Here is a 55,687-nt window from a genome sequence, read left to right as displayed (position 1 = left end):
ATATCCGAGATTGCGCCCTACATAACTCAGCCGTTGGCGCAACTTCACTGGAGAGATTCACCAACATATTAATCTCTCCAGTGAAGTATCTTAATGAACATAATACACGTTATGCCGAAATCCGTGAGCTTTGGACGTTTGTATTTTTATTGTGGAAGTTAATTTATAAACGTCCAAACTAATTTCAGTAGCAACAACCTATCGGATCACAAAGAACTTTAGCCAAAAATGAACTGATACCAACCTGACCAAACAAACACTTTAAAAGCCAAGATCAAAGCAACAATTAAAATTTGAATCAGCATAAACAAATAAATTAAATCATCTTTTGTAATCATCTAAATCAGCCCTATTTTGATTCATTTTTAGTCAATCGTAACCCGCATGTTATAAATGGGGATAGAAAAATCAGTCCGGAGACTAGACTCAGGACTATGGAATTGCTTATTTAGGGTACTTTCCCCCGTGTTTTTACGGGTTTTGATGTTTTTTTTGATCAGATTTATTAGACATGAAGATCACCCCAAGCAACTAGTTAAATGGAATGAAATAAGACCTTTGAACATGATTGAATGACAACGAGGACATTCAGCAAGGTCGATCTGGTGAATTGCATTAATTTTCATTTAGCCATCCCCCAACCTGAAACATAGAAAATGACAGTGAAAAAAGCGTAAGAAACAAGACAAATGCAAATAGAAATAAAGATTAACTCAATGATCCTATACATCAGCAATCACCCATTTCTTCTTTTAATTCAGCGTTTGTTTTCTTATAGAGATCTGCATATCGCTGTTCAGTGGGTAGCTAAGATCAAGATTAGAATTTTAAAATAAAGGAGCTGGTTTAATGATTTGATGAATCACTTTGAATACGGCCATCGACCAGATTGATGGTGCGATCACAGGTCGCAGACAGACGTGGATCGTGCGTTACCAGCAGTACAGCACAATCACGTTCGCGATGCACTTTACGGAACAGTTCAAACATTTCTGCAGCCGTCTGGGTATCCAGATTCCCTGTAGGTTCATCAGCTAATAATAGCGCTGGTTCTGTAATCAGTGCCCGGGCAATCGCCACCCGCTGTTGCTGCCCTCCCGAAAGTTCATTCGGTTTACGATCCGCAAACTGTTCAAGACCGACTGCTGCAAGCAGTTCACGCGCTCGCTCCAGTGCCTGTTTGTCCGGCTTGCCATGTGTCAGCATTAACGGCATAAGTACATTGTTTAAGGCAGTAAAAGCCTGAATAAGATGATGAAACTGAAACACGAAACCGATACTGTTGCCGCGTAGCGCAGTACGTCCGGCATCATCCATGCGACTGGTTGGCTGACCCAGCAAATACAGCTCACCGCTGCTAGGTTTATCCAGCAAACCTAAAATATTCAATAAGGTACTTTTACCGGAACCGGATGGACCAATCAGCGCAGCAAAATCATTGCGGGCGATACGCAAATCGATTCCATGTAATACTTCAACTTCATTGGGCTGCCCGATATTATAAGATTTATGCAGCGCTTCTAGGCGCAGTACTTCCTGAGACTGGTCAGACATGACGAATCGCCTCCACAGGGTCCAATGCTGCTGCCCGGCGCGATGGTATCGCAGCAGCCAGTACGCCAGTCAGCGTAGCCAGTAACAAGGCCAGTATTACCAGATTGATCGAAAGAGGAATGTAAAACAGACCCGGGCCAAAGGTGTTGAATATCCACACCAGACCATAACTGACCGCACTGCCTAAAACTGAACCCAGCAGGCCAAATATTGCGCCCTGAAACAGGAAAATTCGTAAAATTTGCAATTGGGTCGCGCCAGTCGCGCGTAAAATACCGATTTCCCGGGTACGCTGCACCACGCTGACCGACATAACGCTGGCAATTCCAAATGCCACGGAAATTGCCACAAAGATAATAATCATATTGGTTGACAGGCTCTGAGCGGTAATTGCATTCATCAGCTGAGCATTGGTTTTAATCCAGCTTTCGGCTTTTAATGAGGTCAAGCGTCCTATCTGTGCAGCAATATTGTCTGCCTCAAAAATATCTGAAATAGTCAGGTCAATCACTGTAACTCCACCAGGTAAACTGAGTAAGGACTGTGCCTGTTTCAAGTCCAGATACACATAGCGCGCATCCAGTTCGCGTACCCCAAGTTCAAAGATCCCGGCCACATTGACCAATGCACTGTTCTCCCGCCCCGTATCCAGCCGTAACTTGCTTCCCACCTGCACACCCAGATCTTTGGCGAGCTGACTGCCAATCATTACATCGTCTGCACCGATGCGCAACTGACCGCTTAACAGATATTCTCTCAGTGGGATAATCTGTTGATAACGTTCAAGATTAATACCCACCAAGGCGACAGATTGAATGGCATCACCCCTTTGCACAAAGGCCGGCCCGGATACCACCGGAGATACGGCGGTCAGTACCGGCAACTGATCTAAAGTCTCAGTAATCTGCTGCCAGTTGTTAATTGAGCGCAGGCGCTGTGCCCGCTTGTCTTCCTGCAATAATTGCACCGTTCCTGCAGCAGGCTGCACAATCTGATTCACCTCATCCGGTGACAGCAAACGGATATGCGCCTGAGTACCCAAAGTACGTTCGACAATATTCGACTGCAATCCTTGAATTAAAGCACTGATAAAAATGATGACAGCCACACCCACTGCAACACCCACAGTAATCATGATGGACTGTGCACGGCCTTCACGCAAAAAACTGATTGCGATTGTCCATTCTGTCCAGAGCCGCCCGAAAAAGTTTTTCAATCGAATTTCACCGGTAATTCATTTTTACTATTTGTATCATCAGCCTGATGATTCCAGGGTGTTTTTTGCTGTTTTAAGCGTACCCTCTCACCCTCTGTTAAGGGTGCTTCGGCATTGGCCAGCACCTGATCACCATCACTCAAACCTGAAACCACTTCTGACATGGCCAGGCCACGTAAACCTAAGCTGACTTGCTGATATTTTATTTTTCCATCACGTACCAATAGCACACTGGCCTTATCGCCTTTGATACTGCTTAAAGCATCGTTTGGAATAGCCAATGCCCGCTCTCGTCTGTTGGTCTCGACATTCACCGACACCGTCATATCCTGACGCAGAAAATCAGGCACCGGATCGACGGCTAAGCGAACCTCTACCGTACCACGCTGCGGATCAATGCTTGGCGCTATAAAATTGATCCGGGCCGGAAAAGCTTGATCCGGATAGGCATCAGAAATGACCATTGCCTTTTGCTGTAAAGCAAGTTGCGGTAAATTTCGCTCATCTAAAGGCACACGAATTTCTGTATTGCCCTTCAATGCGATGCTAAATAAAGTCTGACCCGGTTGGATCAGATCACCCGGTTCCACATCCAGAGTGAGTACCGTACCGGTGACTGTAGAGCGAATTTTAGTTTTGGCCAGTTGAGCCTGGGCTGCAGCAAGTTGCTCACGAAGCTTGGCTTCCTCGACTTGACCAGGTGCCAATGCTGCTGTTTTTAGACGTACTGTTTCAAAATTATTGCGGGCGACTCTTTCCGCTTCCACGGCCTGTTCTATTTCTTCTGCTGAGAGTATGCCAGCTTCTAGATTACGTCTACGTGCTGCTTCCCGACTGGCCTGTTCCAGCTGGGCTTTGGCAGTGGCCAGTTCTGCTACTGCCTGTGGACGCCGGCTGGTTGCGAGTTCGGTCAGAGCCACTTCAGCTTGTCGTACCTGTGCACGCAGTTCATCCGATTTTAAGACGAGCAGTAAATCACCCGGCACCACCTGATCACCTTCCTGCACAAACCGCTCAAGAACGACACCGGTAATTTCGCTGCCCACCTGAGCACGTGATACGGTTGCTACACGGCCAGTCGCTACTACATTTTGCACCAGAGGCCTGTATGTCAGGGTATATCCTGGTAACACAGGTCCCTGCCACCATCGAAATAGAGCATAGCTTGCTGCAAGTATAAGCAGCAGGATGATAATCACAAATTTATAGCGAACAACGCGCAATGAATCTCTCCAGTTCAGCTTAAGAGCTTGGTACATCTAACAGCAAGTACTGTTGCTCTGTAGAATTGTATGCTTCAACTTGTTATTGACAATAAGATTTTTTGAAAAGCCTCATGAAATTAAACCATTACACTATGGTAGCGATCGGCCTGTTGTGAATTGGCTAGGATTCAAATGAGTCATATAAAGATAAACGAAAAATAACCCCGCTTACACCTATTTCCGTATTTTTACTACTTTAAAATTCATAAGCCAGTTTAACTTAAACGGAAGGGTCGCCCAAATTCAAGATATCTCTATTGATCTTTTGATAGACCTTATTGTGGCTATGCACTAATTTTCACTATGCGAAATTCAATAATAGAAAATGAGGATCTGTTGATAATTCGTCTATATTTGCGAGTGCAAGTATTTTTTAGAGGATGTGAGGCAAGAAATACTAAATTTAGTCATTCTAAACGAGTGGTTCACAATGAGGTAATAGCAAAAAAGATCTAGTCCATGGCTGTGCTTTGTTCTGGCTCAGGTTTTGATTCTCAAATGATCACAATATACATATAAAAATAGACCCCTTACTATGTAGTGCATAATAAGAGGTCTTTATTTAGGGGACTATTAGAAGTTATAGATTGCAACTGCATTTAAGCGGTTGTCTTCACCTGTCTTGCTAGCAAAAGTTTCACGTTCACCATAGACATATTCAAGACCAAAACTCAAAGGCTTGGTTGGGCTATAAAAAACATTTGCCCAGGCTTGCCAGAGGTCTTTATTGGCTGTAGCTGCACTTCCTGGAGCATCCAGATAATTTTGATCTTTATCAAAAGTCATATAGCCGTAGCCCAAAGTGCCATGTAATTTGTCACTAAATTTTTGGGTAACACCTAGCATAATAGAATCAAATTCGTTTTGTACAAGACTACCATCTGCTTCTACAACAACACCTTTATTGGCAAATGATACGAAGCTGCTATCGCCTTTAACATGGTAATAATCTGCTTTTAAGGTGGTACCAGGTACGACATCATACTTTGCACCTACACCTACTCCCCATGCCATTTCTTCTTCAGAATTGATACGCTTTTCATGACCCATGGCACGTACGCTGACATTTAAGTTATCTGCAAATTGATGATTTAAACGTGCGGTTAACGCCGGTAAACGCTGAGTGATCACCTTATCAGTGACCAATTTATCTTTAGGATCTTCAGCAGCTAATACCAAATTGGTTTGTGGATTAAATTTGGTGGTATAACGCACTTGTGGTGTACGTTTCACAGCACCACCAACGTATGCATTTGCATCAATAGTTTCTGGCATATAATCCGGTACTGCAAAGTTTGACCAGGTTTGCCCCAACAGCCAGTTACCATAATTTACATAGGCATGACGGATACGCAGATTATCGAAGTTAGCTCCACCCAAAAAGTCGACTTCAATTTTACCTTTGACCTCTTGCTCAGAAGCCTGAGTTTTAAAATCAAGGCCTAAACGCGTTGCAGATAAAGTCGAGCTTAAACGGTCGCTATTTCCGGCAGTACCTTCCAGTGCCACGTTATTGATCTGGTTATATGGCCAATCGATAGGACCGCCATCAACCTTATAAGAGGCATCTAAACGCACATTACCATATAAATTAAACTCGGCGCCTTTGGCAGTTTTTAATACAGGGTTCGCTGGCACAGTTGCTGCAGTACGTTGTATGTTAGCAATTGCTGTTGCAGTTTGTGCATTCTGTACTTTTTGCTGCTCCACCAAACTACGTAAAGCTTGAACTTCCTGTCTAAGCTGTTCAATTTCATTTTGCTGCTGGGTTTGTGCTTGCGCTGCAACACTCATTCCTCCCATGCTTAATGCAATCATGCTTATCATGAGCGTACGCTGCATATTTGGTCGAACCGTTGTTGCTTGTAAATCAGTTGTTTGGGTTAATGTTTTCGCGTTCATCCTAAACTCGCTTGTTATTGTGCCGTCAAATTCTAGCAACAGATCACCATCGCTTACGATGGCGATCTATATCATTGATGATAGTAGATTAATGGAAAGGTAAAGAAATTATTGGGTGACTTTTTGTGCAACAGGACTGCTTTTGACAGCAGATTCTGCAAGGGCTTGGCCTTCTACAGAAGATTTTAGATTAACCATGAAAACAGCCAGCGCAGCGATCACACCCGGAATAGCGATGGCAAAGAAGTTCATTTGGTGTGGCAATTCAAAAGTTAATAAAGTTCCGGTCAGTACTGGTCCTACGATCGCTCCGATACGGCCAATCCCTGAAGCCCAACCCATGCCGGTAGAACGTACAGTCGATGGGTAATATTGTGCGACGAAGGTATATAGCAGAATTTGTGAACCGATAGTCGAGGCACCTGCCAAGGCAATCAGGGCATACAATACAAACTGTGGACTGTTAAAACCAAGCAGAACCAGAGCCGATGCACCGCATATAAACATGATGGTCAATACTTTTTTGATGTGGAACTTGTCTGCCAGGTAGCCACCGCCAATCGCGCCAATCATGCCGCCAATGTTCAGGGCAAACAGGAAGATCATACTTGCGCCCAGTGAATAACCTGCCTGAATCATTAGTTTTGGTAACCAGCTGCCTAAAGCATATACCATCAACAGGCACATGAAGAAAGCCAGCCAGAACATGAAGGTACTAAAGCTACGGCCTTGCTGGAACAATGCTTTGAGTGGCGCTTCATCACCTTTTTTCACCTCATTCAGGACAAATTCAGTTTGAGCTGTAATCTGCTGTTCTGGTGACAATTTTTGGATAATGACGTGGGCCTTTTCTGTTTCTTTTTTAACAGTCAGGTACATCAGCGATTCTGGCAGGAATTTCCAGATAACCGGCAAAAGTAATAATGGAGTACCGGCAAGAAGGAACATGATTTTCCAGCCAAACTGTGGAACCAACCATGCGCCCAATAATGCAGATGACATTCCACCAATCGCATAACCACTAAACATCAGGGCAACCAGCGTGCTGCGGATACGTTTTGGTGCATATTCGGTCATGAGGGCAACCACGTTTGGCATTACGCCACCAATTCCCAAACCGGCTAAGAAGCGAAGAATACCGAACTCAGTAGGGTTACTGGCAAAAGAACCTAAAAAGGTAAAACCACTGAAAAGTGCAACACAGATCATGATGGTTTTTTTACGGCCAATCTTGTCAGAGAGAGTACCAAAGCTCATGGCACCGAACATCATGCCAAATAATGCAGTACTGGCCAGCAAACCTGCCTGTACGGTACTGAGTGCCCATTCCTGCATCAGGAGTGGTAAAGCTACCCCATAAATTACCAGGTCATAACCGTCAAAGATAATGATCAACAGACACCAAAGCAACACACCCCAGTGAAATGGCGTAAATTTTGCCTCATCGATCAGCGTATTAATATTCACTTTATTTGTAGACATCTCCACCTCCTAATTGTGAAGTTCAGTTTCTGGTGCTCACAATGCAGAAGATGCGAAAAAATGTCCAAAACTGAATAGGCATGTTTCTATACCTATAAAGTCTGCTTTAGGTCAAAATCCTGTATTTACTATGCTTTAGATATATTAAAGACCATGAGACCCATCACCTTTTTATATAAAAATATTTTATTGAGTCTCATTATTTGGAGAAATTTTCTATATTTAAGGTTTTTAGGGTTGTTTTTTACTGTGCCTGATCAGAACACGGCACGATCATATTGCACCGCTTCCAGGTCATAAACCTGATATACCGCATCAAACAGGAACTGGATGTATTCACTTTCATCCATATTACGAATGGCCATGAAGACTGGACTCACCGCAAAACTGTCTAATATAGGAATAAAGTTTAAATGCGCCAATTTAATGTTTTTGGCACTTTCCGGCACCAGGCAAATGCCCTCTCCTGCTGCAACAAAACCGAGTGCAAGCTGCAGTTCACGTACTTCACGAACATTTTTGGGTTCCAGTCCATACTCGGAAAATATACCACGGACCTGACTGGCAAAATTGGCCTTACCGGTATTGGGATACAAGAATAACTGGTGATCTACCAGTTCCGACAGGTTCACACCAGAACGCTGTCCTAAAGGATGGCTGGCATGCACTGCCGCCACAAGAGGCTCTTCACGAAGTAGTACACGTTTAATCGCAGGATCAGAAATTCTTAAACGGCCAAAGCCGACATCAATTTTTCCTTCTTTAAGCGCCTGAATCTGCTCATAGGTATTCATTTCCATCATTTCAATCTTGAGATAAGGATGCTGCTGTTTAAAAAGAAACATGATGCGCGATAGCAAACCGAACAATAAAGAACCGACAAAACCAATGGTAATGGTCCGATCGGCAATCCCGATACGTTTCGTCATCGATTTTATTTCTTCAGCATTAGACAAAAGTTTAACCGCATGCTGATAAAAAAATTGTCCTGCTTCCGTAGTCTTAAGTGGACGACTACCCCGCTCAAACAGCTGAATATCTAGCTCTTGCTCTAAATTTTGGATCTGTCGGCTTAAAGGAGGTTGAGCAATAAAGAGTTTTTCAGCCGCTTTGGTAAAACTTTGCTCTTCAACCACTGCAACGAAGTAGCGTAAATGTCTAAGTTCCATAGTTAAAAATACCTTTAAAGTATAAAAAAATGCAAAATTGATCTTCGACCAATTAAAACTATTCCTTTAAGGTATATCACAAGACAGGCATAAAGCAAGATCGAGAATTTTAAAGATGTATAAGTCTATAGAAACGTTGCTGGTGGAAATTCCAACCATCCGTCCCCACAAGATGGCTGTCGCAACCATGCAAACCCAGACACTGGTGTTGGTTAAAATTACCACAGAAGATGGTTATGTAGGCTGGGGCGAAGCAACCACTATTGGTGGATTAGGCTATGGTGAAGAAAGCCCGGAAAGTGTCAAAGTTAATATTGATACTTATTTCGCACCGCTTTTAAAAACATTATCCGGTTTAAATGTTGCACAAACATTACAGGTAATCAAAAAAAATATTAATGGCAACCGCTTTGCCAAATGTGCCATTCAGACTGCCCTGCTGGATATTAAGGCACAACGTCTCAACCTGCCACTCAGTGAAGTATTAGGTGGACGTTTACGAAACAGTATTCCGGTACTTTGGGTATTGGCTTCAGGTAATACCGAGAAAGATATTGCTGAAGCGCAGAAAATGATTGAGGCAAAACGCCACAATGTGTTCAAACTGAAAATTGGTTCACGCCCGGTTGAAGAAGATGTTGAACATGTACTGGCGATCAAGAAAGCCTTGGGCAAAGACATCTCGATTCGTGTCGATGTAAACCGTGCCTGGTCTGAGCTTGAAGCGATCAAGGGTATTCAGTTGTTACAAGATGGTGGTGTTGATCTGATTGAACAGCCATGTGCAATTGACAATCTGGATGCAATGCGACGCCTGACTCGCCGTTTTGATGTGGCCATCATGGCGGATGAATCCTTGATGGGTCCTCACTCAGCTTATCAAATTGCACGTAACAATGGTGCATCAGTTTTTGCAGTAAAAGTGGCCCAATCAGGCGGTTTGGTTGAAGGCTGTGAGGTTGGAAAAGTCGCTAAACTGGCAGGTATCGACCTGTACGGCGGCACCATGCTGGAAGGCCCGGTGGGTACGATTGCCTCTGCTCATGTCTTCTCTACCTTTGAAAATCTGGCGTATGGAACCGAACTGTTTGGTCCATTGCTGCTTACCGAAAATATTTTGAAAACCCCGCTCAACTATCAGAACTTTGAACTTGAGATTCCGAACGGTCCAGGTCTGGGTATTGAGCTGGATGAAAACAAGATTGACAACTTGCGTCGTCAGTAATCAGGAGAAACCCATGCTTTTCCATGTACGTATGGATGTAAATATTCCACGTAATATGCCCGTTGAACAGGCCAATGAAATTAAAGCCGTTGAAAAGGTTTATTCACAGGAATTGCAGCGTCAAGGCAAATGGCGTCATATCTGGCGCATTACTGGCCAATACTCAAACATCAGTATTTTTGATGTCGAGAGCAATGAAGAACTGCATGACATTTTACAGGGTCTTCCACTCTACCCTTACATGAACATTGAAGTGATGGCATTAAACCGTCACCCCTCATCTGTTCGTGAAGATGACACCTGATTTAACCCTGAAAACTGGAATAAACCTTTGTTCCAGTTTCACAAAAAAACATATTTAACATACCAAGTAGCAAACAAGGAAAGTGGCAGCCATCTATCTCTTTAAGCAGAGATATTCGCCACCAAAGCACCCCTCCAAGGAGTAATAAAATGGATCGTCAAACCATTGAAAATGTAGTTAAAGCTTGTAACGTAGACACTTCTGAAGGTCCAGTAGATGCCCGTTTACAACAAGTTGTTGTTCGTCTGGTTACAGACTTTTACCAAGCCATTGAAGATCTTGATCTGAGCCAGTCTGAAGTTTGGAAAGGTGTAGAAGCGCTGATCGACATGGCAAAAGCTGATGAGTTTGCACTGTTAGGTTCAGCAATCGGCCTGGAACACTTCCTGGACTTGCGTGCTGATGAAGCTGATGCAAAAGCAGGTTTAACGGGTGGTACACCACGTACAATCGAAGGCCCTCTATATGTTGCTGGTGCACCTGAATCAACAGGTTTCGCTCGCATGGACGATGGTACTGAAGAAGGTAAAATCCCGACACTTATCATCGAAGGTAAAGTAACTGACACTGATGGTGAAGTTCTTTCTGGTGCTAAAGTAGAAATGTGGCATGCCAACAGCAACGGTAACTACTCTTACTTCGACAAATCTCAGTCGCACTTCAACCTTCGTCGTACCATCCTGAGTGATGAAAACGGTAACTACACTGCGCAAACCACTATGCCTGTAGGTTACGGTTTGAACCCTGAAGGTCCGTTACAACACATGTTGAACAAGCTTTCTCGTCACGGTCAGCGTCCTGCACACGTGCATTACTTTATCTCTGCACCAGGTCACCGCAAGTTGACAACTCAGTTCAACATCGAAGGCGACAAATACCTTTGGGATGACTTCGCATTCGGTACTCGCGAAGGTCTGGTAGCAACTGCGGTTGACGTTACTGACGAAGCTGAAATTGCGCGTCGCGGCTTGAAAGGTCCTTTCAAACATATCCAGTTCGACGTTGTACTTCAAAAAGACAAAGAAGGTGCACCTTCTACTGAAGTTGAACGTCGTCGCGCAAGCGCTTAATTAGCAAACAAGGAACTGCAACGCTTCATTCCCCAAAGAAGGGCAATGAAGCGCTGTGGTGACTTCCCTAAAATTTGGAAAGTCGGAGAACGGACATGCCACGTATTCCTGTAATCAATACCAGCCATCTAGATCGTATCGATGAATTACTTGTTGAAAATTATGAAACAGGTGAATTCAAACTCCATCGTTCAGTATTTACTGATGAAGCCTTATTTGACTTAGAGATGAAATATATCTTTGAAGGCAATTGGGTTTACTTGGCACATGAAAGCCAAATTCCGAATATCAACGATTACTACACCACGAACATTGGCCGTCAGCCAATCATCATTGCGCGTAACCGTAATGGCGAACTGAATGCCATGATCAATGCCTGTTCACACCGTGGTGCAGAGCTTTGCCGTTACAAACGCGGTAACAAAGCAACTTATACCTGCCCTTTCCACGGCTGGACATTCAACAACTCTGGTAAGTTGTTAAAAGTTAAAGATCCTTCTGATGCCGGTTATTCTGACTGCTTCAACAAAGAAGGTTCACACGACCTGAAAAAAGTTGCACGTTTTGAAAACTACAAAGGCTTCCTGTTCGGTAGCTTGAATCCAGACGTTCCTTCTCTTGAAGAATATCTTGGTGAAGCAACTAAAATCATCGACATGATCGTTGGTCAGTCTGAAGAAGGTCTTGAAGTTCTGCGTGGTGCGTCTACCTATACCTACGAAGGTAACTGGAAACTGACTGCTGAAAACGGTGCTGATGGTTATCACGTTTCTGCAGTTCACTGGAACTATGCTGCGACAACTCAGCAACGCAAAGAAAAACAAGGCGGCGACAACATCCGTGCGATGAGTGCTGGTTCTTGGGGTAAACAAGGCGGTGGTTCTTACGGTTTCGAAAATGGCCACATGCTCCTTTGGACGCAATGGGCAAACCCGGAAGACCGTCCAAACTTCCCGAAAAAAGACGAATACACCGAGAAATACGGTGCAGCCATGGCGAAATGGATGATCGAGCGTTCTCGTAACCTGTGTATCTATCCAAACGTTTACTTCATGGATCAGTTCGGTTCACAAATCCGTGTACTGCGCCCGATCTCTGTCGATAAGACTGAAGTAACCATCTACTGTATCGCGCCTAAAGGTGAAGCACCTGAAGCACGTGCACGTCGTATCCGTCAATACGAAGACTTCTTCAACGCGTCTGGTATGGCAACTCCGGATGACCTGGAAGAATTCCGCGCATGTCAAGCAGGCTACCAGGGTATCGCGCTTGAATGGAATGATATGAGCCGCGGTTCTAAACACTGGATCCAAGGTCCAGATGAGGCTGCCAATGAAATCGGTTTAAAACCAAAACTTTCTGGCGTTAAAACTGAAGACGAAGGTCTATACCTGGCTCAACACGAGTTCTGGTTGAAACTGATGAAAAAAGCAATTGCTGCTGAAAAAGAGATTGCTGCTGCAGGAGAACAAGCATGAGCGCGATTACTTTAGAAAATATTGCTCAATTCCTTTACCGCGAAGCGCGCTTCCTGGACGACGAGCAATGGGATAACTGGTTAGCGTGCTACGCTCCGAATGCACAGTTCTGGATGCCAGCCTGGGATGACAATGACACCTTGACCGAAGATCCTCAGTCTGAAATCTCCCTGATTTTCTATCCGGACCGTCAAGGTTTGGAAGACCGTGTATTCCGTATCAAGACTGAACGTTCTTCAGCAACCATGCCGGATACCCGTACCAGCCACAACATCAGCAACATTGAAATTGTGGAACAAAACGGTGACCAGGTGACTGTACGTTTTAACTGGAATACTTTGAGTTTCCGTTACAAGAAAAACTACAGCTACTTCGGTATGTCGCGTTATGTGATCGATTTCTCTGGCGAACAGCCAAAAATCCTGAACAAGTACGTGGTACTGAAAAACGACTATATCAACCAAGTTATTGATGTTTACCACATCTAAGCTGATTAGATTTAAAAACCGGCCTTGGCCCAATGGAATGTTGGCCCGGGCCACCTGATGTTTTAACTCATTTGTAGGATACTTGCCATGTCAAACCATAATGTTGCACTTCAATTTGAAGATGGCGTAACGCGTTTTATTACTGTTGTTGACGGTGAAACTCTTTCTGACGCAGCATATCGCCAAAAGATCAATATTCCGCTAGATTGCCGTGATGGTGCATGTGGTACGTGTCGTGCATTTTGTGAATCAGGCACTTATGATATGCCGGAAGAAACTTATATCGAAGATGCTTTAACACCTGAAGAAGCGGCTGAAGGCTATGTACTGGCTTGCCAGTGCCACCCGACGTCTGATGCTGTATTCCAGATTCAGGCAACTTCTGATGTTTGTAAAACTCAAATTCATACTTATCAAGGTACTCTAACTTCTGTTGAGAACCTCTCTGAATCAACGATTACTTTTGAAATCGAACTTGACGCTGCTGAGCTAGAAATTAATTTCCTGGCAGGCCAATATGTCAATGTCGGTATTCCTGGTACATCTGAAACCCGCTCTTACTCTTTCAGCTCTAAACCGGGTGACCGTAAAACCGGTTTCGTTGTTCGTAACGTTCCGAACGGCAAAATGAGCAGCTTCCTGAGCCAAACGGCTAAAGTGGGCGACAAAATGACTTTTACAGGTCCTTTCGGTAGCTTCTATTTACGTAATGTTGCACGCCCTGTCGTGATGCTGGCAGGTGGTACAGGTATTGCACCATTCTTGTCCATGTTATCCGTTCTGGAAGAAAAAGGTTCAGAACAGCCTGTACGTCTGGTATTTGGTGTAACTAACGACTTTGACCTGGTTGCATTAGAGCGCCTTAACGAACTTCAGGCGAAATTACCATGGTTCGAATACCGTACCGTTGTGGCAAACCCGGAATCTGCACATGAGCGTAAAGGTTATGTCACAGGCCATATTGATAATGAATGGTTAAACGGTGGTGACGTAGACATCTACTTATGTGGTCCAGTCCTTATGGTCGAAGCGGTTCGTGGCTGGTTAGAAGCTGAAGGTGTTAAACCAGCAAACTTCCTGTTCGAAAAATTCTCTGCAAACTAAGTTGGAGAATCAAATGAATCGCGCAAAAAGATTTGAAAACAAAGTTGTGATCGTGACAGGTGCCGCTCAAGGCATCGGTCGCGGTGTAGCGCTACAAGTGGCTAGCGAAGGTGCTCAAGTTGTTCTAGCAGATATATCTGATTACGTCGATGAGACATTAGCGGAAATTGAAGCACAAGAAGGTGATGCAATTATCGTCAAGGCTAACCTGGAAACCTTTGCAGGTGCAGAATCTGTGGTTGCCCAAGCAATTGAGACCTATGGCCGTGTTGATGTGCTCATCAACAACGTCGGTGGTGCCATCTGGATGAAACCCTTTGAAGAATTTTCTGAAGAAGAAATTATCAAGGAAGTGAATCGTTCACTGTTTCCAACCATGTGGTGCTGCCGCGCAGTGTTGCCTGAAATGATCAAGAATCAGCAAGGTACCATTGTCAACGTCTCTTCAATTGCAACACGTGGTATTAACCGTGTGCCTTATTCGGCTTCAAAAGGTGGTGTGAATGGTTTAACCGCTTCCCTCGCCTTTGAACATGCCAAAGATGGTATTCGTGTCAATGCGGTGGCAACTGGTGGAACAGAAGCCCCTCCACGTAAAGTACCGCGCAATGCCAACCCACTGACTGAATCTGAAAAAGAATGGATGCAGCAAGTGGTTGATCAAACCATTGACCGTACCTTCCTGGGACGCTATGGCACGATTCAGGAACAAGTCAATGCCATCACTTTCCTGGCATCTGACGAATCCTCTTATATGACAGGAACGGTAGTTCCTGTTGGTGGTGGTGATCAGGGCTAATCCTGATTATAGGCGTGGTACAGGATCATTGATTTATCAGCATGGAGGCAGTAGCAATGACGACCCTGTTTAAAAGCTTAAAAGATGACTGGTCTGTGTCAGCAACGGTTGCAGGATTTCTAGCCGTGCTGATTTCCTATTCCGGGCCGTTGATCATCTTTTTCCAGGCGGCACAAAAAGCCAACGTTGACCCCAGCATGATGATTTCATGGATCTGGGGCATCTCCATTGGTGCAGCAGTTGCAGGGATTTTTTTATCAATCAAGTACAAAGTCCCGGTCATCACTGCCTGGTCAGCGCCCGGCACGGCATTGTTGGTCACGCTCTTCCCCAATATTTCATTAAATGAAGCGGTCGCTGCCTATATCACGGCTGCTTTGGTGATTCTTTTTATTGGTTTGACAGGCTATTTCGACAAGCTGTTGAAATGGATTCCCCAATCCATTGCAGCGGGCATGATGGCCGGAATTTTATTTCAATTTGGCTTGGGACTGTTCACTGCTACAAACAGCATGCCTTTGATCGTGTTTGGCATGCTACTGGTTTTTTTAGTATCCAAGCGCGTAAGTCCACGCTACAGCATGGTTTGGGTACTGTTTGCAGGAGTTTTACTCAGTTTAATCCTCGGCAAAATGAATCCAGTCACTGTCGATTTCAGTCTTGCCATTCCGCAGTGGATTAACCCTGAATGGTCAATCAATGGCATGCTGAATCTGGCGATTCCACTAATCTTGGTCAGCCTTAGCGGGCAGTTTTTGCCTGGCATGGCAATTATGAAACTCAGTGGTTATGACACACCTGCAAAACCGATTATCACTACCACCAGTATTGCATCGCTTGCTGTGGCTTGCGTGGGTGGCATCACCATTGTTTTGGCATCTATTACCGCTGCTTTGTGTATGGGTAAGGATGCACATGAACTTAAAGATAAACGGTATATCGCAGGAATCGCCAATGGTGTGTTTTACATTTTAGGCGGTTTATTTGCCGGCAGTATTGTCATGCTGTTCAGCCTGCTGCCGAAAGAACTGGTGGCAGCGCTTGCAGGCCTTGCCCTATTGGGTGCCATTGCCACCAATGTTTCAGTGGCCATGAAAGATGAAAGCGAACGTGATGCAGCCTTAATCACTTTTTTAGCTACGGCATCCGGTATGCATTTCCTCGGATTGAGTTCGGTGTTTTGGGGCATTTGTATCGGTCTCGTCGCCCATCTTTTATTAAGCAAACCCAAAACAGGTCCCGCAGTGTCCAACACTGTTTCCCTCTCCCAAACTGAAACTAAATAATTTTAGCGTTAGGAACGATTATGATCGATAAAAGCGTGGCTTCATTAACGGAAGTCCTCTCTCAAATTAAAGATGGTTCGACCATCATGATTGGCGGTTTTGGTACAGCGGGTCAGCCGGCAGAGCTAATCGATGGCCTGATTGAGCTTGGCATCAAAGATCTGGCTATTGTAAATAACAACGCTGGTAATGGCGATTACGGCCTGGCCAAACTTTTAAAGACCGGTGCTGTGCGCAAGATCATCTGTTCTTTCCCGCGTCAGTCTGACTCTTGGGTGTTTGACGAACTTTACCGTGCCGGCAAAATCGAACTGGAACTGGTTCCTCAAGGTAACCTGGCTTGCCGTATTCAAGCTGCTGGTATGGGCTTGGGTCCAATCTATACACCTACAGGTTTCGGAACATTGCTGGCTGAAGGCAAACCGACCCTGAACTATGAAGGCAAAGACTTCGTTTTAGAAAACCCGATCAAGGCGGATTTTGCCTTAATCAAGGCGCATAAAGGCGACCGTTGGGGCAACCTGGTGTACCGTAAATCTGCGCGTAACTTCGGTCCGATCATGGCCATGGCTGCTGATGTGACTATTGCTCAGGTTGCTGAAGTGGTTGAACTGGGTGCACTGGATCCTGAACACATCATCACCCCGGGAATTTTTGTTCAACACGTTGTTCAAGTTAAACCTGCACAATAATCGGTATCGGAGAGAAACCATGAGCTATAGCAAACTGACCCGTGACCAGATCGCTGAACGTGTGGCACAAGATATTCCTGATGGCGCCTATGTCAACCTCGGCATTGGCTTACCCACCAAAATTTCCAGCTACCTGCCTTCAGACAAAGACGTATTCTTGCACTCTGAAAATGGCCTGTTGGCTTTCGGTCCTCCTCCTGCTGAAGAAGACCGTGATCCTGAACTGATCAATGCTGGTAAAGAATTTGTGACTTTACTTGAAGGTGGTGCCTTCTTTCATCACGGTGATTCATTCGCCATGATGCGTGGTGGTCACCTGGACATCGCCGTACTCGGTGCTTTCCAGGTCGCAGAAAATGGTGACTTGGCTAACTGGCATACTGGTGCACCGGATGCGATTCCTGCGGTAGGCGGTGCAATGGACTTAGCCGTTGGTGCGAAAAAAGTATTCATTACCACCGATCATGTGACTAAAAAAGGCGAGCCAAAAATCGTCGCTGAGTTGGCTTACCCTGCGACTGGCCTGAAATGTGTCGACCGGATCTATACCGATTTGTGTGTGATTGATGTAACAAGCGACGGCATGAAAGTGATTGAGAAAGTCGAAGGTCTGTCATTTGAAGAATTGCAGTCGATGACCAGTGCCAAACTGATTGATGCGACTCAATCAAATTAAGGGGAAGTCCCTCCTTTCTTGCACTTAGTTTTTAAAGCAGTGCTTTAAAACATGTTCAGGAGGGATTTAGGGAGGATTTGAGGAATAAAACTACTTCATTAAATCCCTCCCTTGCGAAGCAATGCTTCTCACCCTTTAAAAAAGGGAGAAGTTTTCTTCTTTTAAATATGTGAGAAATACACAATGAAAAATGCCTATATCGTAGATGCCATCCGTACCCCATTCGGCCGTTATGCCGGTGGACTGGCTCCTGTTCGTACCGATGACTTGGGTGCACTTCCAATCAAAGCTTTAATGGAACGCAATCCATCGGTGAACTGGGAACAGGTTGATGACGTGATTTATGGCTGTGCCAACCAGGCCGGTGAAGATAACCGTAACGTGGGGCGTATGTCCTCCCTGCTTGCAGGCCTGCCTTACCAGGTTCCAGCAACGACGATTAACCGTCTTTGCGGTTCATCCCTGGATGCCATTGCTATGGCTGCGCGCACCATCAAAGCGGGCGAAGCTGAACTGATTATTGCCGGCGGTGTCGAGTCAATGAGTCGTGCGCCATTTGTGATGGGTAAATCTGAATCTGCCTATGGTCGTAGTCAAAAAATTGAAGACACCACCATGGGCTGGCGTTTCATTAACCCGAAACTGAAAGAAATGTACGGCGTAGAAACCATGCCGCAAACTGCTGAAAACCTGGCGGAACAGTTCAATATTAACCGTGCAGATCAGGACCAGTTTGCTTTAACCAGCCAGCAACGTACTGCTGCTGCACAAGCACGTGGTTTCTTTGCCAAAGAAATTATTCCTGTGGTGATTCCTCAACGTAAAGGCGATGCTGTTGTAGTGGATAAAGACGAACATCCACGTGCAACAACACCAGAAGCTTTGGCAAAACTCAAGCCAGTCGTGAAAGCCGATGGTACCGTAACTGCAGGTAATGCTTCCGGGATCAATGATGGTGCGGCTGCCCTATTAATTGCATCTGACGAAGCAGTTGCTCAACACGGCTTAAAACCACGTGCCAAAATTATTGGCTCAACCGTCGTGGGTGTTGAACCACGCATTATGGGCTTTGGTCCTGCACCTGCCATCAAGAAATTATTGGCACAAACAGGTTTGACTATTGAACAGATGGACGTGATTGAACTGAATGAGGCTTTTGCAGCACAAGCTTTGGCATGTACCCGTGACTTGGGCATTGAAGATGGTTCAGAGAAAGTCAATCCAAACGGTGGTGCGATTGCTTTGGGTCATCCACTCGGTGCATCTGGCGCACGTCTTGTGACGACTGCACTCAACCAGCTTGAACAGACTGGCGGTAAATACGCTCTTTGCTCAATGTGTATTGGTGTCGGTCAAGGCATCGCTTTGATTATTGAACGTGTCTAACAGACTATTAAAAATATAAACCTCCTCCCTGAATGTAGATTCAAAGTACTGCTTTGAATCAAATGCAAGAAAGGGAGGTCGGGAGGGATTTTAATGCCAACTTTTACATCTAACGATGCCCAGATCAATTACCAGACTTTTGGTGATGCAGCCAACCCAGCCTTGATTTTTTCTAATTCACTCGGCACCAATTATGGGATGTGGCAAAAACAATTTAATCACTTCAAACAGGATTATTTTGTGATTTGCTATGACACCCGTGGTCATGGGGCTTCATCTGCGCCACAAGGTCCTTATAGCCTTGATCAACTGGGTCAAGATGTTATCAACCTGCTTGATCATTTAAAAATTGAAAAAGCTGCATTCTGCGGTATTTCAATGGGTGGTTTAACCGGTCAATGGCTCGCTATTCATTATCCACAACGCTTTAGCCACGTGATTGTCTGCAACACCGCAGCCAAAATTGGTCAGGAACAGGCCTGGAATGAGCGTGCCGCATTGGTACGTGAACAAGGCCTACAACCAATCGCTTCTACCGCAGCATCACGCTGGTTTACCGAACCCTTTATCCAAAGCAACCCAACAGTAGTTGAAAATCTTCAAAACGACTTGGAAGCTGGCAGCAGCGAAGGTTATGCAAGCTGTTGTGAAGCTTTGGCTAAAGCGGATTTACGTGAACAGCTGAAAGATATTCCTGTGCCGGTACTGGTAATAGCAGGTCAGCAAGATCCGGTAACTACAGTGGCTGATGGTCAGTTCATGCAAGAACGTATTGCCCATAGTCAGCTGTTTGAAATCAATGCCTCGCATATTTCCAATGTAGAGCAACCTGAAGCCTTTAATCAGGCGGTGCAAAAATTTATTGCAGCTTAAAAAAGCACAGAGCAAGAGTAAAAAAGCCACTTTTCGAAGTGGCTTTTTATCTTTTCCATCTTTTTCTCGCATCAGGCCCAGATCACTAAAATTGCAGCAATCACCACCAAGACCAATCCCCAATGTTCCGAGCGGGCCAATTTATCTTTAAAAAAATACGCCGAGATCAGCATACTAAACAGAATCTCGATTTGGCCTAAGGTTTTCACCACCGGTACACTCATCATGCTCATGGCAGTAAACCAGCCGAGCGATGCCATAAAACTGCACACACTTACCTTAAAAGTTAGGCCCAGACGTTGCCACATGGCAATTAAAGTACGGCGACTAAACAGCCCCAGATAAAGCAGCATACTGATACACTGGAAACTGATCACCAGCAGTAATACCCATCCTGCACGGTGTAAATTTGGTAAATTTGTGAGCTCTAAACTGGCTTCTCGTACCAGTAGTGAAGTAATGGCAAAACTTAAACCGCTTCCGATGCCAATAGCCAGTGTTTTGGCTGAGAACCCTGCTATCTGCTGGCCTTTACTCAGCAAAAATACCGCATAACCACCCAGTGCCACCCCAATCCAGGCCAGAAAGGACAAATGGTCAGCCAGAAAAGTTACGCCAATAATCGCGGCCAGTATCGCTTCACTTTTAGCCAGCCCTACCCCAATCGCGTAATTTTTTTGCTTAAACAGCTGTACCATCAATGCAGTGGCTAAAATCTGGCTAGAAGCTGCAATCACAATGTAGACCCAGAACTTTGGCGTGAAGTGGACGATATTTTCAACCGGCTTGAAATAATACAGACTGCCGAGGTAAAGAGCAGCAAATGGCAATCCAAAAATAAACCGAGCCAGCGTGACTCCCCAGACATCGACTGTAGTACTCAGCTGTTTTTGAAAGGCATTACGCCAGGCCTGCATAAATGCTGCCATTAAAGTGAAGAAAATCCAGCTTACTGCCATATGCCTAACGCCAGTACAACAAAAGTGAACTCATTCTATGCTCTAGTCGAAGGCATGACTAATTAAAAATGGGATGGGCTTTGATAGCGCAAAGTTTGGCTTGATACCCTGAACCATAAAAAAATATTAAGCACTGGCTATTTTTAGTTTCAAAAAAATAATCTTAAACAGCTTATCAGGCTTATAGTTAATACTAATAATTTCATATATTTACTTACTTTTTACAGCCTTTATAGGCTGCTAAAATTTTATTTGCAGCGGCTTAACACTTTCAATTCGAGGACTTCATTTAGACTTGAAACATGACTTGAAAATATAAGGATGAATCTGTATTTAGTAGATAAAAGTTGCTTATGATGATCTGAAATCAACCCAAAGGATAAATATTTTGTTAGAGACCAGGAATACTACCAATGGTTCATCTACACCTCTCTATCCCATAAAAGTTAATTTAAAAAAACATCAGGAAATAATTGAAGCGGTTTTCAAAATAAAAAACGGCTTATTCATTATGAACAAACCGTTTTCTTGCTTATATTCGCATTAGAGGAAAACCTGAGTCCTCCTCAATAAGAGTTTACTTTGACAAAGTTTTGCCCCGTGCTGCATGCAGTTTTTTGTAGCTATCGATCAGACGTAAATGACGGTCCAAACCTTCAAGCTTCATGCTGGTTTCAGTTAAACCATAGAAGCGGATACTGCCGTCCATCGAGCCGATCACCGCATCCATACGCTCATCACCAAACATACGGCGGAAATTGGCTTCGTAATCATTCAGATCCATGTCATCGTTAAGTTCTACTTCGAGCACTACATTCATACACTGATAGAACAAGCCACGCTCAACGGTATTGGTATTGTATTGCAGGAAAGTTTCCACCAGCTCTTTGGCTTCTTCAAACTCTTGCAAAGCTATATAAATCAGCAGTTTTAATTCCAGAATGGTGAGCTGGCCCCATACCGTATTGTCGTCAAACTCGATACCAATCAAGGTACTAATTTCAGTGTAATCATCTACTTCAACATCTTCTAGACGTTCAACCAGAGCGACCAGCTGGTCTTCATCCAAACGGTGCAAGTTAAGGATATCTTCACGGAACAATAAGGCTTTGTTGGTGTTATCCCAGATTAAATCTTCAACCAGATAAATTTCCGAATAACCCGGTACTAAAATACGGCAAGCGGTTGCACCTAAATGCTCGTACACGGCCATGTACACTTCCTTGCCCATATCTTCCAGAATGCCGAACAACATTGCCGCTTCTTCAGCATTGGAGTTTTGACCTTGGTTGGTAAAGTCCCACTCTACAAACGCGTAGTCAGACTGGGTACTAAAGAAACGCCATGACACGACACCGCTGGAATCAATAAAGTGCTCGACAAAGTTATTCGGCTCGGTTACCGCGTTACTGCTGAATGTCGGTTTAGGCAGATCATTCAGGCCTTCAAAACTGCGACCTTGGAGCAGTTCAGTCAAACTCCGTTCCAAAGCGACTTCAAAGTTCGGATGTGCACCAAAAGAGGCAAATACACCACCGGTACGTGGGTTCATCAAAGTCACACACATTACCGGATACTGGCCGCCTAAAGACGCATCTTTAACCAGTACCGGAAAGCCTTGCTCTTCCAGACCTTTGATCCCTTCAACAATTTTTGGATATTTTGCCAGTACATGTTCAGGCACATCCGGAAGTGCAAGCTCACCTTCTAAAATTTCGCGTTTAACGGCACGTTCAAAAATTTCAGATAAACACTGGACCTGGGCTTCGGCCAAGGTATTCCCCGCACTCATACCATTGGAAAGATACAGGTTTTCGATCAGGTTGGATGGGAAATAAACTGTTTCACCATCAGAATGACGCACAAATGGCAATGAACAGATACCACGCGCAGTATTGCCCGAGTTGGTATCATACAAATGTGTGCCGAGCAGTTCATCTTCAGGGTTATAAATTTCTAAAGTGTATTCATCCAGAATTTCTTTTGGCAATTCCCCATTTGGACCTGGCTGGAACCATTTTTCATCCGGGTAATGCACAAATTCAGCATTGGCAATTTCTTGCCCCCAGAACTGGTCGTTATAGAAGAAATTACAGTTCAATCGTTCAATGAATTCGCCCAAAGCGGAAGCCAAAGCACTTTCTTTGGTCGAACCTTTACCGTTGGTAAAGCACATCGGCGATTGTGCATCACGAATATGTAAAGACCACACATTCGGTACAATGTTGCGCCATGATGCGATTTCAATCTTCATGCCCAGATTCGCCATAATGCCGGACATATTGGCGATGGTTTCTTCTAATGGCAGGTCTTTACCCGGAATATAAGTACTGCTTTCCGAAGTCAAGCTCGGCATCAGCAAAGCTTGAGCATCGGCATCAATACTTTCCACTTCTTCGATTACGAATTCCGGACCAGTTTGAATCACTTTCTTTACCGTACAGCGATCAATGGAGCGCAAAATACCTTGGCGGTCTTTTTCGGAAATATCAGCCGGTAATTCAACCTGAATTTTAAAAATCTGCTTGTAACGGTTTTCCGGGTCGACAATATTGTTTTGCGACAAACGGATATTATCGGTTGGAATGTCACGCGCTGCACAGTACACCTTTACAAAGTAAGCGGCACATAATGCAGATGATGCGAGAAAATAGTCGAAGGGACCCGGCGCTGAACCGTCACCTTTATAGCGGATGGGTTGATCGGCGATTACCGTGAAATCATCGAACTTGGCTTCTTGTCGAAGGTTGTCAAGATAATTGACCTTAATTTCCATGCGAGCACCTAAATATTCTTATGTGTCAGTGCAACACATAAAAACCAGAAAATAAAATATAAGCCGAATTACAGATAAGAAACTGACTTAAAAAATAGTGTGACTAGCGTCATTCGTATAACAAAGCAAACGACTGACCCTAGAAATGATGGACGGTATTATAGAGGGATTTTGCCTGATTGATAACTTTTGTCTGCTGTTGTCGCCTATTCATTAGAAATGCTTAAAATAGGACAACTTAGATCTGGCAGTATCAAGACAATATTTCCAGACACTTTACTAAATATGTAGGTCTTACTCAGGTATAAGTCACGACTAGACATCATGTGGAGCTTCATCATGAATTGTGAAATAAAGTAAATTTCAATCAAATTATGTAGAAAAAGAAAATAAAAATTACACTGAATTAAAGGGTTCCACACATAAGCTCATAAAAATTTCCACAATAGATACCAAATCTTTTAATAAGATTTTAGCTACAAACTGCAAACCTGCATTTTGTGCCTGTTAGAAGTCTGAACTCGAACTACGACTTCAAGCATTTCTACAAAAAAGGTTTACTCAAATCAGTTGAGGTCAAATGATGATAAAAACAACGCTAAGCATAATCGGACTGTCGCTCGTTTCCACACTGGCTCTGGCTGCCGACCCCTTACATGGAAGCAAATGGAAAACGATTGATGATGTGACCAAGAAACCCTTATCTGTGGTTCAATTTACTGAAACATCGAAGGGTGTGCTTTCAGCAAAGATTGTAGATGTATTGGAAGGCACTGAAGGAGAAAAATGTACCAAGTGTAAGGGTAAATTTTATAATAAACCGCTTCAAGGCGTACAGATCGTATCTGGACTGAAAAAAGCGGGGAACAATAGCTATGATGGCGGAAAAATTACCGATCCTAAAAATGGTAAAACTTATAGCTTTAATGCCAAACTCTCTGAAGATGGCAAAACTTTAAATGGTCGAGGCTACATTGGTATATCTGCCCTTGGTCGAAGCCAGACTTGGGTACGTATCCATTAACAACATCAGATTGAATCAATTAAAAGCGACTTTAATCAGTCGCTTTTAATTGCTATAAGAATTTTTAACTTCAAAAAAACCGCCATGGATTTCATAAAAAAATTCTTTTAACTTCTCGAACTGGGTGTTCTTATGAAAATAAGGACGCATAAGTAAAAAATTATAAATTTGTTCCAGAGTACATAATTCATTTTGCATATTCATGCTTATCCACCTATATAAATATTTTTAGATTGATTTAACCAAATTACAAATTAAATTCTATAACAATATTTTTTATAAAGTAATTATGGTTAAATTTTCTACAAACTAAAGAAATTAATAAATCATTTTTTGCTTACAAGGATAATCGATAACAATAAGGCTTATACTTCCTCCTTAAAAAAGGATAATAATTTTCAATTCAAATTTATAATCAAGAAGATGACGTTATTAATCTTTTTAAATATCATTTCAAGATCATGTCTAATAAACACTCCAAGTGAATATCCACTTGAATTATAAATGCAATATTTTTTCATAGAAAAAATATTGCATTGTGACAAATATACGTCAATGTACATTCGTGTAATCAAAGTTATATAAAATGTAACCATGTTATACAAAAATATTTAATTAGCAAGTTTAATACCTTATTTTTTAACTATATATTCATTAAATATCAATAATTACAATTTATTTTTTGGCTGATTTTGCAAGTATTTTTAATCGGATTTTAAATGTAAAAAAATACTTGGAATGAGACTTTATCTACATTCTAACACCTTAAAATCTATATTTTTTTAATCTCACTCAGGTACATATTTCAAATTAGACAAAAATAAAATAAGCATAAACTATGTAAAATTTATTTATTCTATGTAGCTTTAATAATATTTTTATCCCTCAATTATTTTTTTAATGATATTTATGAATGAATCAAATAACTAATAGGCAGTAAATATGTGTGACTCAAGTTCTTATTATCACTCCGATCAACATTATGCTCATAACTTGCTACAATTTATAATTCCTTATTTATCCCGAGATAAAAAGTATTGTTTATTTCTGGATATTGATGGAACAATCTCAGAATTTCATCCTGATCCCTCTCAAAGTTTTATTTCATTCACCACCTTAAATACTTTACAGCAGTTAAGTCATTTGAATGTTTTGATCATCTTTCTTACCGGTCGTTCAGTCAAGGTTGCCTCAAAACTCCTGTTTCCTTTAAAAATGCCCATAGCAGGTACGCATGGCCTGGAAATAAAAATCGATGACGACACTCAATTCAGTATTGCTACAAATGCAATTCATTTTTCTTCATTACAAGACGATATTCTAAAACGCTGTCAGCCCTATCCTCAATTGTTGATTGAAAACAAAACCTATTCTGTTGCCATACATTATCGTCAACATCCTGAACTTGCTGATATTGCAAAACAAATTACTGAAGAAACTCTAGAAACCTACCCAGAACTGAAAATAAATGAAGGGAAATATGTATTTGAATTGCTCCCTCAACAGGCAGATAAGGGACAAGCGATTCAAACGATGTTGGAGTATTTAAATCTTAATGATGTATTCGCTATTTTCATTGGGGATGACAAAACCGACGAATCTGGCTTCAAAGTTATCAATCAGTTAGAAGGTATCAGTATAAAAGTTGGACCAGAACCTACCCAGGCGCATTACCGACTAAAAAATATTGAAGATGTTACTGATTTTCTTGATTTATTTTCACAATTCTTAGAAGAACATTGTTTGAGACTGTCTCAAGTATCAGAGGGAGAAAAAGCATGTCTAGATTAATCGTATTATCGAACCGTGTCAGTTTACCCAATCCCGATAAATCTACCGCTGGGGGATTAGCCGTGGCCTTGCAAGATGCACTTGCTGATATTGGTGGAATCTGGCTAGGTTGGAATGGTGAAAAAATCGCCAACCATCAAGAGCCGCTCTTTAATCAAACTGAATATAAAGATGTGGAATACGTTACATGTCCTTTAACTGAAGAGCAGTACCAAAACTATTACTGTGATTTTGCCAATAATACTTTATGGCCAGCAATGCATGATCGCGCCGATTTAATTGAATACCAAGCTCAGCAATACACGACCTATCAACAGGTTAATCAGCTATTCGCCAGACAGCTCAAACAAATGGCCGAGCCCGACGATTTGATCTGGGTACATGATTACCATTTTTTAAGTGTGGCGCGTTATTGTCGGGAAATGGGCATGAAAAATAGAATTGGATTTTTCCTGCATATTCCCTTTGCTGGCCTAAAGATCTGGAATTTAATTCCTACCGCACAATCATTGATTCAAGACCTTTGCCAGTATGATGTTGTGGGTTTACAAACTGAACATGACCAGCAGCAATGTATGCAAGTGTGCAGTCATTATCTGGCTACTCAGCCTATCAATACTCACATGTTGAGCTTTAATCATCATCAGGTCACTGTGCAATGTTATCCGATTGGGGTTAACCCCGAACTGATACAAAAAGTCGCCGAGCAAAAAGATGAAAATACTTCCACTATATTTGAATTTGAGAGTCTAAGTGATCAGCAAACCATTATTAGTGTCGATCGCATTGATTATTCCAAAGGGTTAATCGAACGGTTTAATGCCCTGGAAGCATTTTTACAGAGCAATCCTGAATACCATAAGCATCTTACCGACATACAAATTGCCTGTCCCTGCCGTATGGAAATTGCCGCGTATAAAGATTTATTTGAGCATTTACAGTCCAAGGTGGATTTGATTAATCAGGAATTTTCTCAAGATGACTGGTTACCGATTAACTGCACCCATGCCACCATTTCACATGATGTATTAATGAAAATTTATCGGCAAGCCAATATTTGCTGGGTAAATTCTTTGCGTGACGGGATGAATCTGGTAGCCAAAGAGTTTATCGCGGCCCAGGACCCGGAAAATCCGGGAGTACTAATTCTTTCAAAATATACCGGTGCAGCAGCACAGATGTCTGAAGCATTAATGGTCGATCCTGAAAATTGCAGCAGCATGATTCATGCATTAAAAAAAGCCTTAACCATGGCAAAATCGGAACGTTTGGAACGTTATCAGCAATTAATGAATGGCTTAAAAAGTTTTGATATCAATGACTGGCGTAATGCATTTTTAGCCGATCTGAAAGGCGCTGAAAAAGTGAATATCCTCCCCTCATTGACTAAAAAAATCTTGTCAGAAAATTGCGAATTATTAAGTATTTAAAACAAGAATTTTATATTTTTTAGTGATAAAAAACGAGCATATCAACTCTTGAATATGCTCGTTCTATTTTAATAAATTAAATCAAGATATTAAGAAGCTTTGACCTGAGTAAAACGGTTTAAAAAAGCAATGGTTAAAAGCAAAGTCGCAATAAACCCAAAGACGACAGACAAGCCCATCATTTCACTGCTAATCCCAACCAAAGCAGGTCCCAATAAAGAGCCTGTATACGCCATGGTAGAGACACATGACAATGCGGCTGCTTTAGACATGACACTTTGACGGCCCACACGTGAAAACATCACCGGAACAATATTCGAACAACCCCAGCCCAGTAAAGCATAGCCTAATAAAACCACAATCCAGTGTGGAGCAACCACCACCGTAAACAGTCCAAGCGCTGCACAAACTGCACTGTAGATGATGATATTTTTTTCACCCAGAGCCTTAATTAAATAATGACCTGCAAAACGCCCCGAAGTCATGGCAATTGCAAAGCAGGTATACGCCAGACCAGCTAAAGCAGGTTTTACGCCGTATTCATTGATCAGATAAATTCCGCTCCAATCCATTGCCGAACCTTCTGAAAGAAAAGCAATAAAACACACCAGACCCATTAAAATGATTAACGGACTGGGGAATTTTTTGGTCTTGCTTTCAACTTCAGTAGTATCGTTTTTTGCTTCCTTTTCAATGACCGCTAAACTGTTAGGCACAGCCATGACGCTCAAAACCATCAATAAAAGACAAATTGCCAAAGCACTCATCAAGGGGCTCACACCCGCTGCAAGTAAGGCAGTAACAGTCATGACTCCGGCCAGACCACCTAAACTACACATGCCATGAAACTGCGACATCATGCTTTTGGCACTGTTTTTTTCCACAATCACAGCTTGTAAATTAATTGCCACACCCAGGCTACCCGCAGCTGTACCAAACAGGAACAAAGCAATGGCCATGATCAAAATACTACTGCTTAAGGCAAAGGTGGGTAAAACCATGAGCAACAATAAAACGGCTACGGAAATAATGGCACGACACCCCACTTTCTGGATCAGTAAACCTGTTGCAGGCATTGCCAGCATGGAACCTGCACCGATACATAGCAATAAGGTACCAAAATCGGCATGATTCAAATGAAGTCGCTGCTGTGCATAAGGAATCAGCGGAGCCCATGCTGCTGTACTGAGACCTAAACTAAAGAAGCTCAGTAATGTAGATAAGCGCTGTGCAGAGTGCTGAGTTGCATGATCCAGATGTGCTGTTTTAGTTAAAAACATATGTGTGCCACCACAAGAAATAGGTTTTTTGGCCGTCCCTTTCAGGATAATTTCCAGAGAAAAACCCCGGAAGAATTATAGATATTTTCTATAAATCAACCAGGGTTTTAATTTGGCGAAATTATACACAAAAAAAGAGCAAATCAAGCCGATTTTTTAGGAGTTTTAAAAAATATTTTGTAACTGCTGCAAATATCTAATCTCTTTAGGTAAAAGAACAACAAATAATTTAAAACTTCAATTATTTTAAAATAAATTAATATAAAACAATATTTTATGTTTTTTAAAATTTCCACTAAATAATCATATCATTGAAATAATTATAAAAATTTTCTCAAGATTATCTGATCTTTTCCATCGAAGATTTTTATGGCAATTATTTAGAGGAAAAGCCAAATTTAAAATGGTTATTCATTAATATTTTTATAAGATATATGACTAACTACAGAAATCTGCCAAAGATTCAATATTTTTTTTTCATAGCAGACCTCTACCTCAGTGCATGAGGCTAGCTTTAGTTCGTTTTTCAGCAATCCTGTCGAGTCATTTTTATGAGGAAGTGGCTCTATTTCAACTTTCCTTTGAAAAGTAAAATGATCATTCAACTATCTCGATGACCCGATAAAAAAGCCCTATAGTTTTACGCTACAGAGCCGGTTTTTAAACTTCAAGATTTTATTTATTTTTAGAATAATGATCTTCAATGAGACAATCTTAACCTTCTACAGATTCATTTTTTTATGCTCTGCATGGGGCTCATCCGTTTTACCGGTAAGACTTCCTTTCATCACCTTAAACAGTTGGGTCATTTTATTGTCTGTGACATTCCAATACTCGGCACTGACGGCTTCCGCAACCAGAACCCGTACACTCGGATCATCTCTTCCTTCGAACCAGTTTTCAGCCGATGAGTTCCACAGTTCATCAATCAGGGCTGAGTTTGTACTGATATGTGCATGTGCACTAATTGACACATAAATGCTATCTGAAGGTTTAGCGAAGGACAATCCAATCTGATTACGTCCAGATTCAATCGCATTCACCAGATCATTGGTATTTTTCAAAATAAAGTAAAGGTTCTGGCTTTCATTCATGCGTTCAGAATTAAGCATAGTCATGGGTTGTGCATGGATTTCCTGGGATTCAGTACTATGACTGATCATTGAAAATCGTATCTCTTTAATCAGTTCCCATAATTTTTCACGATCTTGATTATCTGTCATCATTATTCTCCTGCAATAGACCTAATAAATAAACTCTCTAATTTTGTGCTTAACTTCTGTTCAAGATTAATTATATTTTCCAGTTTTAATATCCTATCTAACTGATTTTATACATTTGCATAATAAAAGCTGTTAGCAATGATCAAAAGAATTAACGAAGACCAATTCTGTTACATTCAGCTGGAAAGGTTTTCAGATTCTTGAGATAAATAAGAATAAAAATGAGATATAGGCAAAAAGAAGCCCCTTGTAACTCACTCGGGGCCGTTTGAAACTTGCTTTAAACTAAGTTTGGTTTAGTTATTGATGTCTTTTATTTTATAGTGTATGTACAGTTTTTTATACATACTGAATTAACCGATACTTGTTGTTGAGTGATCAAATGAATGGCTCTCCTCTATAAATATGGTGATTTAAATACAGCAGGAACTATGCCAAAAAATAAAATGAATGATTTCTGAAAAATAAAAAATCCCAGATAAAAAGATGAGACATTTTAGTAGAATCAACCCGTTTTTGAACTCAATGTTCATATCTTGGTATTAGGCTGTTGCACCAAATTGTTCCCTTAGTTTTTGGTCTTACAAATTTTTGACCTGATCCGGTTCATTAAAGGTCACACGGTAATTTTGACGATGGTTTGGCCAAAAATCTGTAATTGTAAAATGTTGGATTAAACGGTTACCCTCAAGACAATGCCATTTTTCTCCCAGTGATGGCTATAAGTATATTACAGCACCTGCCCTGTTTTTCACCGTTTCCCCTTTCTCAATAACATAGGCATCATTGTTATTGCCATCGTTGATCAGTATTCAGCGCATGAAATAGATGAAATTCGAGCGAACGTAGAATATTTCATTAAAGATTTTGAAGCCTTATTAATTTTTTTCAGCTAAAAAATGTCATGAATCATTCATATTCATGACATCTTCTGTAGACGTAGGTGTATATGATTATTTTGCTTTCTTATAGACCGAGCCTGAACCCACCAGATTGCCGGTTTTCTCATCAATCGCAAAATCAACCATAGCCGCACCAGCATTGACCTCAAGAAAACCATTCTTGCCCACTGAGGCAGGTACAGGATTTTTCTTTTCAGTTTTACCCGTCGCTTTATCTTTAATAGTATTGGTAATGAAATAATTGTCACCATTCTTGGAAATGACTAGGATATTTTCCAGTTTTGGATTTTCCAGGGTGTTTTTCCAGTTCCCCTGATAATCCGGTGCTTCAGTAGTACAAGCAGTTAACAACAGTGCTAATGAGATTCCTGAAAAATATTGAAGATATCTCAAAACTTAAGACCTTGAATGTTACGACGCGGTCATTATAAAAAGAACCCTCTGAGGGTTAAGCGAGATCTTGTAGGCAAAGCGTTTCAGCCGTAATGAGTCTGTCTTGTCTTCGTCATTTTTTTGAAAACTCTCTCCACATTTCATTCATAAAAACTTAATTTAGAATTAGATTAGAAATTAAAAAACCCATCATAAGATGGGTTTTGTTTTATACATTTAGCTATCTTTATGCAGTTTTATGCATGTTTCCAGTCTCTTCAAATGTTGCATGCCAAGACAAGGCTTCTTCAAGAAGATGTGGGGTTTGTCCACCATGCTGGCAAGCACGTTCAAAATAATCATTCAGTTCATCGCGATAATCAGGATGCGCACATAAATCGATAATCTTGCGGGCACGCTCACGCGGAGCCAGACCGCGTAAATCTGCCAGACCGTTTTCTGTCACCAAAATATCAACATCATGATCGGTATGGTCAGTATGGCTAACCATTGGAACTACAGATGAAATAGCCCCACCTTTGGCGACCGATTTGGTCACAAAAATTGCTATATGGGCATGCCGGGTAAAATCACCTGAACCACCGATACCATTCATCATTTTAGTGCCGGTGACATGGGTAGAATTGACGTTTCCGTAAATATCAAACTCCAGTGCGGTATTGATGGCAATAATCCCCAAACGGCGAATGATTTCAGGATTATTGGAAATTTCCTGCGGACGCAGCACAATCTTGTCTTTGTATTGTTCAAAATTCTGCATCACATGTTGTGCACAAGAATCTGACAAGGTCATTGAACAACCTGAAGCAAAGGTCATTTTACCTGAATCAATCAACTCAAAGGTACAGTCCTGTAACACTTCCGAATACATTTCCAAGTCATGAAAATTGGAATGTTCAAAACCTGAAAAAACCGCATTGGCAATCGAACCGACTCCAGACTGTAATGGGCCCAGATTTTCCGGTAAACGTCCAGCTGCCACTTCGCCTTCAAAGAACTGAATCAGATGTTTGGCAATAGCCAAAGTATCCTCATCCGGTTCATCCATGTTAAAAGAGGTATCAGGAATGTCATTCAGCACAATCGCTGAAATTTTTTCCGGACTGACCTGAATTCCTACGGTACCAATCCGGTCACCCACATGAATCAACGGAATCGGTGCGCGGTTCGGACGGGCTTTCGGTACATAAATGTCATGTACGCCTTCCAGCACCGGATTAATGGTATTGTCAATTTCGACAATCACATGATCTGCCATTTCCACAAAGTTGGCCGAGTTACCGCATGAACCGGTTGGAATAATCTGCCCATCTTCAGTAATCGCCGTTGCTGCAATCACCGCGACATTAATCGACGGCAAGTTGTGATGACGGATGTTATCGGCCATTTCAGACAAATGCTGATCGATATACATCACCTCACCAGCATTGATGGATTTACGCAGACCGGGATCAGCCTGATAAGGATAACGGCGCTCAATTGCATGAGCTTCATTTAAACGGCCATCAATTTTATTGCCCAGGCTGGCACCTGTCGCCAGGGTAATTTTCAAGGGATGCTCTTTGGCATGTTCAGCCAGCGCCAACGGTACTGCTTTTGCCTCACCTGCACCACCAAAACCACTTAAACCGACTACAGCACCGTCTTGAATCAATTTAATCGCTTGTTCAGCAGACATAACTTTGTCGCGAAGGGAGACTAAGCGAATGCGATCTAAACCATTCATAATAAAAATCTCAAAAATAAACATATTGTTTTTCACCATCCCGGCGTGCTGGAATGGTGGTTGTTATTGCTTATTAAATTCTAATTCGTTACTTATCGCTCTACGCTGATAGAGACTTTTTAGATCAGCTCGACTGCAACAGCAGTTGCTTCACCACCACCAATACATAAACTGGCAATGCCTTTTTTACCACCGGTACGTTTTAGGGCATGTACTAAAGTCACGATAATACGTGAACCTGATGAACCGAGTGGATGACCCAATGCACAAGCACCACCATTGATATTCACTTTTGCTTCATCCAGATTGAACGCATCTATCGCAGCCATCGCCACCATGGCAAATGCTTCATTGATTTCCCAAAGATCAACCTCCTGAGCATTCCAGCCGGCTTTTTTCAATACTTTTTCAATCGCACCGACTGGTGCAATACTGAATTCTGTAGGATGTTGTGAGTTGGAGCCATAAGCGACAATTTTTGCCAGTGGTTTTAAGCCCCGTTGCGCCGCAATTTCCTCTGAAGTCAGCACTAAAGCCGATGCACCATCTGAAATCGAACTGGAATTGGCGGCAGTAATGGTGCCATCTTTTTTAAATGCAGGACGTAAAGTTGGAATTTTATCGGCCTTGGCATTCAGCGGTTGTTCGTCTTGCTCAACAACTACATCACCTTTACGTGAAGACACGGTTACAGGCACGATTTCTTCTTTAAAATAACCATTGTTGATGGCAGTGACCGCTTTATTCAACGAGCTGATTGCAAAGGCATCTTGCTGTTCGCGGGTATAACCTTTTTTATCTGCCATTTCTTGTGCAAGAATACCCATAGAAAGACCGGTTTCAGCATCTTCCAGACCTTCCTGAAACATATGATCGGTGATTTTGCCATGTCCCATACGATAACCGGAACGCGCCTTGTCCAGTAGATATGGTGCATTACTCATCGATTCCATACCGCCTGCAACTACAATTTCAGCAGAACCGGCTTTAATAGCATCAGCAGCCTGCATCACCGCTTTCATGCCTGAACCACAAATTTTATTAATAGTAGTTGCACCCGTACTGTCAGGTAAACCTGCCTGACGCATGGCTTGGCGTGCCGGACCCTGTTTTAAACCGGCCGGAAGTACACAGCCAAAAATTACTTCATTAATATCTGTGGGTTGCAAGCCCGAACGCGCTATAGCTTCTTTAATAGCTGCTGCACCTAAATCTGGTGCTGTACATGGAGACAGTGCTCCTTGGAAGCCACCCATTGCTGTACGAACACCATTTACAATAACAATCATTTTTTCCATCCTAATTTATCAATCTTGTTGTGTGACATGAGCTATACCTTCAGCTCATGTCATTTCCATCTTTATTAAACCCTGTATTAAAGCATCGTGCCAAACTTAAGATTGGGCAGTAAAGTATTCCTCTGGTAACTGCATCACTACATCGGGACCGGCTTGAATACGTTGTACACGTGCAGCCAGGTCAGGTAAAACTTTGGCTACATAATACTGCGCTAACACCAGTTTGTTCTGGAAGAACGCTTCCGCTTTTGGTTGAGCGGCCTGGCTAATACGCGCATACATATAGACAAAACTGAGTAATCCCACTACATGCAAGTAATCCACTGCTACAGCATTAGATAACTCTGGCGCCGTTTTTGCCTGATCCACAATGAAAGCGGTAATGTCTTCAACCTGTGTACACACATTTAATGTAGCGGCTTTAATTGGCAAGGCATCATCTAAAGCTTGTGCAAACTCACGAATTTCCACAATGTATTCAGCAAGGTATGCACCACCGCATTTGATGGTCTTACGGCCAATCAGGTCAATCGCCTGAACGCCGTTGGTGCCTTCGTAAATTTGGGAAATACGCAAGTCACGAATACATTGTTCCATGCCCCATTCACGAATATAACCGTGACCACCAAACACCATTTGTGCTTCCAGGCTTGAATCAAGTGCCTTGTCGGTTAGATAAGCTTTTGCAATTGGGGTAAGCAATGCAACACGGTCATTCGCTTTACGTACTGCTTCTGCATCGGTGGAGTATTTGGTAATGTCGAGCTGTTGTCCCACATAAACCGCAAAAGCACGTGATGCTTCATTGTTGGCACGAGCATTCAGCAACATACGACGCACATCGCCATGCACTAAAATAGAATCGGCTGGTTTTTCAGGCGCTTTTGCACCGGTTGCCGAACGGCCCTGCAAACGGTCTGTGGCATATTGTGCAGCATTCTGGTAGGCAAACTCAGCCGCGCCAATCCCTTGGATCCCCATAGATAAGCGTTCGTAGTTCATCATCACGAACATGGCCGCCAGACCTTCATTTTCCTTACCCACGATATAACCTTTGGCACCATCAAAGTTCATCACGCAAGTCGCAGATCCCTTAATCCCCATCTTATGTTCGATAGAACCGGCAGATACGGCATTACGTTCACCCACCGATCCATCTGCATTGACATGGAATTTCGGCACGATGAATAAGGAAATACCACGTGAGCCAGCTGGTGCATTGGGTGTTTTTGCCAGAACTAGGTGAATGATGTTTTCAGACAGGTCGTGTTCACCACTGGTAATAAAGATTTTTGTACCGGTAATATTGAAAGAGCCATCTTCATTCGGTTCTGCTTTGGTTTTGATCAGTCCGAGATCTGTACCAGAATGCGGTTCTGTCAGACACATGGTACCTGACCATTCACCAGTGTAGAATTTTGGTAGATAAGTCTCTTTTTGTTCTTGGGAAGCACGGTCATTAATCGCCATACCTGCACCCACAGTCAGTAATGGGTAGAGCATAAATGAGGGGTTCGTACTCCAGATCATTTCATCAGCCAGTACCGTCAGCATTTTAGGCATGCCCTGACCGCCCCATTCTTCAGGTGCCCCCAGACCTACCCAGCCACCTTCGGCAAACTGTTTAAATGCTTCTTTAAAACCTTTAGGTGTAGTCACCACGCCATTATTAAACTGTGCGCCGCCTTCTTCATCACTGCTGCGGTTTAGATCAAGGATGACGTTTTTAGAAAACTTGGCCATTTCCTCTAAAATCGCATTCGCCGTTGCCATATCTAAATGAGCGAGGTTTTCATTACCCTGCCAGAATTCATCTGCCTTAAATACATCATTTAAAATAAATTCCATGTCTTTAAGGGGTGCGTTATAAATAGGCATATTGCTTTCCTTATGTGAAGACTTCGCATTAAAAATAGTGAAGTGCTTTTTAAAGTTGTAAGAACCTATACTGAAATAACGGATTTATTCTCACATACATCTCTCTAAGTAAAATTTGACCATTCGCGCAGTTTGCAACATCCATGAAGAAAAAAATGAATGTAGCGAGAATCAGGTTTAAAAACTTTACTCATCAGCTCGAGTGCTCAGAATCATTTCATCATTACTATTATGAGCAACGAATAAAACATGGTTTCTGTAAATCACTTTAAACTGAACCACTCACCATCAAGCCTAAGCTTAAATATGTGAATGAAATACGGTTAAATCAGCATATCTGCTCTTTGCGTTTTATGGGTTAATCCCTTTTTTCAACGCAAAAAGACAATAAAATAATTATGCGGTAATTGGAATTTTATTGATGATTATTGACCTCTCAGGTTCTCACTGATTGACTTTTATTTTGTGCTATGCAATTGCAAATCTAAGCTGATTTAATGTGCTTCGTTAACCATCAGTTTATATTGCCTCTCTTGCATTAAAACAAAAAAGTGCTTTTTATTTTCTTATGCTAAAAACAAAGCAGTGCTTTGTTTTTAGCTCATATCAGACATTAGTTGGGTTGTCATAGGCTTGATATCGGTATATTTTAAATTGGCTTTTTTTATGTCTTTCTGGGACTTGCGATGAATACGGTACGCCAACAAAATTTTCAATTACGCAAAGAGAAAATTTTAGCCATGGCAGAAACACTGTTGCTGGATAATAATCAGGACATTACCCTGGCAGAACTTGCGTGTGAGCTGGATATTGCCAAAGGGACCATTTATAAACATTTTAAAAGCAAGAATCAGCTCTATTTAGAACTGATCATCTTGAATGAAAAAAGATTATTGGAAATTTCAAAAAAATATAAAAATAATATTAAAACCTATGTTTCACAGTACATGCTCTACAACATGTTAAATTCCAACCGGACCATTTTATTGCATGTGATTGAAGAACGCTTAACCAATAATGAACGCAAGCTGAAAGAATTATTTGAACAGCTTTATCGGGTACGTGAAGAGCGGATTATTGAAATTAAGGACATGACCGACGAATATCTAAAATCCTTCAATAGTGCCATGTCGATTCGCGACTATTTGTCTTATATCTGGACGGTCACCTATGGTGCTTCCTTGTTGCTCAATTCAACCCATTACCAGAAAGCCATTGGTTCACGTGAACGCCTGATTAAACTGTATATTAACCAGGCCTTAATGACCCCGGATAAAATTTCTTGATGTCCGGGTTTCAATAAATCAATTATTGATGAATGATTTTATGCATAGGGTCATCCAGGTCATTCATTTTCGAGAACAATTCATAACACATCTGCCGCAGCCATTGATGGCTGGTCTTGTGATGGCAGGACATATGCCAATATTGCTTGACTGCATAGGTGGGGAAAGTAATCGGTGCATCAAAGATCTGTAAATTGCCGCGCGACAATAACACTTCACTTAAATAATAAGGTACGGTCGCAATTGCATCGGTTTCCTGTACCACTAGCCCAACGCCCAGATAACTGGGCAAGCGCATCAAGATATTACGTTTCAGTTCTAAATTTAACAATTCATTTTCAATATGATAATGCCCCATTCCGGCATCAATATCGATATGGGGTTCATTGATATATTGTTCAGTGCTTAGACTGTTTTCGCTCAGCCGCGGATGGTTTTTGGATGCAATCACCACATAATATTGCTCAAACAGTTTTTGCTGATAAAAACCATTTTCCAGATGGGGTAAAAAACCAATCGCCAGATCAATTTCTCCATTGGCCATTTGATAACTGGTTTCAGAAGTAATGGCGCGAACATTTAAACGAATATTTGAAGCATGCTGTTTTAAATATTGGGAAATTTTAGGCAATAACACCAAATGCGACACATCGGTCATGGCAATAGTAAATTTCTGCTGTGAAGTAGTCTGGTCAAAATCAACGGTGAAATTATTGATGATTTCAACTTTACTTAAGGCTTCACTGACCAGTGGAAACAGCTGTTTCGACAGTTCAGTCGGCACCATTTCATTGCCGATTCTTAAGAAAAGCGGGTCATTATAATGCTGACGAATTTTATTCAGGATATTACTGACTGTGGGCTGACTCATGGCCAGATATTCAGCCGCGACAGAAACACTTTTATATTTATAAATATAAAGAAAAACGCTGAGTAATTTACAGTCGAGCTCAAACACCGATTCAAATCCCTAAATCTTTAATTTGTAGAGGCAATACATCATCTGCCTTTTGAGTGCTATTTCCAATGTCCATTTATACCGAAATAGCATGCCATACGAATAAGCTTTGGCTGAAGCTTATAAAATAAATTCTATCAATAAAAATCAAAATAACATAACAGACCGCTTTCATCATGGTTGACACCCTCTTTTTATTTTTCTCCGTAAGCAGAATTGAAATGTATTTCAAGTCTGTGTAAGAAAAATCAAAGGGATGGATGAAAGAGGTCTAAAGAAGCAAATCACTCAAACGGTTTGACTTAAACCTGACTGCCTCAAATTTAAGTCAAACCTTAACGTGTGAGCAATTAATCTGCTGAAATATCTTCAAACAATACTGAAGATAAATAGCGCTCACCGGCATCCGGTAAAATTACCACAATGTTTTTACCGGCATTTTCAGGACGTGCTGCCAATTGAGCTGCGGCTGCCATGGCTGCACCACTTGAAATACCCACCAGAATACCGTCATGGGTTGCTGTTTTGCGTGCCCATTCAATAGCTGTATCACTTTCAATAGCAATGACTTCATCCACTAAATCCAGATCCAGGTTTTTCGGAATAAAGTTGGCGCCAATGCCCTGAATTTTATGCGGTCCCGGAGTCAATGGCTCGCCACGTTTCGTCTGACCAATAATCGGTGATTCCGCAGGTTCCACAGCAACCGAATAAAGCGGCTGATTTTTTACCTGTTCAAAATAACGTGAAATACCGGAAATGGTGCCACCCGTACCGACGCCAGACACTAGGATATCGACTTTACCGCCAGTAGCTTCCCAAATTTCGGGGCCTGTGGTCTGTTCATGGATTTTCGGGTTGGCCGGGTTTTCAAACTGTTGCGGTAAAAAATACACATCCGGTTGTTCCGTGGCTAAACGTACTGCTTCATCGACCGCACCTTTCATGCCTTTGGCCGGTTCAGTCAGTACCAGATTTGCACCAAAAGCCTTCAGCACCTTACGGCGCTCAACACTCATGCTTGCAGGCATGGTTAAGGTAATGTCATAACCTTTGGCAGCTGCAACAAATGCCAGTGCAATACCGGTATTACCACTGGTTGGCTCGACAATATGCATGCCCGGTTTAAGCAAACCTTTTTCTTCAGCATCTACAATTAAAGCGGCACCTACCCGGCATTTCACCGAGAATGCCGGATTACGGCTTTCAACTTTTGCCAATACGGTTGCATCGGATGAAATGGCACGATTAATACGAATTAAAGGTGTATTGCCAATCGCTTCAGCATTATCACTATAAACCGCTATGGCTAAATTGTTCGGTGCTGGAAAAGCAGAATCAGTACTCATTTTAACTCCTTGAGCTGTCTTTTGATTTTAAAGTCATGCGCTCATCATAAGCCATTTAGACCTTCAATATAAGTTTTTCTATTGCTATGCTTATTCAACTTAAGTTGTGATTTCAATCTAAAAAACAATGCTTTTTAAACCGATAAGCTTGTAATATTGACCAAAGAGTTACCACTTAAATGACGTAATTGTCATCAATAAAGTTTGTATTTATTCATGCAATTGCACACAATATCCAGCAAATGAAAACTGATTTAGGGAATCACATGTCTCATAAGAGTTATAGCCGGTTCTATCGACAATTTACACAGAAAATTTTAGATAAAATTGTGACTCCTCAAGTCTTGGGTAATACTGAAAAATTAAAAAAAACCTTAGAATATCAAACAGATAAAAAAATAATTTGCTATGTATTACAAGATGCATCCTTAAGCAACACGGTCCTGATTGATACTGAAGCCAAAGCACGCCAACTGCCTTCTGTTTTTACACCTTTCAGCATTCAGGAGTTGCAGGAAGATGATTCTATTCTGGCTTTAAACCTACCTAACTCACAAAATCAAACCTATCATTATTCGGCCAAGCTCATTCGGCTGATTGAAGCTCTGGAAAAATATCCCGAATACGAAATAGAACTGGTTCCGGTGACGGTTTTATGGGGCCGCTCACCCGAATATGAAGACTCCTGGTTTAAAGCCTTATTTGCCGATGCCTGGGCGACACCATCCAAATTAAAGCAGGCCTTGAATATTTCTTTATATAGCCGTGAAAACTATATTGAATTTCACAAACCCATTTCCCTAAGAGCAGCTATAGAAAAATCTAAAATTGAATATCCAAACTTTTCCCCGGCACATTCTGTGGTCAAGGAACTTAATAGCAATTTCAATAAATACAAAGAAGCCATTTTAGGTCCCGACTTATCCGACCGCCGTAATCTCATTAACAAGTTAATGAAAACCGAAACGGTGCAAGATGCCATTCGTAAAGAAAGTATTGACAACAAAATCAGCATGTTCGAAGCAGAGAACCGTGCCAAAGGCTATTTAACCGAAGTGGTTTCGGACTTTTCCTATTCTACCCTACGTTTTGCCGAACTGGCGCTGACCAAACTCTGGACGCAACTTTATGATGGAATTGAAGTGCATAATTTCGATACCGTTCGCGAGCTGGCCAAAGATTACGAAATTGTCTATACCCCATGCCATCGCAGTCATATTGACTATTTATTGCTGTCTTATGTGATTTTTAACCGCGGCTTGATGGTTCCGCATATTGCGGCAGGCATTAACCTCAACCTGCCTGTGGTCGGTCAGATCATGCGTGGTGGCGGTGCTTATTTCATCCGTCGCACATTTAGCGGAAATGAGTTATATACCTCTGTTTTTAAAGAATATTTACATAGTTTATTGTCGCGTAACACCCCTTTGGAATACTTTATTGAAGGCGGCCGTTCACGGACTGGTCTGCTGTTACCACCGAAAAAAGGCATGCTGTCGATGACGGTACAAAGCCATTTACGTGGTGCAACCAAGCCGATTGCCTTTATTCCCACTTATTTTGGTTATGAAAAACTGATTGAAGGCACCTCTTATTTAAATGAACTAAATGGCAAACCAAAAGAAGCCGAATCGATCTGGGGCATCTTGAGTTCAGTCCGTAAAATTGAAAAAGTCTTTGGCCAGGTGCATGTCAATTTTGGGGAACCGGTTTTTCTGGATCAGGTTTTAGCTGAACATCAAGCCAGGGATATTAAACTCGACATTCATGATGAATTACCCCAGCCTGTGATTCAAACCGTGAACCAAGTTGCAAATTCTATTTTGGAAAATATTAATAAAGCAGTGGTAATTAATCCCATCTCTTTAATTTCACTTATTTTATTGAATGCAGATAATCACGCTTTAACTGAACATGATTTAATCGGTAAAATTGATCAATATCGTCATTTATTAAAAATAATGAAATATGATGCAAAAATGATCATGACAGAATTATCGAGCACAGAGATTATTCAATATGCTGCAAAATTAAAACAGGTTGAAATCTTCAGCCAAAATAACCAAAACTGGGTACGCGTTGCCGAAAGTCAAAAAATTCTATTAAGTTATTTTAGTAATAATATTCTACACTGTTTTATTTTACCGGCATTAATTGCAATGCTGGTGCATTCGTATAAAAAAATCTCTACACGTTATTTAACCGACACCCTTAAAAATATTTATCCCTATTTTAAAGAAGAATTTTTCTTAAAATGGTCTATGGATGAATTAGAAAAAGAAATCACAATCATTATAGATGGTTTAGAACATTTAGGCTGGATTGTTCGTCAGGATCAAACCCTTTCTATCCCAGCCGATGAACACATGCAAAACCAGTTTGTAACATTGGCCCATTTGTCTGCTTCTAGCCTAAATAACATGACTATGATTGCTACATTACTTCAGCAATATGCTTCGTTGCAAGCACTGAGCCTGAAAGAACTGGAGAAAATGGGTAAAGCGGTACTAAACAAACTGTCACAAACCAAAAAGATTCAGGCCGGTTATTATTTTGACAGCGCCACCTTAAAAAGCTTTATTGCTATTTTAAAAGAAAAAGGTCTGCTCAGTACTCAAGAAAATCATTTTGTCATTAGCGATGATTTTGAAGAAAAAATGTCTGCAATTTTTAACTGGTATAATCCTGAAACGCGTCAGGCAATCACTGAAGCCGTGCATTTTAATGAAAAAGAATTAAAAGGATTTAAACAGACCCATAAAAATTGATAAATCATATTCTGCATTGCTATCAGGCATTTAATCTGGATTAAATGCCTTATTTTAATGGATATAAGAATATCTGATAATTACTTTCATAAAAAACCATTGAAAATGTTACATTTTCATCCTATATGAGATTAATCAGGCAGTATACTGCCTAGGTTACTGTTGCGTAGTATGGAAATGCTGTATGAACACCGATCTTGAAATTGCTTCTATGCATGAGTCTATTGATGTTGTTGTCACAATATTAAAATCATTAGCCAATACAGATCGTTTACTTATTTTATGTCATCTTGCCAAACAAGAATTAAATGTCTCCCAAATAGAACAGACGACAAAAATAAGCCAGCCTACCTTATCACAGCAACTGATGATGCTACGTAAAAGCGATATGGTGACCACACGTCGCGATGGAAAACAGATTTTTTATTCCATTAAAGATGAAAAACTGGTTCAGGTACTCAATACCCTATATCAACTCTATTGTCCTAAAAATTTAATTTAATCATATAAATAAAAGAAAATTGAGAAGATGTAATCGTCCTGATAAGACTTCTTAGCATTTTTTATGCATAATATATCTAAAATAGTGATTTAGCTTTAGATATGTCAGATTTAAATTCTCGCTTAACGGCGCTATTACCCTCTTGGCGCTGGCTGCGTACCTACAACCCGACCAAGTTTAAATCTGACCTTCTTTCAGCTCTTATTGTCATTGCAATGCTGGTTCCGCAAGGTATGGCCTATGCCATGCTGGCAGGACTACCGCCCATTACGGGACTGTATGCCAGTATTTTGCCCATGATCATTTACGCCATGGTCGGGAGCAGTCCTACGCTTTCTATTGGCCCGGTCGCGATTATTTCCATGATGACTTTCGCGACACTCAATCCGTTATTTGAGGTTGGCTCACCAGTTTATATACAGGCTGCCTGCCTGCTTGCAGTAATGGTGGGTGTCATTTCCTTATTGCTCGGGATATTTCGATTTGGCTTTCTGATTCAGCTGATTAGTCATCCGGTCATCAAGAGTTTTATTATTGCTTCTGCGCTGCTGATTGCTTTGGGTCAATTCAAATTTCTGGTCGATGTACCTTTAAAGGCGAATAATATCCCTGAGTTTGTAGTCAGCGTTTGGCAATATCTAAGGTACAGCAATTTCGCCTCTTTGATGTTTGGCATGCTTGCGCTCATTTTTCTGATTTATTTCCCTAAAGTTTTACAGTCCAATGCTGTGCAAAGCCGAATAGGGTCGACTGCATTTATGACGAAAGCCTTACCTTTAAGTTTGGTGGTCATTTCAATTGCGGCGGTCTATTTTCTGGATTTAAAAGCCGTAGGCATTAAAACAGTAGGAGAAATCCCCTCAGGTTTTCCCCCGCTGAGTATGCCCTACTGGAGTCTGGATCTGGTCATTACCTTGTTACCCGGTGCAGCAATGATCGCCATGATCAGCTTTGTCGAGTCTTTATCTATTGCTCAAGCGACTGCCCTACAGCAACGCAGTCATTTAAATAGTAACCAGGAACTTATCGCATTGGGTTTATCCAATTTAAGTGCCGGGCTCAGCTCAGCATTTCCGGTTACCGGAAGCTTATCGCGCACGGTGGTCAATGCAGATGCCGGTGCCAAAACTCCGCTGGCAGGGGTCATTTCATCTCTGCTTATTGTAGTGGTCAGTCTTTATTTTACCGGCTTTTTCCGTGATTTGCCTTTAGGTATTCTGGCCGCCACCATCATCGTTTCTATCTGGAAACTGGTTGATTTCAAGCCCTTTATTGAAACCTGGCGTTATTCCAAAGCTGATGGTATTGCCATGTGGATTACCTTCTTTGGTGTGCTCTGCATCGATATCTCGACTGGTTTGCTACTGGGTATTGTTTCTACCTTTATTCTGCTGCTGTGGCGGATCAGCCGTCCGCATATTGCCGTCATTGGTCTGGTTGAAGGAACCCAGCATTTTAGAAATATACAGCGTCATCAGGTACTGACCTCAGACACAGTCCTGTCCATGCGGATAGATGAAAATCTGACCTTTCTAAATGCCAATACCTTTAAAGGTTTTCTGATTAATGCCGTGAGTCAGTATACAGATTTAGAGCATGTGGTCATTAACTGCTCCAGTATTAGTGCCATCGATCTGAGCGCGCTGGAAATGCTGGAAGACCTGAATGCCGAGTTAAATAAACTGAACATTAAACTGAATTTTTCCGAAATTAAGGGTCCAGTGATGGATAAATTACAACATTCAAAACTGCTGCATCACTTAAGTGGCCGGATTTATCTGTCTCATTTTCAGGCCATGCAAGAACTTTCCCCGGAAGTATTTTAAGACAAATCAGATATAAATGATCTCACTCAATTTCTGCTGTGGTTTTTTGAGACTGCCTTTGATATTTTATTAAGAGCTTGAAAATAGAATCTTTTAACAGAGTACAACACAGCAGAATAATCGGAAGCATTTGTATTATTTGAATATTTAAAAAATATGGCAAAAATTTGATGAAAAACTAAAAATATCAACTTTAAAAATAAGCAGTTAGTTTTTATATGGAAATTATTTTTTAGCCATATCACTTTTAGGTATAAAATGCCGAATATTTTTTGTGATTTTTTAGTCCTCGTATTTGTAACAAGGCACCTTTATGTTTTCTGCTTTAATGCGTTTGAGTTTAGTCTCCCGAATTATTATCGCCATTATTCTGGGTATTGGTGTTGCTGTTTTGTTCCCGAATCTGGCTCCTTATTTAAGCCTGTTAGGTGACCTGTTTATTAAAGCACTTAAATCTGTTGCACCCATTTTAGTTTTTGTGCTGGTTTTAGCCTCTATTGCTAATTTTAAAGTCGGACATAGCGCGAAAATTAAACCCATCATACTAATGTATGCAATTGGAATGTTACTGGCTGCATTAAGTGCCGTAATTGCCAGTATCATTTTTCCAAGTACCTTGTTTTTGGATATTCCCGCAAATGCAGACTTGCAACCACCCGGTAGTCTGATTGAAATCTTAAAAAACCTGCTTTTAAGTTTTGTGGCCAATCCTGTGGTTGCGATTAGTGAAGCCAACTTTATTGGTATTTTGGCCTGGGCTGTTGCTTTGGGGGTTGCATTCCGTCATGCCCATGACTCAACAAAAGTATTGCTCACCGATGCTGCAAATGCCGTAAATACCGTGATCCGTTTAGTCATCAATTTTGCCCCAGTGGGTATTTTTGGTCTGGTTGCCGTGACCTTTGCAGAAGCTGGATTAAGTACGTTTGAGAGCTATGCACAATTGTTAGCAGTATTGATTGGCACCATGTTGTTTGTGGCATTGGTAGTCAATCCAATGATGGTGGCCTTTGTGACCCGTGCAAATCCCTATCCACTGGTTTTTCAATGTTTACGCGAAAGTGGCATTACGGCGTTTTTTACTCGCAGTTCGGCAGCCAATATTCCTGTGAATCTGGATTTGGCCAAACGTTTAGGTGTTGCTGAATCTACAGCCAGCGTTGCCATTCCTTTAGGAGCAACGATTAATATGGCGGGGGCTGCTGTTACCATTACCGTCCTCACCTTAGCCACTGTAAATACACTGGGTATTTCGGTGGATTTCACCACCATGCTGGTTTTATCGGTACTGGCAACCATTTCAGCCTGTGGTGCTTCCGGTGTTGCCGGGGGATCTTTATTGCTGATTCCTGTCGCTTGTGGCCTGTTTGGGATCAGTTCAGATGTCGCCATGCAAGTGGTAGCTATTGGTATGGTGATTAGCGTATTGCAGGATTCAACAGAAACTGCATTAAATTCTTCAACAGATGTGCTATTTACTGCTGCCGTTGACCGCGGTTTGGATTAAGATAGTCATTATTAAGTTTTTTTTGTGACGTTATGCCTTTTCAAACTTTACCGCTCTGGGTTCAATTAGGGGCTTTTTTTCTTGCAGTCAATGCAGGAATGATTAACGTTCTCGGACTGGTGACCGTGCTGCATCAGTCCGTTTCCCATATGACCGGAAATGTCAGCATGTTGGCCATGGCTTTACTCAAGTGGGAACCTGAACACATCCTTTACTTAATCCTGGTTATTCTATGCTATGTCATTGGCTCATTTTATAGTGGATTTATACTAGGAAATAGTCAGTTTAAGTTAGGACACCGCTACGGTTTGCCCTTAAGTCTGGTGGCTTTTTTTATCCTGTTATGTTGGCTTTTACTTCCCTATTTCCCGCGTTATGCCTTACTTTGGGCATGTGGTGCCATGGGTATCCAGAATGCTATGGTCAGTCATTATAAAGGTACGATTATTCGTACAACCCACTTATCGGGTGTTTTGACCGATTTAGGCTTGGCTTTAGGCTACAGGTTACGGGGACTAAAAGTAGAACGTAGACGTATTATTCTGCACTTGCTCATTTTATTTGGATTTTTCATTGGCGGTCTACTTGCCAGCGTGATTTATCCTTATTTAAAATTGCATGCCTACCTTGTCCCAGTGATGTTAAGCTGGACACTTAGCTTGATTTATTGGGTTATTTATTATCGTTATCGGCAGACTCAAGAGTAATATCGGAATTTATTATGGTCAAAAATGCATTACAGGCTCAATTGCTAAAAGCGGGTTTAGTCGATAATAAAAAGGCTAAAAAACTGTCAAAACAGGCCGTACATGAGCAACGTACCGGACAAAGCAATGAAGCTGAATTAAAGGCCAAAATTGCTCAAGACCAGCAAGAAAAGCTGGCTCGCGATCAGGCGCTGGATTTAGAAAAAAAACGCCTGTTACAGGGTAAAGAATTAAAAGCTGCCATTGTGCAAATGATCAATCAGCACAAAATTAAAGATACCGATGGCGAAGTGGCCTACCAGTTTATTGATGACAATAAAGTCAAAAAGATTTATCTCAATCAGCAGATTTACAATGCGCTGGTTGCAGGTTCACTCATTATTGCCAAAGAAGCAGATAGTTATGCCGTTTTGCCTAAAGCCTTGGCAGAGCGCATTAACGACAAGATGGAAGGCTTCATTATTGTCAACAATTCTGAAAAGAATGAACAGACCATCGATGAAGACGATCCATATGCAGCCTACGTCATTCCAGATGATTTAATGTGGTAAGTCCAGCTCATCAATTATTGAAGGAATTCACTATGCCAGTATTCGTATTGGCATAGATAACAAGAACAGAATAATGATAAGAAATTAAGTAATTTCAGCATCAGCCCAGCTGGTGAATTTTATTTGAGTTCGTGTATATAAAACGTTATCTTTATAATAATCAAAAAATAACGCTATACACTATTCCATAATTTAAAAAATTCAAGGTAAGTTTTTGGAACAATTGGCATTCATACAAAATATTCAGGACTGGTCAGATCACTATCCATGGCTAGAAATGTTCACCTCTCTCAGTATTTTAATTTTACTGGCATTCCTGGCAAATTTTATTGCCAAGCAAGTAGTGGTTCGTGGTATCCGCCAACTGATTTCCAAGATGAAATTTGTCAATCAGGACATTTTTGCCCAGCATAGTGTTATCCGCCGGATTTCAAACATTGTGCCAGCGATTGTGATTATGAATGGTATTGTCACTGTTCCGCATCTTTCAGAAAAAGTCATTGTTTTTGTTCAGATGGCGGCACAGGCATTTATTTTTCTCACTCTTGCTTTAGCCATCAGTGAATTTTTAAGTATTTTCAATCTGGTTTATCAACGTAATCCTAAATCAAAAAACAAACCAATTAAAGGTTATTTACAGCTGGTTAAGCTGATTATCTTTATTGTCTGTGGCTTGATGATTTTAGGTACTTTCCTCAAAAAAGATGTCTTTACTTTGCTGGCAGGTTTTGGTGCCATGGCAGCAGTACTGATGTTGATATTTCAAAATACCATTCTCTCCTTGGTAGCCTCAGTACAAATTTCATCTTATGACATGGTGCGAATTGGTGACTGGATAGAAATGCCTTCACTGAATGCCGACGGTGATGTCATTGATATGTCATTACATACCATTACCGTGCAAAATTTTGACAAAACCTTAACCACTATTCCAACCAATAAGCTGGTAACAGATACTTTTAAAAACTGGCGCGGTATGGCGTATGCTGGAGTACGCCGTATCAAAAGGTCCATCTTTATTGATCAAAGTAGTGTGCATTTTATGACACCGGATGAGCAGCAAAAACTAAAAGATTTTTTATTGCTGGATCAATATTTAAATAGCAAACATGATGAGCTGGAAAGCTTTAACCAGCAACTCTCGAACCAATCTTTATACAATCAGCGCCGTTTAACCAATTTAGGTACCTTCCGCGCCTATGTTGAGTTTTACTTAAAACAGCATTCAGGCATCGCGCAAAATCAATCGCTGATTATTCGACAATTACAACCGACCAGTGAAGGTTTGCCCCTGGAAATTTATGCTTTTGCAAATACGACAGTATGGAAAGATTATGAGGCGATACAGTCTGATATCTTTGATCATTTGATTGCAATTGTCCCGGAATTTGGTTTAAGAGTTTATCAGGCACCATCCGGTGCGGATTTCAGGCAATTCACCGCACGTTCAGCAGATCAAGCCGAACTTTAAAAACAAACGGGCTGATGCAATAGTTAAAACGTATTGCTATTATTCTTATTTGTACTTGAATGATTTAACTGAAAATAAGGCATCCCCCGTTCATGCAATTAATATGGTTTCGACAGGACTTGCGTATACAAGACCATGCTGCACTTTGGCATGCGGTTCAATCTGGAAACTGTGTTGCCTTGGTGATTCTCTCACCTGAGCAATGGCAACAACATGATGACAGCCCTGCCAAACAAATATTTTATTTACGCCAACTAGAAACGCTCAAATCACAGCTCAATCAGCTAAATATTCCACTGCTGATCAAGCACATTCCTTTATGGAAAGATATACCCAATGAGATGCTGCAGCTTTGTCTGCGACTTGGTATTGACGCTGTACATGCCAATATTGAAATTGGAGTGAATGAATTAAAACGAGATGCTCAGACGCAAAAAAAACTGGAGGATCATCAGATCCCGTTTGAGCTTTATCATGACCAGACGATTTTTCCTGTCGGTTCAATCACAAATAAATCTAATCAGCCTTATCAAGTGTTTAGTGCTTTTAAAAAGCGCTGCTATGAACTTCTCAGCATTAGCCTGCCGCAATGTTATCCAGCAGTCGCAAAGCAGGAAAAAATAGCGCTTAACCTGGAACTAGAAAATACAAAAATCAGTGCATTAACCTATATGCAAAGCTGTGTATCAGATCAGTTACAGCAACTTTGGCCGGTGACGGAAGACTATGCCCTGAATATTTTGAACCATTTTGTTGACTCTAAAATGCAACACTATCAACAGGAACGGGATTTTCCTGATCTTAATTCAACCAGCCGATTGTCTGCTTATTTAAATATCGGTGCGGTTTCAATCAGGCAGTGCTTACAAGCTGTGTTTAGAAAGCAAAACGGTCATTTTCATATAGACAACGTGGGACAACAAACTTGGCTGGATGAATTGTTGTGGCGTGAGTTCTATCAACACATTCTTTATCAATTTCCTGCCGTTTCCAAACATCAACCTTTTAAGGCCAATACTCAAAAAATCCAATGGCGTAACGCCGAGCAAGAACTGATTGCCTGGCAGCAAGGTCAAACTGGAATCCCGATTGTAGATGCCGGTATGCGTCAGTTGCTACAAACGGGCTGGATGCATAATCGGGTTCGTATGATTACGGCAATGTTTTTGACCAAGAACCTGCTGATTGACTGGCGTCTGGGTGAAAAATGGTTCATGCAGCATTTAATTGATGGCAATTTGGCAGCCAACAATGGAGGCTGGCAGTGGTGTGCTTCAACGGGAACCGATGCAGTACCCTATTTTCGAATCTTCAACCCTATCACCCAATCGCAAAAGTTTGATCCAACTGGCGATTATATCCGCACATGGGTACCGGAACTGGCGCATCTGGATGCAAAAAAAATCCATGATCCTTATGCTTACCCACAGGTGCGAAAATTAAATTACCCACGGGCAATTGTGGATTTAAGCTTATCGCGCAGGCGTGCTATAGAGGCGTTTAAGGCAATCTGACTTGGAAATATTAAAGAATCGCCCTGCTCAATCAGGGCGAGACCCAAAACTACTGCAATCTACAAATCGTTTCAGTTGAATGCTGCTCTAAGGTGCCAAGGAGAATCCACCTAAAAGAATGCCAAGCCCTAAAAAGATTCTAAAATCAGTTCAATTGATCGAAATGAATTAATTCAAACCATTAATCTTGCGAAGCAGTGTTTCTCAGGTAGAACTTTCTGAAAAAAATGGTCGGGCTATCATCGACGAAGTTTAGCTGACGCCAAAATGCACTGTATCAAATTGTTAGGTGATCAATTAACTTCAAGACATTTTCAAAGCCAGGTGAATGAAATTCATGTATGTGTGGCTGTACTGAACAAATTTACCGAGTGAGGTAGACCTCATACCCAAGTGATCTCCTAAATTTTAATGATTTGGAGTAAATTCAGCTTTTAAATATTTATGTAACAAAGCCGTTAAAATGAAAAGTTTACTGATTTAATCAGACTTTTAGATATTCATTAAATTATTATTTATACTATTAAAGTTGCAATAATATTCAGCCTAACAGCCATTTACTCAAGGAAATTCGCATGTTGCAGTGGTTTGAAAAACTCGTCGACCCTTATCCATCCAAAGGTTTAAACGAACCACTTCCTACCCGTTTTTTCCCTTTTGTCTGGCAAGCCGCTCAAGGTGTGCGCACTTATTTATTGTTGCTGGTGCTCTTTACTGCAGCTGCTGCAAGTTTTGAAGCCTTTCTTTATTCTAAAATCGGTGATTTGGTGAACTGGCTAAGCAAGAGTCAACCAGACACTTTTTTGGCTGAACATAGCCAAAATCTTACGATCTTGAGCTGCATTCTGCTGGCCAATATCTTATTTGCCAATATGCAGTCTATTATCAAACATCAAATTTTATATAGTACGTTTCCCATGCGTTTACGCTGGCGTTTCCATAATTTACTGTTACAGCAAAGTCTAGACTTTTTTCACAATGACTTTGCCGGACGTTTATCTGCCAAAGTAATGCAGACTTCACTGGCGGTACGTGAATTCTGGGTGATTTTGGGTGATATGCTTGCCTATGTTCTGATCTACTTTGTCACGATCAGTCTGGTTCTGGGGGCAATTTCTCCACTACTGATTTTGCCTCTGCTGCTTTGGCTGGTACTGTTTATTTGTGCTGCCTGCTTTTTTATTCCACGTTTAAGCCAGATTTCAAGCCAGCAGGCCGATGCCCGTGCAGTGATGACCGGTCGTGTTACAGATGCCTATACCAACATTCAAACTGTGAAATTATTCGCTCACGCTGGCCGTGAAAGTAAATATGCCAAAGCATCCATGCAAGATTTCATGATCACGGTATATAAGCAAATGCGCCTGGGCACACAGTATGAGATCAGCATCAATTTACTCAGTGTGGTTTTATATGGTGGCGTTTTAGGTACCGCCATCTGGTTATGGATCAACGGTCAGGCCGAACTCGGTATTATTGCTGCAACGACCGCCATGATTTTAAAACTCAACAGTATTGCCGAATTTATGATGTGGCAGTCATCCGCACTGTTCGAAAATGTCGGAACCATTCAGGATGGTATGAAAACCTTGGGGCGTCCAATTCACATTCAGGACAAACCGGATGCGCAACCTTTACAGGTACAGCATGGTGAAATTAAATTTGAAGATGTCAGCTTTGCTTATCAAAATAAAAATGTGATTGATCATTTTAATTTAACCATTAAACCGGGAGAAAAAATTGGCATTGTCGGCCGCTCTGGTGCAGGAAAATCGACCCTGATTCAACTGTTATTGCATTTTTATAATATTAACCAAGGTCGTATTTCGATCGATGGTCAAAATATTCAAGATGTGACTCAGGACAGTTTGCGTAAAAATATTGCTTTTGTAACTCAGGATACCTCTTTGTTACATCGTACCGTGGCTGAAAATATTAAATATGGCCGTCCCGATGCAACAGATGAAGAGATGTTTGAAGCCGTGCGCAAAGCCAAGGCGGAAGATTTTATTCCACAGCTCACTGATTTGCGTGGCAAAACTGGCTATGAAGCCTATGTGGGGGAACGCGGTGTTAAACTATCGGGTGGTCAACGCCAGCGTATCGCCATTGCCCGGGTGTTTTTAAAAGATGCGCCAATTCTGATTTTAGACGAAGCCACCAGTGCCTTAGATTCTGAAGTAGAGGCGGCAATTCAATCCAGTCTGGATGAATTGATGCAAGGTAAAACCGTGATTGCGATTGCCCATCGACTATCCACCATTGCACAAATGGACCGTTTGATTGTGCTGGATGAAGGTAACATTGTAGAGCAAGGCACGCATGAAGAACTGGTTGCGCTGGGTGGTATTTATGCACATTTGTGGCAAAGACAGACGGGCAGTTTTTTAATCGAACAACAGGCATTGAAGAAAAAGGATATGTATTGATGCTGTATTTAGAAGATATAAAAGTGGGTGATCGTTTCATTAGCCGTGAATATGAAATGACCTTAGAAGAAATCAAACAGTTTGCACATGCTTATGATCCTCAAGTTTTTCATACTGATGAACATGAGGCCAAAGCACATCCTGTTTTTCAGGGCATTGCTGCCAGTGGCTGGCACACCTGTGCAGTTACCATGCGTTTATGGACTGAGTGTTTTCCGGTCGCTTATGGTTTGATTGGTTCAGAGTCCAGCCTGCGCTGGCCGCGTCCGACCCGTCCTGGCGATAAGATTCATGTCGAGATCGAAATTGTGGCAATTACGCCATCAAAAAGTAAAAATGACCGAGCTATAGTCAGTTATGTGACTCAGGCATTCAATCAGAACCATGATGTATTACTTATTTCAACCACTAAAATTGTGGTCTTTAAAAAAGATGTTCAGCCTGAATAATTTTCAGGCTTTAAAAATATTGTCCAACAATTTTAATCGAATACTGTTTCAACTCATACCAATATGGCATCTACAAATAGAAAAACGAATGAATGCAATGGATGGCGCATGAAAACGATTTCTCCAAGACAGGATCAAGGCATACCGGGTGTTTATGGACTGCTGCTGTTAGATGTGGTATCCCGTTGGGGTTACACTGCTGAAGCACTCTTCACCCCATTTCATTTAAACAGTGAACAGTTGGCAGACCCCAACTTTCGTATTCCGACACCAGTTGCCAATGAACTGGTCAAGCATGCACTACGTTTAACTGGCGAGCCGACACTGGGTTTCCATTTGGGCACCCAGATGCGTATCTCGATTCATGGTTTTATTGGTTATGCCATTATGACGGCACATGACATTACTGATGCCCTGATACTGGCGAACCGGTTTATCCAGCTACGTATGCCATTTTTACAACTTTATTTTTCCACCTTTGGTGAAAAAGCGACCTTACAGTTGCAGTGTGATTTTGATATTGAACCCTTACGTACTGAAATTGCCATTGCCCTGACCTTTGGCATTATTACCATGGCCAAAGCCCTGACCGGTTGTGAGGACCTGTCCGGGGAGATTGATTTTGATTTTCCCAAACCGTCCGGTTTTGAACGTTACATGGCAAAATTTCCATCGCATCAGTTCCGTTTCGAACAGCCACATCTATTAAGCAGTTTTGATAAAAAATATCTGAGCTTGAAAATGGTCAATGCTGACCCAATTGCCAGCCAGATTGCGATTAACCAGTGTGAAGCGGAACTGTCTGCCTTGGGCGAACGTCGCCGCCTAGCCATGCGGGTGCGTGACATTTTGACCAATTCTGAACAGCATTATTTAAGTATTGAAAATGTGGCAGATCGGCTGCATATGTCGGATCGCACTTTAAAACGTCAACTGGCAGCCGAAGGCACCTCATTTTCTACATTGGTAGATGAAGTACGTTATCGGCATGCCACTTCCCTGCTGTCACGTACTGATTACACGCTTGAGCAGATTGCCGATGAAATTGGTTATAGCGATGTCGCCAATTGCAGCCGTGCATTTAAGCGTTGGAGTGGGCGTAGTCCAAGCAATTGGCGTAAAGATCCTTATCTATAAACTTTTGTTTTTATCAAAAAACATGTATAAAACATGGCAAAAATGATTTGAATATTTTAAAGGAGTCATCCATGAATCACCCTTCAGAGTTAAAGTACGCAAGTACACACGAATGGGTCAAAATTGAAGGTGATCTGGTTATTACTGGGATTTCCGACCATGCACAAGATGCTTTGGGCGACCTGGTCTATGTTGAAGCGCCAGAAGTGGGTCAGAAAATCACTGCCGGTGAACAGGCAGGCGTAGTTGAATCGGTGAAAACGGCTTCTGATATTCATGCACCTGTTTCAGGTGAAGTGGTTGAAGTAAACTCAGCACTTGAAGATGATCCTGATTTTGTCAATGATGACCCTTATGGCAAAGGCTGGATTTATAAAATCAAGCCAGACAACATGGCGGATGTAGAGAAACTGCTTTCCAGTAGTGAATATGAAGCAGGTTTGTAATACTGCTTTAAATAAAAAAATCAGCCTGTATGGCGTAAGCGTCCGCTGAACACACCTTCTGAATTCATCCTATAAGCCTTAATTTAGTCCCCACTTAGAAACAAGTGGGGACTTAAATTTATGACTACAAATAATCAG

General features: G+C 41.7%; 45 protein-coding genes and 1 pseudogene. 30 read left to right on the top strand and 16 right to left on the bottom strand.

The genetic code is table 11. From position 1 onward, the window contains the following. On the top strand, positions 1–182 hold a 182-nt coding region (locus tag ACE01T_RS06925), incomplete at its 5' end, for a hypothetical protein (protein WP_395518994.1). 664 nt (positions 183–846) lie between these two features. On the opposite strand, the gene ACE01T_RS06920 is transcribed toward ACE01T_RS06925, so the two are convergent. The 6 genes from ACE01T_RS06920 to ACE01T_RS06895 form a co-directional block, all read right to left on the bottom strand. Next, a complete protein-coding gene (locus ACE01T_RS06920; RefSeq protein WP_180042553.1) occupies positions 847–1,554 on the bottom strand; it encodes an ABC transporter ATP-binding protein in 708 nt (235 codons plus the stop codon). Continuing rightward, positions 1,547–2,770 carry an ABC transporter permease gene (locus tag ACE01T_RS06915; protein ID WP_180042554.1) on the bottom strand — a complete coding sequence of 408 codons (1,224 nt, stop codon included), beginning with the start codon at positions 2,768–2,770 and terminating at the stop codon, positions 1,547–1,549. The genes ACE01T_RS06920 and ACE01T_RS06915 overlap by 8 nt, the downstream gene beginning before the upstream one ends. Next, positions 2,767–3,993, bottom strand: a complete 1,227-nt coding sequence (locus ACE01T_RS06910; RefSeq protein WP_180042555.1) for an efflux RND transporter periplasmic adaptor subunit — start codon at positions 3,991–3,993, stop codon at positions 2,767–2,769. The genes ACE01T_RS06915 and ACE01T_RS06910 overlap by 4 nt, the downstream gene beginning before the upstream one ends. A 615-nt stretch (positions 3,994–4,608) precedes the next feature. Then, positions 4,609–5,877, bottom strand: coding sequence for a DcaP family trimeric outer membrane transporter (locus tag ACE01T_RS06905; RefSeq protein ID WP_180042602.1), 1,269 nt, complete (start codon positions 5,875–5,877; stop codon positions 4,609–4,611). A 168-nt stretch (positions 5,878–6,045) separates the two neighbouring features. After that, positions 6,046–7,419, bottom strand: a complete 1,374-nt coding sequence (locus tag ACE01T_RS06900) for an MFS transporter (RefSeq protein WP_180042556.1) — start codon at positions 7,417–7,419, stop codon at positions 6,046–6,048. Positions 7,420–7,676: 257 nt separating this feature from the next. Continuing rightward, positions 7,677–8,588 carry a LysR family transcriptional regulator gene (locus tag ACE01T_RS06895; protein WP_166169976.1) on the bottom strand — a complete coding sequence of 304 codons (912 nt, stop codon included), beginning with the start codon at positions 8,586–8,588 and terminating at the stop codon, positions 7,677–7,679. 115 nt (positions 8,589–8,703) lie between these two features. On the opposite strand from ACE01T_RS06895, the gene ACE01T_RS06890 reads away from it, so the two are divergent. The 12 genes from ACE01T_RS06890 to pcaD all read left to right on the top strand — a co-directional run bounded on the left by ACE01T_RS06890 (position 8,704) and on the right by pcaD (position 19,969). Then, on the top strand, positions 8,704–9,813 hold the full coding sequence (locus ACE01T_RS06890; protein WP_086196938.1) for a muconate/chloromuconate family cycloisomerase: 1,110 nt from the start codon (positions 8,704–8,706) through the stop codon (positions 9,811–9,813). A gap of 13 nt (positions 9,814–9,826) precedes the next feature. Next, the gene (catC, locus tag ACE01T_RS06885) at positions 9,827–10,117 is read left to right on the top strand and encodes a muconolactone Delta-isomerase (RefSeq protein WP_180042557.1); all 291 of its coding nucleotides are present in this window, start codon (positions 9,827–9,829) and stop codon (positions 10,115–10,117) included. 149 nt (positions 10,118–10,266) lie between these two features. Further along, a complete protein-coding gene (gene catA / locus ACE01T_RS06880) occupies positions 10,267–11,187 on the top strand; it encodes a catechol 1,2-dioxygenase (RefSeq protein ID WP_180042558.1) in 921 nt (306 codons plus the stop codon). 95 nt (positions 11,188–11,282) lie between these two features. After that, positions 11,283–12,665, top strand: coding sequence for a benzoate 1,2-dioxygenase large subunit (gene benA, locus ACE01T_RS06875; protein ID WP_166169983.1), 1,383 nt, complete (start codon positions 11,283–11,285; stop codon positions 12,663–12,665). Further along, a complete protein-coding gene (gene benB, locus ACE01T_RS06870) occupies positions 12,662–13,153 on the top strand; it encodes a benzoate 1,2-dioxygenase small subunit (RefSeq protein WP_180042559.1) in 492 nt (163 codons plus the stop codon). The genes benA and benB overlap by 4 nt, the downstream gene beginning before the upstream one ends. A gap of 87 nt (positions 13,154–13,240) precedes the next feature. Beyond that, entirely contained in the window at positions 13,241–14,257 is a 1,017-nt protein-coding gene (gene benC, locus ACE01T_RS06865) for a benzoate 1,2-dioxygenase electron transfer component BenC (RefSeq protein WP_180042560.1), read from the top strand. 13 nt (positions 14,258–14,270) lie between these two features. Next, on the top strand, positions 14,271–15,056 hold the full coding sequence (gene benD, locus ACE01T_RS06860; RefSeq protein WP_180042561.1) for a benzoate diol dehydrogenase BenD: 786 nt from the start codon (positions 14,271–14,273) through the stop codon (positions 15,054–15,056). A gap of 56 nt (positions 15,057–15,112) precedes the next feature. After that, positions 15,113–16,342, top strand: coding sequence for a benzoate/H(+) symporter BenE (gene benE / locus ACE01T_RS06855; protein ID WP_180042562.1), 1,230 nt, complete (start codon positions 15,113–15,115; stop codon positions 16,340–16,342). A gap of 20 nt (positions 16,343–16,362) precedes the next feature. Then, positions 16,363–17,034, top strand: a complete 672-nt coding sequence (locus ACE01T_RS06850; RefSeq protein ID WP_180042563.1) for a 3-oxoacid CoA-transferase subunit A — start codon at positions 16,363–16,365, stop codon at positions 17,032–17,034. A gap of 19 nt (positions 17,035–17,053) precedes the next feature. Further along, positions 17,054–17,710, top strand: a complete 657-nt coding sequence (locus tag ACE01T_RS06845) for a 3-oxoacid CoA-transferase subunit B (RefSeq protein ID WP_180042564.1) — start codon at positions 17,054–17,056, stop codon at positions 17,708–17,710. A gap of 183 nt (positions 17,711–17,893) precedes the next feature. After that, positions 17,894–19,096, top strand: coding sequence for a 3-oxoadipyl-CoA thiolase (pcaF, locus tag ACE01T_RS06840; RefSeq protein ID WP_395518993.1), 1,203 nt, complete (start codon positions 17,894–17,896; stop codon positions 19,094–19,096). 93 nt (positions 19,097–19,189) lie between these two features. Further along, a complete protein-coding gene (pcaD, locus tag ACE01T_RS06835) occupies positions 19,190–19,969 on the top strand; it encodes a 3-oxoadipate enol-lactonase (protein ID WP_086196949.1) in 780 nt (259 codons plus the stop codon). A 71-nt stretch (positions 19,970–20,040) separates the two neighbouring features. Here the strand turns inward: pcaD and ACE01T_RS06830 are convergent, their stop codons facing one another. Then, the gene (locus ACE01T_RS06830; RefSeq protein ID WP_180042566.1) at positions 20,041–20,928 is read right to left on the bottom strand and encodes a DMT family transporter; all 888 of its coding nucleotides are present in this window, start codon (positions 20,926–20,928) and stop codon (positions 20,041–20,043) included. Between the two features lie 577 nt (positions 20,929–21,505). After that, positions 21,506–23,704 (bottom strand): OsmC domain/YcaO domain-containing protein, encoded by a 2,199-nt coding sequence (locus tag ACE01T_RS06825; RefSeq protein ID WP_180042567.1) that lies wholly within the window; start codon positions 23,702–23,704, stop codon positions 21,506–21,508. A gap of 583 nt (positions 23,705–24,287) precedes the next feature. Here ACE01T_RS06825 and ACE01T_RS06820 point away from each other — a divergent pair. The 3 genes from ACE01T_RS06820 (at position 24,288) to ACE01T_RS06810 (ending at position 27,949) form a co-directional block, all read left to right on the top strand. Next, entirely contained in the window at positions 24,288–24,728 is a 441-nt protein-coding gene (locus tag ACE01T_RS06820) for a DUF2147 domain-containing protein (protein WP_180042603.1), read from the top strand. Between the two features lie 942 nt (positions 24,729–25,670). Beyond that, positions 25,671–26,519, top strand: coding sequence for a trehalose-phosphatase (gene otsB / locus ACE01T_RS06815; RefSeq protein WP_180042568.1), 849 nt, complete (start codon positions 25,671–25,673; stop codon positions 26,517–26,519). Further along, positions 26,507–27,949: an alpha,alpha-trehalose-phosphate synthase (UDP-forming) gene (locus ACE01T_RS06810; protein ID WP_180174505.1), complete on the top strand. Its 1,443-nt coding sequence runs from the start codon at positions 26,507–26,509 to the stop codon at positions 27,947–27,949. Before otsB ends, ACE01T_RS06810 begins: the two co-directional genes overlap by 13 nt. An 89-nt stretch (positions 27,950–28,038) precedes the next feature. Here ACE01T_RS06810 and ACE01T_RS06805 read toward each other — a convergent pair whose 3' ends face one another. The 6 genes from ACE01T_RS06805 to ACE01T_RS06780 all read right to left on the bottom strand — a co-directional run bounded on the left by ACE01T_RS06805 (position 28,039) and on the right by ACE01T_RS06780 (position 36,649). Continuing rightward, positions 28,039–29,229 carry an MFS transporter gene (locus ACE01T_RS06805; RefSeq protein ID WP_180042570.1) on the bottom strand — a complete coding sequence of 397 codons (1,191 nt, stop codon included), beginning with the start codon at positions 29,227–29,229 and terminating at the stop codon, positions 28,039–28,041. 722 nt (positions 29,230–29,951) lie between these two features. Next, the gene (locus ACE01T_RS06800; RefSeq protein WP_166170009.1) at positions 29,952–30,452 is read right to left on the bottom strand and encodes a pyridoxamine 5'-phosphate oxidase family protein; all 501 of its coding nucleotides are present in this window, start codon (positions 30,450–30,452) and stop codon (positions 29,952–29,954) included. 953 nt (positions 30,453–31,405) lie between these two features. Further along, positions 31,406–31,747: a hypothetical protein gene (locus ACE01T_RS06795; RefSeq protein ID WP_180042571.1), complete on the bottom strand. Its 342-nt coding sequence runs from the start codon at positions 31,745–31,747 to the stop codon at positions 31,406–31,408. Between the two features lie 226 nt (positions 31,748–31,973). Further along, positions 31,974–33,473 carry a succinyl-CoA:acetate CoA-transferase ScpC gene (scpC, locus tag ACE01T_RS06790; protein WP_180042572.1) on the bottom strand — a complete coding sequence of 500 codons (1,500 nt, stop codon included), beginning with the start codon at positions 33,471–33,473 and terminating at the stop codon, positions 31,974–31,976. A 119-nt stretch (positions 33,474–33,592) separates the two neighbouring features. Further along, positions 33,593–34,762, bottom strand: coding sequence for a thiolase family protein (locus ACE01T_RS06785; RefSeq protein WP_086197079.1), 1,170 nt, complete (start codon positions 34,760–34,762; stop codon positions 33,593–33,595). Positions 34,763–34,867: 105 nt separating this feature from the next. Further along, a complete protein-coding gene (locus ACE01T_RS06780; RefSeq protein WP_086196959.1) occupies positions 34,868–36,649 on the bottom strand; it encodes an acyl-CoA dehydrogenase C-terminal domain-containing protein in 1,782 nt (593 codons plus the stop codon). Positions 36,650–37,335: 686 nt separating this feature from the next. On the opposite strand from ACE01T_RS06780, the gene ACE01T_RS06775 reads away from it, so the two are divergent. Next, positions 37,336–37,935, top strand: a complete 600-nt coding sequence (locus tag ACE01T_RS06775) for a TetR/AcrR family transcriptional regulator (RefSeq protein WP_086196960.1) — start codon at positions 37,336–37,338, stop codon at positions 37,933–37,935. A gap of 22 nt (positions 37,936–37,957) precedes the next feature. On the opposite strand, the gene ACE01T_RS06770 is transcribed toward ACE01T_RS06775, so the two are convergent. After that, a complete protein-coding gene (locus ACE01T_RS06770; RefSeq protein WP_086196961.1) occupies positions 37,958–38,893 on the bottom strand; it encodes a LysR substrate-binding domain-containing protein in 936 nt (311 codons plus the stop codon). 350 nt (positions 38,894–39,243) lie between these two features. Then, complete coding sequence (gene cysK, locus ACE01T_RS06765; RefSeq protein ID WP_180042573.1) at positions 39,244–40,242, bottom strand: cysteine synthase A; 999 nt, start codon at positions 40,240–40,242, stop codon at positions 39,244–39,246. A gap of 266 nt (positions 40,243–40,508) precedes the next feature. Between cysK and plsB the strand changes: the two genes are divergently transcribed. From plsB to gcvH, 13 genes and pseudogenes are all read left to right on the top strand, one after another. Then, entirely contained in the window at positions 40,509–43,010 is a 2,502-nt protein-coding gene (gene plsB, locus ACE01T_RS06760; protein ID WP_180042574.1) for a glycerol-3-phosphate 1-O-acyltransferase PlsB, read from the top strand. Between the two features lie 184 nt (positions 43,011–43,194). Then, positions 43,195–43,512: an ArsR/SmtB family transcription factor gene (locus tag ACE01T_RS06755; RefSeq protein WP_086196964.1), complete on the top strand. Its 318-nt coding sequence runs from the start codon at positions 43,195–43,197 to the stop codon at positions 43,510–43,512. A gap of 101 nt (positions 43,513–43,613) precedes the next feature. Beyond that, complete coding sequence (locus ACE01T_RS06750) at positions 43,614–45,338, top strand: SulP family inorganic anion transporter (protein ID WP_180042575.1); 1,725 nt, start codon at positions 43,614–43,616, stop codon at positions 45,336–45,338. Between the two features lie 313 nt (positions 45,339–45,651). Then, a complete protein-coding gene (gene sstT, locus ACE01T_RS06745; RefSeq protein ID WP_180042576.1) occupies positions 45,652–46,845 on the top strand; it encodes a serine/threonine transporter SstT in 1,194 nt (397 codons plus the stop codon). Between the two features lie 32 nt (positions 46,846–46,877). Further along, complete coding sequence (locus tag ACE01T_RS06740; protein WP_180042577.1) at positions 46,878–47,552, top strand: YoaK family protein; 675 nt, start codon at positions 46,878–46,880, stop codon at positions 47,550–47,552. 14 nt (positions 47,553–47,566) lie between these two features. Next, positions 47,567–48,103: a DUF2058 domain-containing protein gene (locus tag ACE01T_RS06735; RefSeq protein ID WP_395518992.1), complete on the top strand. Its 537-nt coding sequence runs from the start codon at positions 47,567–47,569 to the stop codon at positions 48,101–48,103. 214 nt (positions 48,104–48,317) lie between these two features. Continuing rightward, a complete protein-coding gene (locus ACE01T_RS06730; protein WP_180042578.1) occupies positions 48,318–49,574 on the top strand; it encodes a mechanosensitive ion channel family protein in 1,257 nt (418 codons plus the stop codon). Between the two features lie 92 nt (positions 49,575–49,666). Continuing rightward, the gene (locus tag ACE01T_RS06725; protein WP_180042579.1) at positions 49,667–51,088 is read left to right on the top strand and encodes a cryptochrome/photolyase family protein; all 1,422 of its coding nucleotides are present in this window, start codon (positions 49,667–49,669) and stop codon (positions 51,086–51,088) included. 114 nt (positions 51,089–51,202) lie between these two features. Beyond that, positions 51,203–51,463, top strand: a pseudogene (locus ACE01T_RS06720) (IS5/IS1182 family transposase); the annotation flags it as partial. Positions 51,464–51,663: 200 nt separating this feature from the next. Further along, positions 51,664–53,517, top strand: coding sequence for an ABC transporter ATP-binding protein (locus tag ACE01T_RS06715; RefSeq protein WP_180042580.1), 1,854 nt, complete (start codon positions 51,664–51,666; stop codon positions 53,515–53,517). After that, entirely contained in the window at positions 53,517–53,966 is a 450-nt protein-coding gene (locus ACE01T_RS06710) for a MaoC family dehydratase (RefSeq protein ID WP_180042581.1), read from the top strand. The genes ACE01T_RS06715 and ACE01T_RS06710 overlap by 1 nt, the downstream gene beginning before the upstream one ends. Before the next feature lie 108 nt (positions 53,967–54,074). Beyond that, positions 54,075–55,103: a helix-turn-helix transcriptional regulator gene (locus ACE01T_RS06705; RefSeq protein WP_395518991.1), complete on the top strand. Its 1,029-nt coding sequence runs from the start codon at positions 54,075–54,077 to the stop codon at positions 55,101–55,103. 71 nt (positions 55,104–55,174) lie between these two features. After that, positions 55,175–55,549: a glycine cleavage system protein GcvH gene (gene gcvH, locus ACE01T_RS06700; RefSeq protein WP_086196973.1), complete on the top strand. Its 375-nt coding sequence runs from the start codon at positions 55,175–55,177 to the stop codon at positions 55,547–55,549. Positions 55,550–55,687: the final 138 nt, after the last annotated feature.

This window comes from Acinetobacter uliginosus, assembly GCF_044130295.1.
GTDB lineage: Bacteria > Pseudomonadota > Gammaproteobacteria > Pseudomonadales > Moraxellaceae > Acinetobacter.
This window is presented reverse-complemented; position numbering and strand designations above follow the sequence as displayed.

Coding starts and splice junctions, on each gene's coding strand:
- ACE01T_RS06740 (WP_180042577.1), top strand. CDS start 46,878: ATGCCTTTTCAAACTTTACCGCTCTGGGTTCAATTAGGGGCTTTTTTT.
- ACE01T_RS06750 (WP_180042575.1), top strand. CDS start 43,614: ATGTCAGATTTAAATTCTCGCTTAACGGCGCTATTACCCTCTTGGCGC.
- gcvH (WP_086196973.1), top strand. CDS start 55,175: ATGAATCACCCTTCAGAGTTAAAGTACGCAAGTACACACGAATGGGTC.
- benB (WP_180042559.1), top strand. CDS start 12,662: ATGAGCGCGATTACTTTAGAAAATATTGCTCAATTCCTTTACCGCGAA.
- cysK (WP_180042573.1), bottom strand. CDS start 40,242: ATGAGTACTGATTCTGCTTTTCCAGCACCGAACAATTTAGCCATAGCG.
- ACE01T_RS06705 (WP_395518991.1), top strand. CDS start 54,075: ATGAAAACGATTTCTCCAAGACAGGATCAAGGCATACCGGGTGTTTAT.
- ACE01T_RS06845 (WP_180042564.1), top strand. CDS start 17,054: ATGAGCTATAGCAAACTGACCCGTGACCAGATCGCTGAACGTGTGGCA.
- ACE01T_RS06725 (WP_180042579.1), top strand. CDS start 49,667: ATGCAATTAATATGGTTTCGACAGGACTTGCGTATACAAGACCATGCT.
- ACE01T_RS06715 (WP_180042580.1), top strand. CDS start 51,664: ATGTTGCAGTGGTTTGAAAAACTCGTCGACCCTTATCCATCCAAAGGT.
- ACE01T_RS06895 (WP_166169976.1), bottom strand. CDS start 8,588: ATGGAACTTAGACATTTACGCTACTTCGTTGCAGTGGTTGAAGAGCAA.
- ACE01T_RS06780 (WP_086196959.1), bottom strand. CDS start 36,649: ATGCCTATTTATAACGCACCCCTTAAAGACATGGAATTTATTTTAAAT.
- pcaD (WP_086196949.1), top strand. CDS start 19,190: ATGCCAACTTTTACATCTAACGATGCCCAGATCAATTACCAGACTTTT.
- plsB (WP_180042574.1), top strand. CDS start 40,509: ATGTCTCATAAGAGTTATAGCCGGTTCTATCGACAATTTACACAGAAA.
- ACE01T_RS06735 (WP_395518992.1), top strand. CDS start 47,567: ATGGTCAAAAATGCATTACAGGCTCAATTGCTAAAAGCGGGTTTAGTC.
- catA (WP_180042558.1), top strand. CDS start 10,267: ATGGATCGTCAAACCATTGAAAATGTAGTTAAAGCTTGTAACGTAGAC.
- sstT (WP_180042576.1), top strand. CDS start 45,652: ATGTTTTCTGCTTTAATGCGTTTGAGTTTAGTCTCCCGAATTATTATC.
- ACE01T_RS06920 (WP_180042553.1), bottom strand. CDS start 1,554: ATGTCTGACCAGTCTCAGGAAGTACTGCGCCTAGAAGCGCTGCATAAA.
- ACE01T_RS06810 (WP_180174505.1), top strand. CDS start 26,507: ATGTCTAGATTAATCGTATTATCGAACCGTGTCAGTTTACCCAATCCC.
- ACE01T_RS06830 (WP_180042566.1), bottom strand. CDS start 20,928: ATGGCAGTAAGCTGGATTTTCTTCACTTTAATGGCAGCATTTATGCAG.
- scpC (WP_180042572.1), bottom strand. CDS start 33,473: ATGAATGGTTTAGATCGCATTCGCTTAGTCTCCCTTCGCGACAAAGTT.
- pcaF (WP_395518993.1), top strand. CDS start 17,894: ATGAAAAATGCCTATATCGTAGATGCCATCCGTACCCCATTCGGCCGT.
- benD (WP_180042561.1), top strand. CDS start 14,271: ATGAATCGCGCAAAAAGATTTGAAAACAAAGTTGTGATCGTGACAGGT.
- catC (WP_180042557.1), top strand. CDS start 9,827: ATGCTTTTCCATGTACGTATGGATGTAAATATTCCACGTAATATGCCC.
- otsB (WP_180042568.1), top strand. CDS start 25,671: ATGTGTGACTCAAGTTCTTATTATCACTCCGATCAACATTATGCTCAT.
- ACE01T_RS06805 (WP_180042570.1), bottom strand. CDS start 29,229: ATGTTTTTAACTAAAACAGCACATCTGGATCATGCAACTCAGCACTCT.
- ACE01T_RS06775 (WP_086196960.1), top strand. CDS start 37,336: ATGAATACGGTACGCCAACAAAATTTTCAATTACGCAAAGAGAAAATT.
- ACE01T_RS06890 (WP_086196938.1), top strand. CDS start 8,704: ATGTATAAGTCTATAGAAACGTTGCTGGTGGAAATTCCAACCATCCGT.
- ACE01T_RS06900 (WP_180042556.1), bottom strand. CDS start 7,419: ATGTCTACAAATAAAGTGAATATTAATACGCTGATCGATGAGGCAAAA.
- benA (WP_166169983.1), top strand. CDS start 11,283: ATGCCACGTATTCCTGTAATCAATACCAGCCATCTAGATCGTATCGAT.
- ACE01T_RS06710 (WP_180042581.1), top strand. CDS start 53,517: ATGCTGTATTTAGAAGATATAAAAGTGGGTGATCGTTTCATTAGCCGT.
- ACE01T_RS06850 (WP_180042563.1), top strand. CDS start 16,363: ATGATCGATAAAAGCGTGGCTTCATTAACGGAAGTCCTCTCTCAAATT.
- ACE01T_RS06905 (WP_180042602.1), bottom strand. CDS start 5,877: ATGCAGCGTACGCTCATGATAAGCATGATTGCATTAAGCATGGGAGGA.
- ACE01T_RS06825 (WP_180042567.1), bottom strand. CDS start 23,704: ATGGAAATTAAGGTCAATTATCTTGACAACCTTCGACAAGAAGCCAAG.
- benC (WP_180042560.1), top strand. CDS start 13,241: ATGTCAAACCATAATGTTGCACTTCAATTTGAAGATGGCGTAACGCGT.
- benE (WP_180042562.1), top strand. CDS start 15,113: ATGACGACCCTGTTTAAAAGCTTAAAAGATGACTGGTCTGTGTCAGCA.
- ACE01T_RS06755 (WP_086196964.1), top strand. CDS start 43,195: ATGAACACCGATCTTGAAATTGCTTCTATGCATGAGTCTATTGATGTT.
- ACE01T_RS06785 (WP_086197079.1), bottom strand. CDS start 34,762: ATGATTGTTATTGTAAATGGTGTTCGTACAGCAATGGGTGGCTTCCAA.
- ACE01T_RS06800 (WP_166170009.1), bottom strand. CDS start 30,452: ATGACAGATAATCAAGATCGTGAAAAATTATGGGAACTGATTAAAGAG.
- ACE01T_RS06820 (WP_180042603.1), top strand. CDS start 24,288: ATGATAAAAACAACGCTAAGCATAATCGGACTGTCGCTCGTTTCCACA.